At 39.8% G+C, this 57,671-nt stretch carries 36 protein-coding genes (2 of these 36 only partly in view); 33 read left to right on the top strand and 3 right to left on the bottom strand.

Going from position 1 to position 57,671, the window contains the following annotated elements:
- The 15 genes from MKX39_RS21035 to MKX39_RS20965 form a co-directional block, all read left to right on the top strand.
- Nucleotides 1–428: the final stretch of a prohibitin family protein gene (locus tag MKX39_RS21035; protein WP_340765176.1), read on the top strand. 457 nt of this gene lie to the left of the window's left edge; 428 of the gene's 885 nt are visible here — the last part of the coding sequence; the start codon falls outside the window, past its left edge; its stop codon occupies nt 426–428.
- A 391-nt stretch (nt 429–819) separates the two neighbouring features.
- Nucleotides 820–6,879 carry an RCC1 domain-containing protein gene (locus MKX39_RS21030; protein ID WP_340771808.1) on the top strand — a complete coding sequence of 2,020 codons (6,060 nt, stop codon included), beginning with the start codon at nt 820–822 and terminating at the stop codon, nt 6,877–6,879.
- A 136-nt stretch (nt 6,880–7,015) separates the two neighbouring features.
- Entirely contained in the window at nt 7,016–10,327 is a 3,312-nt protein-coding gene (locus MKX39_RS21025; protein ID WP_340771807.1) for an RCC1 domain-containing protein, read from the top strand.
- Nucleotides 10,328–10,503: 176 nt separating this feature from the next.
- A complete protein-coding gene (locus MKX39_RS21020) occupies nt 10,504–10,683 on the top strand; it encodes a hypothetical protein (protein ID WP_340765170.1) in 180 nt (59 codons plus the stop codon).
- A 106-nt stretch (nt 10,684–10,789) separates the two neighbouring features.
- Complete coding sequence (locus tag MKX39_RS21015) at nt 10,790–12,208, top strand: CHC2 zinc finger domain-containing protein (RefSeq protein ID WP_340765168.1); 1,419 nt, start codon at nt 10,790–10,792, stop codon at nt 12,206–12,208.
- Nucleotides 12,209–12,338: 130 nt separating this feature from the next.
- Nucleotides 12,339–13,979 (top strand): AAA family ATPase, encoded by a 1,641-nt coding sequence (locus tag MKX39_RS21010; RefSeq protein ID WP_340765167.1) that lies wholly within the window; start codon nt 12,339–12,341, stop codon nt 13,977–13,979.
- 60 nt (nt 13,980–14,039) lie between these two features.
- Entirely contained in the window at nt 14,040–14,345 is a 306-nt protein-coding gene (locus MKX39_RS21005; RefSeq protein ID WP_340765165.1) for a hypothetical protein, read from the top strand.
- A 65-nt stretch (nt 14,346–14,410) separates the two neighbouring features.
- Entirely contained in the window at nt 14,411–16,603 is a 2,193-nt protein-coding gene (locus MKX39_RS21000; RefSeq protein ID WP_340771805.1) for a VWA domain-containing protein, read from the top strand.
- A 199-nt stretch (nt 16,604–16,802) separates the two neighbouring features.
- Nucleotides 16,803–21,593, top strand: coding sequence for a ZmpA/ZmpB/ZmpC family metallo-endopeptidase-related protein (locus tag MKX39_RS20995; RefSeq protein ID WP_340771803.1), 4,791 nt, complete (start codon nt 16,803–16,805; stop codon nt 21,591–21,593).
- 218 nt (nt 21,594–21,811) lie between these two features.
- Nucleotides 21,812–25,726, top strand: a complete 3,915-nt coding sequence (locus tag MKX39_RS20990) for a hypothetical protein (RefSeq protein WP_340771801.1) — start codon at nt 21,812–21,814, stop codon at nt 25,724–25,726.
- Nucleotides 25,727–25,864: 138 nt separating this feature from the next.
- Nucleotides 25,865–27,736: an RCC1 domain-containing protein gene (locus MKX39_RS20985; protein WP_340771799.1), complete on the top strand. Its 1,872-nt coding sequence runs from the start codon at nt 25,865–25,867 to the stop codon at nt 27,734–27,736.
- Between the two features lie 291 nt (nt 27,737–28,027).
- Nucleotides 28,028–33,064, top strand: a complete 5,037-nt coding sequence (locus MKX39_RS20980) for a hypothetical protein (protein WP_340771797.1) — start codon at nt 28,028–28,030, stop codon at nt 33,062–33,064.
- A gap of 192 nt (nt 33,065–33,256) precedes the next feature.
- Nucleotides 33,257–37,198 (top strand): DNA polymerase III subunit alpha, encoded by a 3,942-nt coding sequence (gene dnaE / locus MKX39_RS20975; protein WP_340771795.1) that lies wholly within the window; start codon nt 33,257–33,259, stop codon nt 37,196–37,198.
- Between the two features lie 77 nt (nt 37,199–37,275).
- Nucleotides 37,276–37,497, top strand: coding sequence for a hypothetical protein (locus tag MKX39_RS20970; protein WP_340771792.1), 222 nt, complete (start codon nt 37,276–37,278; stop codon nt 37,495–37,497).
- On the top strand, nt 37,494–38,165 hold the full coding sequence (locus tag MKX39_RS20965) for a TraX family protein (RefSeq protein WP_340771791.1): 672 nt from the start codon (nt 37,494–37,496) through the stop codon (nt 38,163–38,165). The genes MKX39_RS20970 and MKX39_RS20965 overlap by 4 nt, the downstream gene beginning before the upstream one ends.
- Before the next feature lie 4 nt (nt 38,166–38,169).
- Here MKX39_RS20965 and MKX39_RS20960 read toward each other — a convergent pair whose 3' ends face one another.
- The gene (locus MKX39_RS20960; protein WP_340771788.1) at nt 38,170–38,649 is read right to left on the bottom strand and encodes a hypothetical protein; all 480 of its coding nucleotides are present in this window, start codon (nt 38,647–38,649) and stop codon (nt 38,170–38,172) included.
- Nucleotides 38,650–38,887: 238 nt separating this feature from the next.
- On the opposite strand from MKX39_RS20960, the gene MKX39_RS20955 reads away from it, so the two are divergent.
- From MKX39_RS20955 to MKX39_RS20935, 5 genes are all read left to right on the top strand, one after another.
- A complete protein-coding gene (locus MKX39_RS20955; protein ID WP_340771787.1) occupies nt 38,888–39,490 on the top strand; it encodes a hypothetical protein in 603 nt (200 codons plus the stop codon).
- A 43-nt stretch (nt 39,491–39,533) separates the two neighbouring features.
- Nucleotides 39,534–40,022, top strand: coding sequence for a hypothetical protein (locus MKX39_RS20950; RefSeq protein ID WP_340771784.1), 489 nt, complete (start codon nt 39,534–39,536; stop codon nt 40,020–40,022).
- A gap of 21 nt (nt 40,023–40,043) precedes the next feature.
- The gene (locus tag MKX39_RS20945) at nt 40,044–40,529 is read left to right on the top strand and encodes a hypothetical protein (RefSeq protein ID WP_340771783.1); all 486 of its coding nucleotides are present in this window, start codon (nt 40,044–40,046) and stop codon (nt 40,527–40,529) included.
- The gene (locus MKX39_RS20940; RefSeq protein ID WP_340765143.1) at nt 40,526–40,981 is read left to right on the top strand and encodes a hypothetical protein; all 456 of its coding nucleotides are present in this window, start codon (nt 40,526–40,528) and stop codon (nt 40,979–40,981) included. The genes MKX39_RS20945 and MKX39_RS20940 overlap by 4 nt, the downstream gene beginning before the upstream one ends.
- A gap of 239 nt (nt 40,982–41,220) precedes the next feature.
- The gene (locus MKX39_RS20935; protein WP_340765141.1) at nt 41,221–41,352 is read left to right on the top strand and encodes a hypothetical protein; all 132 of its coding nucleotides are present in this window, start codon (nt 41,221–41,223) and stop codon (nt 41,350–41,352) included.
- A gap of 144 nt (nt 41,353–41,496) precedes the next feature.
- Here the strand turns inward: MKX39_RS20935 and MKX39_RS20930 are convergent, their stop codons facing one another.
- Complete coding sequence (locus MKX39_RS20930) at nt 41,497–41,967, bottom strand: hypothetical protein (protein ID WP_340765139.1); 471 nt, start codon at nt 41,965–41,967, stop codon at nt 41,497–41,499.
- Between the two features lie 173 nt (nt 41,968–42,140).
- Between MKX39_RS20930 and MKX39_RS20925 the strand changes: the two genes are divergently transcribed.
- Both MKX39_RS20925 and MKX39_RS20920 read left to right on the top strand, forming a co-directional pair.
- Nucleotides 42,141–45,800, top strand: coding sequence for a hypothetical protein (locus MKX39_RS20925; protein WP_340771781.1), 3,660 nt, complete (start codon nt 42,141–42,143; stop codon nt 45,798–45,800).
- 136 nt (nt 45,801–45,936) lie between these two features.
- On the top strand, nt 45,937–49,887 hold the full coding sequence (locus MKX39_RS20920; protein ID WP_340771779.1) for an RCC1 domain-containing protein: 3,951 nt from the start codon (nt 45,937–45,939) through the stop codon (nt 49,885–49,887).
- 175 nt (nt 49,888–50,062) lie between these two features.
- On the opposite strand, the gene MKX39_RS20915 is transcribed toward MKX39_RS20920, so the two are convergent.
- A complete protein-coding gene (locus MKX39_RS20915; RefSeq protein ID WP_340771777.1) occupies nt 50,063–50,320 on the bottom strand; it encodes a hypothetical protein in 258 nt (85 codons plus the stop codon).
- Between the two features lie 499 nt (nt 50,321–50,819).
- On the opposite strand from MKX39_RS20915, the gene MKX39_RS20910 reads away from it, so the two are divergent.
- The 11 genes from MKX39_RS20910 to MKX39_RS20860 form a co-directional block, all read left to right on the top strand.
- The gene (locus MKX39_RS20910) at nt 50,820–52,661 is read left to right on the top strand and encodes a S8 family peptidase (RefSeq protein WP_340771776.1); all 1,842 of its coding nucleotides are present in this window, start codon (nt 50,820–50,822) and stop codon (nt 52,659–52,661) included.
- A gap of 148 nt (nt 52,662–52,809) precedes the next feature.
- On the top strand, nt 52,810–53,019 hold the full coding sequence (locus MKX39_RS20905; RefSeq protein ID WP_340771775.1) for a hypothetical protein: 210 nt from the start codon (nt 52,810–52,812) through the stop codon (nt 53,017–53,019).
- 30 nt (nt 53,020–53,049) lie between these two features.
- Entirely contained in the window at nt 53,050–53,331 is a 282-nt protein-coding gene (locus tag MKX39_RS20900; protein ID WP_340765129.1) for a hypothetical protein, read from the top strand.
- A 35-nt stretch (nt 53,332–53,366) separates the two neighbouring features.
- Nucleotides 53,367–53,858 carry a hypothetical protein gene (locus MKX39_RS20895; RefSeq protein WP_340771774.1) on the top strand — a complete coding sequence of 164 codons (492 nt, stop codon included), beginning with the start codon at nt 53,367–53,369 and terminating at the stop codon, nt 53,856–53,858.
- Nucleotides 53,859–53,917: 59 nt separating this feature from the next.
- A complete protein-coding gene (locus tag MKX39_RS20890; RefSeq protein WP_340765126.1) occupies nt 53,918–54,205 on the top strand; it encodes a hypothetical protein in 288 nt (95 codons plus the stop codon).
- A 73-nt stretch (nt 54,206–54,278) separates the two neighbouring features.
- On the top strand, nt 54,279–54,920 hold the full coding sequence (locus tag MKX39_RS20885) for a hypothetical protein (RefSeq protein ID WP_340771772.1): 642 nt from the start codon (nt 54,279–54,281) through the stop codon (nt 54,918–54,920).
- A gap of 96 nt (nt 54,921–55,016) precedes the next feature.
- On the top strand, nt 55,017–55,607 hold the full coding sequence (locus tag MKX39_RS20880) for a hypothetical protein (RefSeq protein WP_340765122.1): 591 nt from the start codon (nt 55,017–55,019) through the stop codon (nt 55,605–55,607).
- A 24-nt stretch (nt 55,608–55,631) separates the two neighbouring features.
- On the top strand, nt 55,632–56,096 hold the full coding sequence (locus MKX39_RS20875) for a DUF6440 family protein (protein WP_340765121.1): 465 nt from the start codon (nt 55,632–55,634) through the stop codon (nt 56,094–56,096).
- Between the two features lie 36 nt (nt 56,097–56,132).
- A complete protein-coding gene (locus MKX39_RS20870) occupies nt 56,133–56,786 on the top strand; it encodes a hypothetical protein (RefSeq protein WP_340771771.1) in 654 nt (217 codons plus the stop codon).
- A gap of 98 nt (nt 56,787–56,884) precedes the next feature.
- Nucleotides 56,885–57,094 (top strand): hypothetical protein, encoded by a 210-nt coding sequence (locus MKX39_RS20865; RefSeq protein ID WP_340765117.1) that lies wholly within the window; start codon nt 56,885–56,887, stop codon nt 57,092–57,094.
- Between the two features lie 18 nt (nt 57,095–57,112).
- Nucleotides 57,113–57,671, top strand: the 5' portion of a protein-coding gene (locus MKX39_RS20860) for a hypothetical protein (protein WP_340765115.1). Its footprint extends 116 nt past the window's final position; the window shows 559 of its 675 coding nt (coding positions 1–559); the start codon lies at nt 57,113–57,115; its stop codon lies beyond the right edge, outside the window.

Raw genomic sequence — 57,671 nt, 5'->3', positions numbered from 1 at the left:
CTTCTGCAAAAGTTGCAGAATCAATGGCTGATAGTTCGGAAGGTTTAGGATTTATCATCGCAGATGTAACACTTGGAAATCCAGAAGTGGACAAAGATACACAAGCTGCAATTGATGCTCGCGTTCAGAAAGCACAAGAATTAGAACGATTGAACTTAGAGAAAGATATTGCAACAGCTAATGCAGCAAAACAAAAGATTGAATCAACAGGAGTAGCGGATGCTGAAATTGAGCGAGCTCGTGGAGAAGCCGAATCAGCTAAAATTCGTGCTCAAGGGGAAGCAGAGGCAAACAGAACCTTAAATGCTTCTTTAACTGAAAACGTCCTGAAATTAGAGGAAATCAAAGCTCGTCAGAAACACGGTTGGATCACTATCAGTGGAACAACACCATTGGTAGAAGTGAAAGAAAAAGAAGAAGCAAAATAGAATAAAGAAAACTTAGCGTCCTTTCGAGGACGCTTTTTTGTTGTCTCAAAAGATTGCCTGATGGAAAAGTAAAGACTGACCTTCAAGCAAAACTGGATGCGGCAATAAGTATTCTTTATATTGGGTACACCAGAGCCAAGGATTAGGACTTAGCTATTGGAAACAAATAGGCTTTTGATAGAGCAGCCAAACTTTACAAGCAAAAAAAGAAGAGCGACCATTGTAGCACAACTGCAGGTGTCTATATAGGACATGATGAGAGAAGCCACTTCTTCGGGGGGGGCTTCTCTCGTTCTGAGGATGGCCTAGAGTGGTTCGGTTTTATTCGAATGAAATAGTACTATTTGCATATTATAGAGAGCTAAACAACAAATATAGGGGGAATAAAAGAATGAGTAATGAAAAGAACAAACAATATAAAGCAAGACATGTATTATCTAATTCTATATTGAAATCTACATTAGCTGCATCTTTATTATTATCCGGATTTGCAGGAGCATTGGGTGCGACTGGGTCGATTTCGAACTTCTCGGTTATGCAGATTGCGGAGGCTGCGAGTAATCAACAGCTTTCAAATGTTATAGGGGGGGGGATGAAACACGCCCTAGCAATCACCTCAGATGGCAGCGTCTATGCGTGGGGACTAAATGATAAGGGACAACTGGGCGATGGAACTACTACAAGCAGAACCATGCCCACGAAAATAAACGGAATGTCGAACGCGGTGGCGGTCGAAGCTGGTTCAAATCACTCTCTCGCCATCACCTCAGATGGCAGTGTTTATGCGTGGGGAGATAATAAATATGGACAGCTGGGTATCGGGTCGACTGAAAACAAAAACACTCCTTCTAAAGTAAATGGTTTGTCGAATGTGGTGAAGGTGGTGGCTGGAGAACAACAATCTTTAGCAATTACCTCAGATGGCAGCGTCTATGCGTGGGGAAATAATGGAAATGGACAGCTAGGAGATGGTTCGAGAACGAATCAGTCTACTCCATTGAGATTAAGTAGCTTGTCGAATGTTGCTACAGTGGAGGTTGGAGCTACATTCTCCTTTGCAATCACCTCGGATGGCAGTGTCTATGCGTGGGGATATAATTATCAAGGACAGCTAGGTGATGGAACGACTACACAAAAGCTAACACCAACAAAAATAAACGGTTTGTCGGACGTAGTGGCAGTGGATGGTGGATATGAACACTCCCTAGCTCTCACCTCAGATGGCAGTGTCTATGCGTGGGGAAATAATATTTATGGACAGATAGGTGATGGAACGATTTCGGCTAAAAAGACGCCAGTTAAAATAAGTGGCCTGTCGAATGTGGTATCTATAGAGGCTGGGTTTTATCACTCCCTAGCAATCACCTCGGATGGCAGTCTCTATGCGTGGGGATATAATTCATATGGACAGCTAGGTGATGGGACGACTAAGGACAAGACGAAGCCAACGAAAATAAATAGTCTGTCGAATGTGGTGGAGGTAGAAGGGGGAGGTTTACAATCACTTGCCATTACTTCAGATGGTAGCATCTATTCGTGGGGACAAAATGGAAATGGACAACTGGGGAATGGAACGACAACACAAAAAAACACGCCAACCTTATTGGTTGATATCAAAGCGGGTATCGCTGGTGACCCTGCACTTGAAGAGCAAATAGCCACAGCAACCGCTTCGGTTGCAAAAGCAGAAGGTTCTAAACTACAAGCAGACGTGACTACAGCGAAAGCGTTAGTAAATGCTCTTCCAGATAGCACAGAGAAAACGAACTTAACGACTCGTTTGGATACAGTCCAAAAAGCAATCGATGATGCCATTGCTTTAGTAACACAAATTGCGACTGCAACTACATCTGTAGTCAAGGCCGAAGGATCTAAGCTGCAAGCAGATGTGACTTCTGCATTAATGCTCGTCAATGCGTTGCCAACAGGGACAGAGAAAACAAGCTTAACGAATCGATTAAATATTGTACAGAAAGCAATTGACGATGCTATAGCACTTGCAGAACAGATTGCCACAACTACAACATCGGTTGTAAAAGCAGAGGGTTCTAAACTCCAAGTTGATGTGACAGCCGCTCGCACATTAGTTACGGCACTTCCAAATGGAACCGATAAGACAAATTTAACAAGTCGCTTAGATACAGTGCAAACTGCTATCAACTTAGCTACTCAGATAGCGACAGCTACCACATCCGTAGTAAAAGCCGAAGGTTCAGGACTACAAGTTGATGTAGATACATCTCGTTTACTTGTGAACAATCTTCCAATTGGAACCGAGAAGACGAATTTAACGAATCGCTTAAATGTCGTGCAGAAAGCAATTGATGATGCAAAAGCATTGGTTACTCAAATTGCAACAGCTACAACATCGGTTGTGAAAGCAGAGGGTTCTAAACTCCAAGTTGATGTGACAGCTGCACGCACATTAGTTACGGCACTTCCAAATGGAACCGATAAGACAAACTTAACAAGTCGCTTAGATACAGTGCAAACTGCTATCAACTTAGCTACTCAGATAGCGACAGCTACTACATCTGTAATGAAAGCAGAAGGTTCTACATTACAAGCTGACGTAATAGCAGCAAGAACGCTAGTAAATGCATTACCAACGGGAACAGAGAAAACAAACTTAACTTCCCGCTTAGACACAGTTCAAACTGCTATTAATTTAGCGACACAGATTGCAACAGCAACTACATCTGTTGTGAAAGCCGAAGGTTCTAAGCTACAGGTTGATGTGACAGCCGCATTAACGCTCGTCAATGCATTGCCTACTGGTACGGAGAAAACAAGCTTAACGAATCGCTTGAATGCCGTACAAAAAGCAATTGATGATGCAAAAGCATTGGCTACTCAAATCGCAACAGCAACAACAGCAGTTGTAAAAGCGGAGGGTTCTAAACTCCAAGTCGACGTAACAACGGCACGTACACATGTTAATGCATTGCCATCTGGAGTAGATAAAACAAACTTGACGAACCGCTTAGATATGGTTCAAACTGCTATTAATTTGGCTAATCAGATAGCAACAGCGACAACATTTGTAGTGAAAGCGGAGGAATCTAAGCTACAAGAAGATGTGACTTCTGCATTAACGCTCGTCAATGCGTTGCCAACAGGGACAGAGAAAACAAGCTTAACCAATCGATTAAATATTGCACAGAAAGCAATTGACGATGCTATCGCACTTGTAGAACAGATTGCCACAGTAACAACAGCAGTGGTAAAAGCGGAGGGCTCTAAACTCCAGGTCGACGTGACAGCAGCTCGCACATTGGTTACTGCTTTACCTGCAGGAACTGAAAAGACTAACTTAACTAATCGCTTAGATTTGGTACAAACTGCTATTAATTTAGCTACTCAGATAGCGGCAGCTACTACATCTGTAATGAAAGCCGAAGGTTCTAAGCTACAGGTTGATGTGACAGCCGCATTAACGCTCGTCAATGCATTGCCTACTGGTACGGAGAAAACAAGCTTAACGAATCGCTTGAATATCGTACAAAAAGCAATTGATGATGCAAAAGAACTTGCAGAACAGATTGCCACAGCAACAACAGCAGTTGTAAAAGCGGAGGGCTCTAAGCTCCAGGTCGACGTGACATCCGCTCGCACATTGGTTACTGTTTTACCTGCTGGAACTGAAAAGACTAACTTAACTAATCGTTTAGATTCGGTACAAACAGCAATTAATTTAGCGACTCAAATTGAAACAGCAACAGCTTCTGTTTTCAAATCCGAAGAATCTAAGTTACAAGGGGACGTAACAGTAGCTCGCACGTTAGTTGAAGCACTTCCAACTGGAACGGAGAAAACAAACTTAACGAATCGCTTGAATATCGTACAAAAAGCAATTGACGATGCCATAGCACTTGCAGAACAGATTGCCACAACTACAACATCGGTTGTAAAAGCAGAGGGTTCTAAACTCCAAGCTGACGTAACAGCAGCAAGAACGCTAGTAAATACATTACCAACGGGAACAGAGAAAGCAAACTTAACGAATCGATTAAATGTAGTACAAAAAGCAATCGATGAAGCGATAACACTAGAGAATCAAATAACTACTGCAACAACTTCGGTTGCAAAAGCAGAAGGTTCTAAACTACAAGCAGACGTGACTCCAGCGAAAGCGTTAGTAAATGCTCTTCCAGATAGCACAGAGAAAACGAACTTAACGACTCGTTTGGATGCAGTCCAAAAAGCAATCGATGATGCCATTGCTTTAGTAACACAAATTGCGACTGCAACTACATCTGTAGTCAAAGCAGAAGGTTCTAAGCTGCAAGCAGATGTGACTTCGGCGAAAGCGTTAGTAAATGCACTGCCAAATGGAACAGAGAAAACCAACTTAGAAAATCGCTTAAGTATCCTACAGGATGCAATTGATGCTTCTACTGTTTCCTATGAAGAGGCGATGGCGGAGCTTGTCGATATGAAGACTTACCTGCTAACGGGGGATGGTACTCGTGAAGATGTGCTTGCTATGAAAGATGCATTGAATGTCATTCATGATGATTCTGCGTCATTGTTAAATGAAGCTCACCGAACAGATGTCGCTCATTATGTGCAGGATGTGTTGGACATCATTGGATTACTCGAAATCATCTGGGACAAGATCGCAAGCGGTGAACTAGCAGGTCTAGATGAATTGGTATCACAACTACCAGAATCGGAACTAAAAGACAATACACAGCAAGAAGTAGAAGATGCGAAGTCACCAGAAATCGACAATACTCTAGTAGAAGCTGTAGCGTCTGTTGAAAAAGCAGAGCAATCCAAACTTCAAGTAGATGTGGACGCATCTCGTTCTCTTGTGAACCACCTTCCTGATTCGACAGATAAAACGATATTGTTAGAACGTTTAGAGCTTGTGCAAACAATCATTGATGAAGGTCAATTACTAGCAGAACAAATTGCTCAAGCTACTTTGTCCGTGAATAAAGCAGAAACGTCTAAAATGCAAGCAGATATAGAAGCTGCTCGAAGCTTAGTAGAAGCATTGCCATCTATTTCCGAGAAAAATGCACTAAAAGTTAGATTAGACTCTATTGTTGTCACGCCTGGAGCGTCGGAACTAGTAAAAGAAGCACAAGATGCTGTCGACAAGTTGAATGACGAGTCAACAAAAGAGCAAATTGCCATAGCGAAAGAGCTCGTTGTTAAATTACCAAATAGCTCCACTAAAACTGAGCTAAATGACCGAATCATTAGCATTGAGTTGAATCAAAAAGCTAAAAACGCAGTAGCTCAAGCGGAAAAAATGCAGACGAACTACAACATCACTTTAGCCGAAAAATCGATTAACCAACTACCAGATGGTCCGCTTAAAACAGAGCTTACAGAACGCATTCAACAACTCAAGTTGACATTAGATGCTGAAAACAAAGTGAAATCGGCGGAGCTGACGAAACGTGAGCCGTACATCACCGACGCTATGAATAGCATCAATAAACTGAAAGACTCTCCGAAGAAAACGGAACTTCTAAATCGAATGAAGGTCATTCAAGATGTAATTGCTACAGAAGCGGAAAAAGCACTCTTAGAAGAAGCTACAGCACATGTGGTTCTCGCAGAACAACATAAACGTGATCCGTACCTAACAAGTGCAAAAGACCTTGTTTCTAAGCTGAAAGAAGGAGCGGACAAAACAGCTCTCGAAGCAAGATTAAAAGCGATACAGGATGCTGCTCCAGTTACACCAGAGGCTCCAGAGGTCGACCCAGCAGACCTAAAAGCAGCGGAGACACAAGTTTCTTATGCAGAACGTTACAAGCGTGACCCGTACCTAACGCGTGCACAAGAGGCCGTTGACAAACTTCCAACAAGTGAAGTGAAAACAGTCATGCAAGATAGATTAAATGTACTAACAAATGAAGCGAGTGATCAAGTCGAAGCAGCTAAGCTAAAAACAGCGAGTGATAGGGTAGCTAAGGCAGAAACAGCTAGTGACTTGTTCGTTATCGAAGAAGCTCGTTCGCTTGTGAATGGACTAAAAGATGTAGATGCTAAACAAACACTCTCTGAACGCATAGAAGCAATTGAAGTAACGGAATTGATGCAGTTTGCGTATGAATTGAAAGTCGAAATCGACGCCATCACCGATGTAACAATCAAGCAAGCACTTCAAGAAGCTTACACAGCAGTTGGAGTGGCGAAAGAACGCCAAACTTTGACGTATATGACAAAGGCTTCTAAAAGTATCGAAGCTCTAAACAAATATGAGGCGACTTACAGCAATGTCATCGAGAAACTGTCGACATTCTTCACAGACATGCAGAAAGAACTCGAAATGCAAAAGCTCATTGTTGCTGCTGATAATGCAGTCGCTCTAGCGGAGAAATATAAACGTGCACCGTACTTTGCGAAAGCACAAGCAGCTATCGATTTAGTGCCTGTAGGGAAAGCAAAAACCGACCTCCAAACTAGACTCGATGTTGTAATGAACTAAACAAGACATGAACCACTCCTTCGGGGGTGGTTCTTTTAATATTCAAATAAATGTGGTCTCTATATTGCTGAATGATGTAGGACAAAGGACATATAATAAAGGGTTCGACCAAAAAAAAGGAGGAAAATATAACTAAATGAAATCAAACGCTCACAAAAAACACGAAGTGCGTAATGTTCTAAGTAGACCAACTGCTAAAGCTTTACTGGCTACATCAATTCTTTTTGCCGGGGTTCATTTACCAACCCATTCATTCGAAATTGCTACTTTATTTTCTGTTCAGGAAGCACAGGCTTTAGAATTGTCGCTAAATAAGATAGAGATGGGAACTTCCCATACATTCGGTTTGTTAAACGGAAACGTATTGGCATGGGGAAATAATAGTTATGGTCAATTAGGAATAGGTTCGAAAAAGAGTCAAGAGCTGCCCATCGGAGTGAGTAGCCTCACCCATATTATGGAGGTTTCAGCAGGAGAGTCTCATTCCATTTTTCTCAAGGAAGACGGAACTCTTATGGCATCTGGATATAACAATTCAGGGGCATTAGGAGACGGCACATTTAAGGACAGTATGGTCCCTGTTCAGGTCAAAGGGATTGCACGTGTCGATTCTGTAAAAACGGGGGCTAACCATAATGTAGCGTTGAAAACAGACAGAACTGTATGGACCTGGGGAGAAAATGGATTAGGGCAACTGGGTAACGGAACGTATCGGAATAACAATGTCCCTGCAGAAGTTGTGGGCTTAACGAATGTGATTAGAGTAGAGGCTGGAAACAGACATAATTTAGCGAAAAAAGCAGATGGAAGTCTATGGGCATGGGGAGCAAACGATTCCGGACAACTAGGTAACGGGAAAATTGATATTAAGGGATTGTCTAGCCCTATTAAAATACCTATTAACGATGTCGTAGATTTTGCTATGGGTACGAAACATTCTGTTGCTGTGAAAGCAGATGGAACCGTGTGGAGTTGGGGTGCGAACGGAAAAGGAGAATTAGGCTTGGGAAATAACAACAAAACGAATCTATCGTCTACTCCTATGAAAGTTCCTGGACTTACAGATATCATAAAAGTAGTTGCTGGAAAAGAACACACTTTGGCTTTAAAGAAAGACGGTACTGTTTGGGCGTGGGGTGCTAACGATAGGGGACAGATTGGAAATGGAACGACTAAAGTTCAACAAACACCCATCAAAGTCTCTGGTCTCTCTGATATTATTTCCATCCAAGCTAGTGTGAATGGGCAAAATTCATTCGCAGTGAATAAAACAAAAAATGTTTATGTGTGGGGTTTTAACGGATTGATTAATGGAACAAATACACAGCTTTTGAGTCCAATGAAACTCGATGGAATTAAGGAAATCGGTGAAGAAGTAAATGAGTTAGAAAAGAAATTGAAAGCGGCCAAAAAAGCGGTTGGTCATGCAGAAACAGAAATCACGCAAGTAAGTGTAAATGATGCGAGAAATTTAGTTGATGAGATTCCAAACAGCACGAATAAAAACGAATTAACTGAACGTCTGAATGTCGTTCAAGAGAAAATAGACGAAAAAAATGTATTGGCTGAGTTGCTAAAAAACGCAATTAAAGCGGTAGAAAAAGCGGAAGATTCTGAGCATCAATTGGATGTGACAAATGCTTGGCCTTTGGTTTTATCTCTCCCGTCTGGAATAGACAAAACCAATCTAACAGTGAAACTAAACGCCGTGCAAAAACTGATTGATCAAGCTCAAATGCTTAGCAACGCTATTAAATCTGTAGAAAACGCCGAAAAGACTTTGCTTCAAGAAGATGTTACCGCATCTCGTTCGCTAGTGAACCGTTTGGAAGATGGTTTGGATAAAGAAAGATTAAATAATCGTCTAGATTTGATTCAGGCGAATATCAATAAAGCAATAGAGACCGAGAAGCTTTCGAAAGTAAAAGAAGCGGTAGAAAAAGCAGAAAGAACCAAGCTCAACGCAGATGCAAAAACTGCTAGAGTATTAGTAAATGAATTAAATGAAAGCGATTTGCAAAAGAACTTTAGTAGTAGGCTTGATGCAGTTGAGTACGCGAACAGTGACGAAGCGAGACTTATAAATGCACAAAAAGCAGTATTAGATTTGACAGATAGCTCGACAAAGGGAGAGTTAGATACGGCAATTTCGTTTATATCTCAGTTGCCTGATAGTCTTATAAAAGTAGAATTAATTGAGCGTGTAACTGCCATCACGCAAAAGCAAAAAGCCATAGCCGCGGTTAACGCAGCAACAGAATTACAAACGAATTACAATATTGTCCTTGCTGAAAAAGCAATTATGCTTTTGCCTGATGGCTCCATAAAAGAGAACATGCAAAAACAGTTAGAATTTCTGAAGCTCTCTTTGGATGCTGAAATCAAAGTAGGAAATGCTGAAAGGACTAAAAGGGAGGCTTATATTTTAGATGCTTTAGAAAGCGTAAGCAAACTCCCAACTAGCGAGGAGAAAAATAAGTTAGAACTGCGTATTCAAACAATTCAAGAAGCATTAAGTAAGGAAATACAAGCATCACTTCTCCTAGAAGTACAGAAAAGCATGGGGCTTGCCCAACAATATAAAAGGGAACCATACATTAAAAAGGCACAAGAAATGGTAGCTAGTTTACAAGATAGCTTAGAAAAAACGGCTTTTCTATTAAGACTTCAAGAAATAGTAGATAATTTTCCAGATAAATCAGAGGAACCAAAAGAAAATCCGGCTCTTTTAAAAGCTGCGGAGACTCAAGTCGGTTTCGCGGAACGATATCAAAGAGAGCCGTATTTGACTCGGGCCCAAGAAGCCATTAATAGCCTTTCGGTTAATGAATCGAAATCATCTCTTCAAGATAGATTAAATCTCTTGTTAAATGAGGCAAGTGAGAAAATAGAAGCTGAAAAAAGACAAAAAGCAATAGAGGCCATCACGAAAGCAGAAAAAGCGAGCGATCTAAGTCTTATTGAAGAAGCACGTGGATTAGTAAATGAAATAAATGACGCGGTAGAGAAAACAATACTGCTAGAACATATAGAGGCCATAGAAGTAACAGAATCCATGCGATTTGCGTATGAGCTGAAGCGGAAAATTGAAACAGTGAATGAAGCAAGCATAAAGCAAAAACTGCAAGATGCCTATGAAGCAGTTGGTGTGGCAAGAGAGCGTCAAAGTGCGACGTATATGAATAGAGCGATGACAAGCATCGGGTTAGTTACCCCATATAGCTCCACGCATGGTGCTCTTATTGCGATGCTTTCGACATATTTCTACAACATGCAAGAAGAAGTAGAAGTACAGAAATTTGTCGGAGCAGCCGATAAAGCAGTCCAACTGTCTGAGAAATACCAACGGGCAACGTACTATATAAAAGCACAAGCTGCAATAGATGTTTTACCTGAAGGGAAATCAAAAAAGGACCTACAAGTTAGGCTCGATGTAGTTATGAACTAAACAAGACGCGAACCACTTCTAAGAAGTGGTTCTTTTTTGTTCTAACGATTTCCTTAGTTGCTTCTTGTTTTAAAAGGAAAAGAGGACTGTAGATTGGACATGGTTCGACCTTATAATCGATTGGCATTTCTATATTTGAATATGATAGAGCAAATGGTGAAGGAGGAAGATAGGGAATGACGAGAGAAGAAATGATTAATCGGAAACTTCGTAAAGCAAATATGTATTTGCGTCAGTCTCAAGAAATAAGGAATCGTTACGCAAAAAACGATTTAATTAGGCATGCCTACTTACTTATCGAACAGGCAAAGGAGATGCAACAGACTTTATGCAAAAAGGAGAGAGCCTTGAAATGAGGACTCCTTCTTTTTTTGTAAAAGCAGTGACTTGTGCATATAACGAAAAGAGACAATGTAAAAAGGAGATCCATTTTGGGATCATTGTTAAAAAGGAGGGTTTGTCATGAAACGAAATGAATTTTTTGACGCCATTAAAGAACAGGTAAAGAATATTTCTATCTCAACTATCATAGGTTCAAGGTTGGAACTTCAAGCAAATGGTCGTAATCATTTGGCTTTATGTCCATTTCACGACGATAAGAATATTGGTTCGTTTGTAATAACAGAAAGTAGAGGGAGTTATAAATGTTTTGCTTGTGATGCTGGAGGAGACGGAATTACCTTCATTATGGATTACAATGGGATCGAGTTTAAAGATGCTGTATTCACTATCGCACTAGAATTCGATATCATCACAGCAGAGGATTACAAACGGTATTATGCAGAAAAGTCTATTGATGAGTTGTCAGGACTACAAGTTAGAAAAAAATACAATAATCCACTTAAGAAAAAGACCTTCTACCCATTAGCCGAGGCTGCTGTACTAGACCGGGTTTACAGATTATTTATGAATGAGTGCGGATTGTCTATTGGTCACAAGGAATATTTGACAAACGAACGAAAAATGTCCGATGAACAAATCCAAAGAGGTATGTACTTTACGATGCCAACAATGAAGTTCATGAATCATTTTGTTGGATTGGTTGAAGTTGCATTTGGTACACAAGAAATCCTAAAAGGCATACCGGGATTCTACTGGTCTCACAAAACGGAAAAGTGGGAAATGCGGATATCAAAAGGGTTGGGCATTAGTATCCAAAATGCTTTTGGTCAAATCGTAGGAATTCAAGTGAGAACGGACCGCGTGACAAAAGCTGGTCGGTATCACTGGTTTACATCATCGTTTGCAGAAGACGACGACGCACTGGAATTTGGTGTTTCTCCGGGTTCTCCCGCAGATGTGGTAATTCCACTTGTTGTTAGGAACCGAACAGTCATTATCACCGAGGGTCGCTTTAAAGCAGAAATTCTAGCAGAAAAAACTGGTAGTGTGGTTATTTCTTTACAAGGGGTTGCCTCTTGGAAGGGAGTAGCAGATGAGCTAGAAGCACTTGCTAAAAATAAGCATTTGATGGAGGCATATCCAGAAGGATTCATGGTGTATTCCGTGATGACCGCATATGATGCAGATACTTCTTCGAATGTCTCGGTATTCAAACATTTGAAGAATATGACGGATACTTTAATCGATAAGCGTTATCCTGTTTATTATTTGAACTGGCCGCACTCTCTTTCTAAAGGGATTGATGACCTAATTAGAACAGGTCGTATGGCGGAAGTGAAAAGATATGATAAAGAAGTATGGGACAACATGTATGAAACCATGATAGAGGATTTGGAAAAGGAAGACGAACTCCCTATTATGAAAATACCTAAAAGTGTGATTGGTATGAGTTTCACAAAACGTATTAAACAGATTGCCTTTTTAAATGCAGGGGAAATAAGCAAGATGCACAAGTTATTGCTAGAGGGGGAGGACTAATTCCTTCCTCTTTTTTTGTATTTTCCTAACGATTTAGGTAGGCATGAATCCGGACCTTTCCCCATAGAATAGACTGCATTCAAAAGTTAGGAGCAGATTTATTCTGCATATAAAAAGGAGGAAGTTAATTATGAGTAAAGGTCTTAAAATGTCTGGTGTATCTATCGCAATGTATAAACAAGCAATGTCAAAGGTGATTGTAGGAGATGAGGTATTGCTACGAAAGGATCCCACAAATGAATACGATAAATTTGCTATTAAGATGCTGAATAAAGACACATTGGAAGAGCTGGGTTACATCAGCTCCCCTAAAACGGTTCGTGAAGATAAAGGATGTGTCGATAATACCGTAGTATTCAGCCTTATGAAAAACGACGAGACGATAGTAAGGGTCTCCGAAAAATTTGTCGATCGTATGCCTCGAGGTGGTCAAATAACTGTGGTTGTTTTAGAGCAGGTCGTAAAGGCTGAAAAACCTTCTCAGGCACAAGAGTTGATTATCCAAATTGGCGGAACCAAAACGCAGTTTCCAGTTCGTTTTGGGATGATAGACGAAATTCGTGGCGGTAGGAACTTCACCTTTAAGCTAGTTATTGAAAATGAAAAAGTAGTTGCTTATATGGGTGACGATCGAATCGGCTACGCGATGGATAAGTCTACAAAAGATTACAACGATGTAGACGATATCAAAGCAGCGATTGAAGAAATGGATGGGGAACTAACAGCTTTAACCTTTAAAGTGGATCGCACAACTGTGATTTGTAAGGCAAGCGTGGACATGACATTAATAGAGCAAAAGAAAGCGGAAAAACAAGGGAAAAAGATGATGGAAAACCTCATAACGGATGGCATTTTGTCCAAAGAAGAGATAGAGGATCGCGTGACTACGCTTCAGGGATATGGAGTAACACCAAAACAACAGCTAGCACTATTTGCAAGCATGGTGAAATACGCTGATCCAGATGTTGCCATGAGAATTCCACCAAAACCTTCAGTAATGTATCAAGACAGCACGGGCATTGTGAAAAAATCCGTGGCTTATATCAATATGAAGCGTAATCTTCTTTTGGAAGGAGAGCGTGGAGTAGGGAAAAACGTATTGACGGAAACAATTGCTTGGTTATTTGCTCGACCACTTTATGAGTTTTCGTTGAACTCGGGTCATGATAATAATAGTTTGCTAGGTGGCAAAACAATTGAAACGTTACCGGACGGCACTACAAAGATGGGGTTCTCTAAAGAGTCGGTTGTAGATGCGGCAGAAAATGGTGGGTTCATCGTATTTGATGAATTCAATACCGCAATTTCTAGTTCTATGTCTATCTTTAACTCCCTTTTAGATGATCGTCGTCGAATTCAAGTACCGGGATACCAATTAGTAGAAGCTCACGAGAATTTCGTGGCAATTGCGACACAAAACCGCAACTACCAAGGTACGTTTGATAATAACGAAGCGACAATTGACCGTTTTGTTCCAATTATCTTCCCAGAATTGAAAGGTATTTCGAACGTCATCATAAACAAAGTAAAAGAGGTTAAATCCGATACCTTGAACGTGATGGAAAAAGTGTTCGAATCCTTGCAGAAACTGGTGAGGGATGGAGAAGTGAATGAGAAGGCTATGACTATTCGAGGATTCATCGATGCTGCTCTTGCTGTCAATATGGACATCGAGTTAAAAGATGCCCTGACTGACAATATCGTTAACCGTATGGGAGACGAGGACGAGCGACTGCTTGTTCAAAGCATGATTGATGATATTACAGGTTGATTAAGAGGGCGAGCCCCTCTTTTTCTATCTAATTAACTAATTAATAGGAGGAATGTCCAAATGGCACATTTAAATCATGAACAACAACAAGTAGTAATAGAGGCACTAGAGAGGTTCATCGAAGCTAATCCGGAATCGGAAATCAGTCGAAAACTAATCAAACTGGATGTGATTGAGAGTACGAAAAAGAGTGCTCATACGGAGAACGCCAGAGAAAGTATTATTGAGAAGTTTATGGAAGATAACGAGAACGAAGAGCCGAGTGAGGAATTTGTGGAAGAAGCTTTGTCTTTCTACCTACGTCATGAAGATGATTCGGAGTTATTAAGTGAATCGTTAGATGTTGCAAAAACGCACAGAAAGTAAACGGTAATAAACTGGCTGAACGGAGGGGGGATCCCTCTGTTCCATTTAAAAAGGAGGAAAAGAAGATGAAAAAGGATATGCCGAAATTAAAACAACGGGTCGAACGATTGGTGGAACGTAAGAACTTCAAGCGAATTATGGAAGGTTTTGTTTCCTACATGATTCCAGCTCGTTCGGACGTAATTAGCATTTTGACAGTAGGTGGCGGTTCTTATACGGATGGAAAGAAAGTAGTGGTTGGGATTCCGGAATGGGTATGGGATTTGAGTCCTGAGGAAATATTCCTTGTGATGCGTGCCCTATCTATTCATGAGTGTCAACACGTAAACTCTTCTAGTTTTACTGGCTATGTGGCCTATCAAGAGAAAATGAAAAACTACTTCCTCCAAAAGTATCCCAAACTACGTAGCAATTACGTAGTGACTGCCTCTCAGTATGTAGGGAATGGCACAGAAGACGGGCGTATCGAGCGAATTGCTGCAAATAAACGACCAGGAACACTGATGCCGATTAAATTCTTCCGAGGGATCTGGTGGAAACATCAGCCAATGTCGGGAGATAGCGAATATGGAGATTTCTTGTTTGCTATAGTGACACTATCTACGATGGGGATATTACCAAAAGAATGGGAAACCCACTGGAAAGGTACGCGTGCAGAGAAAGAAATTGACGCAATTCGTCCCTTAATCAAAAAAGCAGTATTGGCTAGAACAAGTGCCCTTCACTTAAAAGTTTGTGAAGAAATCATGCTGGCTATTGAGCCATATCTAGTGATACTGATGGAAGAAAGACAAGAAGCTGATCAACAGTTCGCGGACATGATGAAGGATGTAATGCAAGACTTTACATCATCTTCTGAGACCGAGGAAAATACGGGTTCTCGTTCTACGCATTATGACGACATCGAAAAAGAAGATGAGCAAGAAGAATCAGAAGATGCTGGTCAAGGAGAATCGGGAGAAGAACAAGAAGGTGAAGAGGGAGAAAAAGGCAATGAGAAAGGCTCTGGTTCGGAAGAGAACGATGATTCTGAAGAAGGAGAAGATGAGAAGGAGAAATCGGGTAAAGGATCGTCTGATTCGAAAAATAATGACGAAAAGTCTGATGAAGAATCTTCTGGGTCTGAAACAACTGGTCAAGGAGATGAAAAGGAAGGAGAATCTGATAAGGACGAAGAAGACAGGAAAGATGGAACTAGTTCTGATAAGAACAAAGAGGAAGAAAAAGAAGGAAATACAAATTCTGACGAGCATTCAAAGAAGGACGCCGAGGCCAAGATCCAAGAAGAAATGGAGAAAGAATCGGATAAATTATTCCAAGATGCTAATCGTCGAATGGAGAAGGCAGCTCGCGAAGCCAAGTTGGAGAAAAAGCAGAGCAACGAGTATCCATTAACGGACCAAGAAATAAAAGAGGTCGTACACAAAGCTATCATGGGTGACAGTAATGTCCAAGGACATCGAAATGAGAAAATGACTTACCGGAATAAGATGAAGCTTACAGGCTTGCTGTTGAAGGAAGCAAAGAAATTACGACGAGATGTGGAAACAATCTTAAAGAATAAAAAATCGTATAATCTTTACAACCAAAGACGAGGCGTAGTAGATGCTAACTCTATCTGGAAAGTCGGCATAAAAGAAACGGACGTGTTCATGAAGAGGGGCCATGAGGATCAAACCGATTACGTGGGGTATCTTTTATGGGATGGTTCGGGTTCGATGACAGAACGTCTAGGCAATTCGAAATCTAAGTATATGTCATCTGGTGAAGCTATTGCAGTGGCAGAGGAAGCATTGCGGGGACTAATTCCTTTCAAGATATTGCAATTCTGCTCCAATAACTGGAGTACCCTGCATCGCCAGATTAAAGATTTTGATGAATCATCGAACTTTAATCACGCATTAACACATTTATCTGAATGCAGTCCAAAGGGTGGGAATCGTGATGGATTAGCTATTCGAGTGGCAACAGCTGAGCTGATGAAAAGACCTGAAAAAGAGCGTCTTTTGATTATCTTCTCAGATGGGATGCCAACGGTATATGCAAGCGACAGCGTAGCGAAGAAAGACGTTAACAACGCTGTTAAAGAAGCTAGGAAGCTAGGTATTCGCGTTATTTCGGTTTTCTTTGGAAGTGAACACATGCGAAAACAGTTAGCACCTAATTTTAAAGAGATGTATCAACGAAATATCATCTTCACGGATGACCAATCATTGACACGTCACTTGTCACGCACAATCAAACAAACAATCAAGTGATGAAGCACCCTTCGGGGTGTTTTTTCTTTTAAAGACGAAACTCTTCGGGTGCTACTGAATAACAAACAAAAAACCAACAACTGCCACAATGAGTGGTTTCTTGTTGGTTTTTCATTATGAACGCAATTGTTAGGTAGTGAAAAGCACGCATATTCATATAATGAATAGATTCTAAAAAAACATAGGAGGAATAAAGGAAATGAAAACAGAGAAGAACCAAAAACAGACAAAAACAAGAAATGTATTATCTAATTCGTTAGTGAAATCCACCCTCGCAGCATCGTTGTTACTGTCAGGAGTTACGGGGGTAGTGGGACCACTTACGTCGAACAACGGAATAGTTGGAGAGTTATTTGCAACAACGGAGGCAGAGGCATCAGGGGTATTTGCTGGTGGAACGGGGACGGTGGAGGATCCTTATTTAGTATCAAATGCTGTTCAGTTGTCTCAAATCACCAATTATTTGAGTAGTCATTTTAAATTGACAAGCGATATTGCAATGCCAAGTTTGTCTTTCACACCGATTGGCACAAGCACCACTCCTTTTACTGGTTCACTGGATGGGCAAAACTTTGCAATTACAAATTTGAAAATATCTTCAGGTACTTCTGATTACGTTGGATTGTTTGGAAACGTCAATGGAGCCTCATTTAAAGATATGAAATTAAAAAATGTAGATATAGATGGTAGAAACAATGTCGGAAGTTTAGCTGGATACGCTAAAAACACTAGTCTATCAAACATTGAAGTATCAGGTGTTATAAAAGGTCAGGGGACAATGGTTGGTGGAGTTGTTGGAGATGGAGAATTATTGTCTAAATTGGAAAACATCACATCTGATGCCTCTGTAACGGGGAAAAACTATGTAGGCGGATTAATCGGTAATTTGAGCAATAAATCAACAAATAAAAGAACATACACTTATTTGACATCATCGGGAATTGCGAATTCCAATTTAGCAGAGTCCAAAAACACGAACAGTCGCGGTACTGGTGGATTAATCGGAAGTTTCACTGGTTACGCAACGATTGACCAATCTTATTCAAACACAACTGTAAATGGCTTAGGTTCCTCAGTTGGAGGATTGATTGGTGTAATGTCAGGACAAACTACACTAGAAAACTCCTATACTACTGGTGATATAACGGGAGCAAGAGAAGTGGGTGGAGTGGTCGGAACTGTTGGGGTTGAAAACCCTACGTCCGGCATTCAGTTGCATCCAGTAGTGAAGAATTCCTATTCTACTGGTAATGTAAGATCGACAGTTGCATCCTATCCAGATTTCACAAGAACAGCAACAGGAAGTGTAGGGGGCGTCGTAGGGGTATTATTTTCAGGTACTCTCCAAAATCTTTATTCATATAACAAATCTGTTGATGGTCCAACAAGCAATCATATAGGTCGTGTTCTTGGATATAAAGCGACAACTTTATTAACGTCGGTTGAAGGTCTCTACTTGCCAGAGAACTTGAACGATGTAGGCCGAATTAGTTTTGAAACGGACCTATTGTCAAAAGAAGCAATACAAAATGGTGTAGTTTATGAAAATTCTTTAAATGAAGAGAATGGTTGGGTATACAAAAATAATTCAACTATTCCTACACTATCTTTTTCGGAACAACAGGTTAATTTCCCCGACATTCTTAATGAACAGGTAAAATACAAATTTAATAACGGGCTGTTATATTCTGTTATTCATACCGCGGAAGATTTTATAGACGTATCGAATAGCTCAGCTAATTTCGTATTAAATAATCATATAGATGCGAGCGGACATGTCTATAATCAGTTAAAACCTTCTAGTTTCACTCAAGTTTTTGACGGGAATAATAAAGTGGTAAGTAATTTAACTATGAAAACACCGATGTTCTCCAGCCTCATAGGTACCGTAAAAAATGTGACTTTTAAAAACCTTAGTTCTACTGATGCTGTTGTTGCTGATAGATCATCCAGAGGAACTGTTAAAAACGTTCATGTTGAGAATGGAAATATTTCTCCGTTGCCTAGAAAGACTGACGAGACTATAGGTGGGAACTTAGGTGGTTTAATCAATTATGCAAACGGGATTTCGCTTTTCCAATCCTCATTTGAAGGAAATATTTATAACGTAAGTACATCAAGAAAGTTATTAGTTGGTGGACTGGTAGGAGAAGCCGTAAATGGGAGCGGAAATGATCACGTTAATATTTCTGAGGTCTATTTCAACGGAAATATTACGAACATGATAGCTTCAAAAGGTACAAGTTATTCCCAAGGTAGCACAGGTGGTATTGCAGCTACTTTACACGGCGGGAAAATAACAGATTCATATGCAAAAGGTAATATCGTCTCTCAAAACGCATACAGAACAGGAGGTATTGCAGGACACACTTATGAAGGGATTTTAGAACGAGTAATATTTGTAGGTAAATCAAATAATGGGATAGTGGGTCATTTTAATACAAACAGTCGAGTCAAGAATACTTTTTCGTATAATAATGAAACATTCAAGGCCCTAGGGAACAAACTTGGCTCTTATGAGAACTTATACGTTTTTGATTCACCAAAAACAAACATCACTAACAATTTCTATAATGGTCTTGTAAATAAAGATTCTGCATTTTCACATATAAACTATGCTTTTAATGGTTTCAATTTTGGAGAATCAGGGGGAGTTCCGGTATGGGGTATAGAGGATGGGAAAACACTTCCATATCTAGTAGTTAAACCCGAAAAGAGCAACTATAATTTTGAATCAGGAGAATTCGAAGAAAATATACCAGAATTTTCACTTGTAGAAGCAACCACTTCGGTTGAAAAAGCAGAATCATCTAAACTTCAAGCAGATGTAGATGCTGCTCGTACGCTTGTGAACGCATTACCAGAAATAACAGACAAAACAAGCCTGAAGGAACGATTAGATGCAGTGCAATCGCAAATTGATACCTCTGATGCGACTTATCAAGAAATGATGACGGAACTTGCCGACATGAAAGCATACTTGCTCACAGGGGAAGGAACACGCGAAGATGTACTAGCTATGCGAGATGCTTTACATGATATCTCCGACAACGCTAAGTCATTGCTAAATCCAACTCAACGTACCAATGTTGAAAATTACGTGCAAGATGTATTGGACATCATTGGCTTACTGGAAATGATTTGGGATAAAATAGCAAGTGGAGAACTAGCAGGTCTGGATGAACTCGTGTCCCAACTGCCAGATTCGGCACTTAAAGAAAACACTGAACAGGAGGTCGAAAAAGCAAAAGGAACGGAACCAGAACCTCAAACAGACTTAGCTATTGCAACTGCTTCCGTTATGAAAGCAGAAAGCACGAAACTGCCGGCAGACGTAGAGGCATCTCGTTCACTAGTGAACAACTTATCTGAAAGTATAGATAAGGAAAACCTGAAGAATCGTTTAGATGCAGTGCAAGTAACGATTGATGAGGCCGCAGCTCTTGCTGAACAAATTGAGATAGCAACTACTGTTGTTGTCAAAGCAGAGAGATCTAAGCTCCAAGGAGATATTGATGCTGCCCGTACTTTGGTAACGGCATTGCCTAACGGAACCGTTAAAACAGAATTATCGAACCGATTAGATGGAATTAATTCAGAGGAAAATTCGAACAAGTTATTGGAAGCTGCTCAACAAGCAGTGGATGCTCTTGAAAACAACTCAACGAAAGAGCAGATTGCAGAAGCAAAGGAATTAGTCAATAAATTACCGAATAGCCCAGAAAAAAATGCACTTCTAGACAAAATTACAGAGATTGAGCTTATTCAAAAGGCTTACGTTGACGTATCAAATGCAGAGAAGCTTCCGACGAGTTACAATATCTCGATCGCAGAGAAGTCCATTCAAAAATTGGCGGAAGACTCTATTAAAGGAGAGCTTTCTGACCGAATGAAGGAACTGAAGCTCACAATAGAAGCAGAAAATAAAGTGAAATCAGCAGAATCGACCAAGCGTGAACCGTATATCACGAACGCAATCGATAGTGTAAATAAATTGAAGGCCGGTCCAAAGAAAACGGAACTTGCGGCACGGATTAAAGTCATCCAAGACAGTCAAGCGGGTGAAGAACAAGCAGCATTGTTAGTCGAGGCGATTAACCAAGTCTATATGGCGGAGCAACAAAAACGTGAACCGTATATAGCAAACGCAATAGCTACAGTTGCCAAACTGCAAGATGGACCCGATAAAGTTGCTCTAGAAAAAAGGCTCCAAAGGATTAAAGACGCTGCTCCTGTAGAACCAGAAGCACCTGCGGTAGACCTAGCTCTTCTCAAATCTGCGGAGACCCAAGTTTCTTACGCAGAACGATACAAGCGTGACCCGTACCTAACGCGTGCACAGGAAGCTATCAACAAACTGACTAATGGGTATGAGAAAGCTGGGCTGCAAACTCGGCTAGATGCACTACTTGTTGAGGAGAACGACAAACTCGAAGCTGAAAAACTGCAAGCAGTAACTGTATTGGTAACGAAAGCGGAGACAGCAGGTGACCTGTTTGTCATCGAAGAAGCTCGTTCTCTAGTGAAAGGACTAGCAAATGGTGAAGCCAAAACAGAACTTACAAAACGCTTAGATGCTATTGAAGTGACAGAAGCTATGCAGTTTGCTTTCGACCTCAAGGGAGAAATTGATGTAGTGACAGACGCTGTAATTAAAGGGAAGCTACTCGCAGCTTACGATGCTGTAAAGCTTGCGAAAGAACGTCAAAGCTCCACATATATGGCCAAAGCGATAGCTAGTATAGACACTCTTAGTCTGTACGAGGCGACTCATGGGGAAATGATTGAAAAAATAGCAACTTACTTTGGGAATGTGCAAGAGGAAATTGAAACGCAGAAACTAATCGCAGCAGCTGATAATGCAGTTACTCTAGCAGAGAGATACAAACGTGCACCGTACTTCACGAAGGCCCAATCAGCTATTAATGTGTTGATTGATGGGAAAGTAAAAGCGGACTTACAGGCACGTCTAGATGAAGCAATGAAATAAATAAATGAACAGACCACTCCGAATAATGGGGTGGTCTTTACTTTGGTGGTACTAAATTTACTCATGAATCGTCCCTACCGTTAATGATAAAGCCAAGTCTAGTCTAGACTATTCATCCCACACTTAAAGCCATCTATTTTCTAGCACAAATATCTAAAATACTCTATACAAATACTGCATAGAATGAAAAGTACTTAAAATATAAGGGGGATATTAGAGTGGAAAAGAGAAACGAAAGAGAAAAGATGTCTTATAACGTACTAAGCAATCGCATAGCGAAAACGACATTGGTAGCGGCTTTGCTGTTCACCGGATTTACCTCAGCTAATTCTATTGGAAGTCCGAATAACGGAATCGCTGAAAAAATAACTGGGTTCAGTTATGCATCAGCTGCAACTGCAGAAAGCGAAAAGAAAGCTGATTTAAACTTAGCTTTTTACGGATCTCTAAGTTATGGAACACATGAAAGAGGTTTTCAATTTGAACGAGTTGAAGGAGCTACAAGTTATGACCTGTACCTAGAAGGTGCCTTAAAAGGCAATATAGTAGCAACCATCCAACCTATTCAGTATTTTACAGGGGATTTTTCCCTGAAGGATGAATTACAAGTAAAAGTAGTTGCAAAAGATGCAAAAGGAACTACCATTGCCTATGATGAAAAAAAAGTTACAACGAGAAAGAACTATTTAAACTTTCCTATAGTGAAGAGCACGAGCGAACTTGATTTGGCGTACGAATCCTCTCAATCTAGTATAACTTATAAATATAATGCTTTGCCGCAAGCAGAGATTGATGAGGTCAATAGGTATATTGATGAGAATCCAGATGTGTATGTCTACCGTGTTTACAAATTTGTGCAAGGGGCAAATTGGGAAGGTATGATTGTCCAAAGCCTCTCCGAGATGATTGTAATCTCAGACAAACCGGTTTCTCTTATCAATGAAAGCTATCATCCTTATATGGATCAGTTTTATAATTCCAATTACTCGTTCATACGCTTTGCTAATGATGCCAGCATCAAAAAAATCAATATGGCTGATGTTTCAGAAACCGAACACATTATAGGACGTTTCGCTTTAGATAGATACAATCATTTTGAGATGTCAGCACCTGCAAAAGAAGTAAATGCTATTGCTTTGAGCACTCCAACAGCTACTTTATCAACAGAAAAGGAAACAATTGAAAACATTTTAGTGGATGCTACATTTGATGAAAGAGCCCACCGCAATCTTTACAGATTTAATGGTGGCGAATGGATGAACTACGAAGGTAGTGTTACTGTTACGCAGAATGGACTAATTGAATTTAAATCCATAAGCAATATCGGAAAAGAAAGTGTTGTTTTCTCAAAAGAAATAAAAAATAAATTAGATGAGAAAACGATGGGAGAAAAAGTAATAGGGGAACTAACTGCTGGAGACAAGATATTCTTTTCGGATAGAGAATGGACGGTTCTAGATCCTGAAACAGGATTGTTAGCGGGCAGTGAAGAAACAATTCCTGTTCCTTTCAATCAGTCCTTTAACTATCTGAACAGCGACTACTTAAACACATTTTCTGACGCTGAAAAAGAACTGATGCTAGACAAGGATTGGTATAGCTACGACTTTATGAACTACAGAGACTATCTAACCGGTACTTTCAAGATGGGATTCATTAACAAAACAGAAGCGGATAAATATTTCAACTTGATAAAAGGGGATGGATTAACCTACTGGCTGAATTCGTCTGCTACGATATTCCCTTCTGGAGGTGCGAGACAAGTAACTTATACAGTTAATGCCGGCTCAGAAATGGCGTATGTAGAAGACGCCTATAATCCTAGACCCATTAAGCCTTTTGTCTATTTGTCGACAAGTCAAAAAATAAAAGACGGAAAAGTAATGGTTTCGGAGACCCCACAAAATATAGAGCAAATCCTTCAAGCTGTTGAATTGGCTGAAAACTCAAAGCTCCAAGCAGATTTGGATTCAGCTCGCGTGCTGGTCGATGAAATGCCAACAGGGGAAACAAAAGTGGACCTAACAAACCGACTGGATAAGATACAAGAAGCAATTGACGCTTCTGAAGCTGCATACCAAGAAATGAAGGAAGAGCTTGCAGACATGAAGGCATATCTACTTACGGGAGAAGGTTCCAAGTCCGACGTGCTAGCGATGAAGGAAGCATTGGAAGACATCTCGACAGATGCAACATTGTTGCTAAACAAAGCACATCAGGATGACATCGTTCGCTATGTGAAGGATGTGCAAGACATCATCGGACTGCTTGAAGTGATTTGGAACAAGATTGCTAGTGGCGAAATAGTAGGATTGGAGGAATTGGTTTCGCAACTGCCAGAATCAGAACTGAAAGACAATACTCAAGAGCTAGTTGCCGAGGCTAAAGAATCTGCGGAAGCAATAGCACTGGCAGAACAAATTGCAATAGCAACAAAGTCTGTTGTAAAAGCAGAAGTGTCTACGGTCCAAGCAGATGTTACAGCAGCTCTCACACTTGTGAATGCATTACCTTCTGGAGTAGAGAAAACTAGCCTCACAGATCGTTTACATGTCGTACAAAAAGTAATAGACGATGCGAAATTGGTAGCGGACCAAATCGCCAAAGCAACGGCATCCGTAAGGAAAGCAGAAGGTTCGAAAGTGCAAGCTGACATAGACGCCGCTCGTTTGTTAGTAGAGGCATTGCCTGAAGTTTCCGAGAAAACTAATCTTACACAACGATTAAATACTATCGTTATTACGCCAGAAGGTGCGGAACTGTTAAAAGAAGCACAAGAGGCTGTCGATAAGTTAAACGTTCTTTCGACAAAAGAACAAATTGCGACAGCAAAAGGACTCGTGGCTAAGTTAGCAAACAGTTCTACGAAAACGGAACTAAATGACCGTATTGCTGAAATTGAATTAATACAGAAAGCTACTAATGCTGTTGGCCAGGCTGAAAAAATGCAAACGAACTACAACATCACTTTAGCAGAAAAAGCGATTAATCAACTACCAGACGGACAGCTTAAAACAGAACTGGCGGAACGAATTCAACAACTCAAGCTGACTCTAGAAGCTGAAAGTAAAGTGAAATCTGCTGAGTTGACTAAACGTGACCCGTATATAACGGATGCTACGGAAAGCATTAACAAACTAAATGATTCGCCAAAGAAAACGGAGCTTACTAACCGTATGAAAGTCATCCAAGATGCACTTGCTGGTGAAGCAGAGGCAACACTCCTAGAAGAAGCTACGGCACACGTGGTTCTAGCAGAACAACATAAACGAGATCCGTACCTAACAAGTGCAAAAGACCTCGTATCAAAACTAATAGATGGAACAGACAAAACAGCTTTAGAAGCACGTTTGAAAGCGATACAAGATGCTGCTCCTGTAGCACCAGAAGCACCAGAGGTGGACCCAGCACTTCTAAAAGCTGCGGAGACACAAGTTTCTTACGCAGAACGCTACAAGCGTGACCCGTACCTAACACGTGCACAAGAGGCAGTCGACAAGCTTCCTGTAAGTGAAGTGAAAACAGCAATGCAAGAAAGATTAAATGTCCTTACAAACGAAGCGAGTGATCAAGTCGAAGCAAATAAGCTAAAAACGGCGACCGATGCTGTTGCGAAAGCAGAATCGGCAAGTGACCTGTTTGTTATGAAGGAAGCTAGTTCTCTTGTAAACGGACTGAACGACGGCAAAGCGAAACAATCACTAGTCGAGCGTTTAGACGCAATCGAAGTGACTGAAGCGATGCAGTTCGCTTACGATTTAAAAGTGGAAATCGACGCTATCCCCGATGTGACAATCAAGAAAGCACTTCAAGAAGCTTACACAGCAATTGGAGTGGCAAAAGACCGCCAAACCTCGACGTATATAACGAAAGCTTCTAAAGCTATTGAGGCTCTAAGCAAATATGAAGAAACGCACAGCAAGGTAATCGAGAAGCTATCGACATTCTTCACAGACATGCAGAAAGAACTCGAAATTCAAAAACTGGTAGCAGCAGCTGATAATGCAGTAGCTCTAGCGGAGAAATACCAACGTGCAGCGTACTTCGCGAAAGCACAATCGGCTATCGACGGCTTACCTGATGGAAAATCGAAAGTGGACATGCAGGCACGTTTGGACGTAGTAATAAAGTAATTAAATGATTAGGCCACTCCTTCTTTGGGAGTGGTTTTTGTCATTTCGAAGATTGCTTAAAGGTTTGGTTTTAATCGAATCAACTAGTTCTATTTGCATATGATGAAAAGCTAAACAAAACACTGGAGGATTGAAAGAATGAAGAATGAAACAAACAAGCAATATAACGCACGTAATGTATTATCTAAGTCTTTGTTGAAATCAACATTAGCAGCATCTTTGTTGTTATCAGGGTTTGCAGGGGTAATAGGTACGTCACTTGTGAATTCGGAATTGTCGATTATGCAGGTTGCGGAAGCTGAGAGTTTCGCAAAGGATTTGAACACAATATCAGCAGGAGAATTCCATTCCCTCGCAATTTCCCAAGACGGGAGCGTTTATGCGTGGGGATATAATAAAAGTGGACAGTTGGGTGATGGAACGTTAACGGACAGAAAAACACCAACGAAAGTAAACGGTCTGGTGAATGTGGTGGCGGTGGAGGCTGGAGAGGCTTACTCCTTCGCATTGACCTCAGATGGAAGCCTCTATGCGTGGGGACAGAATGTATATGGACAGCTGGGTGATGGGACGACAGGAAACAAAACCACGCCAACGAAAATAAACGGTTTGTCGAATGTAGTGACTGTTGTGCCTGGATGGTCACACTCGTTAGCACTCACATCCGATGGGAGCGTCTATGCGTGGGGACAGAATGCATATGGACAGCTGGGTGATGGGACGACAGGAAACAAAACCACGCCTACGAAAATAAACGGCTTGTCTAATGTAGTGGCAGTAGCGGGAAGTCAGACTCACTCGCTAGCACTCACCTCCGATGGGAGCGTCTATGCTTGGGGATATAACGCACAAGGGCAGCTTGGGGACGGGACGACCACACAGAAAATCAGGCCAACGAAAATAAACGGTCTGCATAATGTAGTGGCTGTGAAGGCTGGAAGAGAACACTCGCTAGCACTTTCCTCTGATGGTAGTGTCTATGCTTGGGGACGTAATAATTATGGACAGTTGGGCGAAGGAACGACTACACAAAGGAATACGCCAACGATAATAAATAGCTTGTCTAATGTGTTAGCGGTTGAGGCAGGAACTTTACACTCCCTCGCAATTGCCTCGGATGGAAGCGTCTATGCGTGGGGAGATAATTCAAGAAGACAGCTGGGCGATGGAACGACTACACAAAAAAAAACGCCAACTAAAATTAATGGCCTGTCTGAAGTGGTGTCGGTGGAAGGTGGGTATGGTCATTCCCTAGCAATCACATCCGACGGAAGTGTCTATGCTTGGGGACAAAATGGAAATGGGCAAATAGGGGACGGGACGACAACAAATAAAACTACGCCAACTTTATTGGTGGATATTAAAGTGGGGATAGGTACTGACACTGCACTAGAAGAGCAAATCACCACAGCAACCGCTTCCGTAGAAATCGCAGAAGGCTCTAAGTTGCAAGCAGACATAGATGCTTCTCGAACTTTAGTAGAGGCATTACTTAACGGATTGGAGAAAACCACTCTCCTAGAGCGACTAGATGCTATCGTAGTATCTCCAGAAGGTACGGAGCTTCTTCAAGAAGCACAAGATGCTGTCGACAAGCTGAATGACGAGTCAACAAAAGAGCAAATTGCCATAGCAAAAGAGCTCGTTGTTAAATTACCAAATAGCTCCACTAAAACTGAGCTAAATGACCGAATCTTTAGCATTGAGTTGAATCAAAAAGCTAAAAACGCAGTAGCTCATGCAGAAAAAATGCAAACGAACTACAATATTACTTTAGCAGAAAAAGCCGTTAATCAGCTATCAGACGGCCCGCTCAAAACAGAACTGAGTGAACGAATTCAACAACTAAAACTGACTCTAGATGCTGAAAGTAAAGTAAAATCGGCAGAACTGACGAAACGTGAACCGTACATCACGGAGGCTATGGATAGCATAGCCAAGCTAAAAGATTCTCCAAAGAAAACCGAACTTGCGAATCGTATTAAAGTCATCCAAGATCCAACCGTCTGAGAAATACCTACGTGATATGTACTTCGAGAAAGCACAAACTGCTATCGACGGCTTACCTGATGGGAAAGCGAAAGTGGACTTACAGGCACGTTTGGACGTAGCAATGAACTAAATAAACGATGAGACTACTCCTTCGGGCGTGGTCTTTTTGCTTTAACGAATTTTTCCCCCTTAGGTTTTTCCTTATTAACAGATGATAGTCTGAATATATAGAAAAAAATATAGTTCGGTAGTGAACAACACTCAAGTACATATAATGAACGGATTCAAAAAATACAGGAGGAATGAATATTGAAAACAGTGAAAAATAAAAATCAGCAAAGTTCGAAAAATGTATTATCTAACACTTTAATGACATCAACTCTAGCAGCATCTCTTTTTTTATCTGGCGTAACAGGGGCGATAGGCACAATCGCATCAAACAATGGAATAGTCGGGGAATTGTTTGCGACGACGCAGGCAGAAGCGGCTGGGGTATTTGCTGGTGGTAAGGGGACGGTAGCGGAGCCGTATTTAATTGAAGATAAAAATCAGCTAAATCAAATGCGAAATTATTTAACAAGCCATTTCAAATTAATGGATGATATTGATTTGTCTGGCGTCAGCTGGTCACCTGTAGGGATTAACGGAACTATTAACACAGACACCTCTAAAGCTTTCGGCGGAAGTTTCGATGGTTCTGGACACACTATTACAGGAATGACTATAAATAGCGGTTCATCCGAAATAGCTGGATTCTTCGGATTCACTTATAACGCTACTATTAAAAACGTAAAAATAAAAAATGCCAATGTAACCCTTTCAGCAGTAAAGAACGGCGGTATTTTAATAGGGAAAATGAGTTTTGGAACTGTAGCTAATGTATCTGTGGAAGGAACAATAATAGGAACTAGCGTAACTCAATTAGGAGGAGTTGTGGGACTTGGACATAACGCTATAATTGAAAAGTCATCTTTTGTAGGTGATTTAACTGCTGTCGGAGCACCATATGGGCAATCTGTTGGTGGAGTTGTCGGTTCATTAATTCCAATGGGGACGAATTATCATGCACCGATTAAATTATTGGAGTCTTATGCAAATGTAAACATCAAAACTACTGGAAGTGAAGCTGCCATTGGTGGATTAGTGGGAACGATATACGGCAATGCAGATTCCTATAAATATACACGTCAGTCTGAGGCACATTTAAAAAACTCATTTTCTTCAGGAACATTAGAATCTAATGGTGGCAAGGCGATCGGAGGAATAGTCGGGCAAGTAATTAATTCTCCCGAGTTAGAAAATCTGGTTTCAACAATGAAAATTACTTCTATTAATAATAAACAAGATGTAGCTATTGGGGGTGTAATTGGGAGATTCGATACAGGTCGATTTCCTGCGACTTTAAAAAACATTTACGCATTGAATGAAGGTATTGTTTCAGGAGATGTAAACAAGTCTTTCGTCGGTCTAGTACTTGGAAAGTCGAATTCAACAGTAGCTGATATTTCTAATATTTTCTTTCCAGCAAATTTAAAGCATACAGGACAGCAACAATATGCAACAGATTTAATCTCTACTGAAGCGTTGTTAAACGGAGAGGCATTCAAGCAGTTGACAAACACTTCTATGTGGAAGCTTGACAGTCAGACTGGACTACCGTTCCTAGCAAATAATCCGCATCCACTTGGCACTAATACCTTAAACTTAGAGAATTCCCCGACATATAAAAAAGACAACAAAGTGATTTTCTCATTAATTTCTAATTATGAAAGCTTCAATGAAATTAAAAATGGATTGTCTAATCATTATATCTTGAATAGTGATATTGATTTAACTTCACGAACATGGACACCGATAGGAGATACAAACAAAGGTTCATATGACCAACTTAATTTTACTGGTTCACTTGAAGGGAATAACCACGAGATAAAAGGATTGAAAATTAACAACACATCCGGAACTCCTACTGGTTTATTCGGAAACATAACAAATGGTTCTGTGAAGAACTTGCGTTTGACGGACTTTGACATTTCGGGTATTAATTACGTTGGAATGCTAACAGGGATCCTTACTTCTTCGAATGTAGAAAATGTGAAAGGTAAAGGTAAGGTTTATGCCAACGGCGACTTTGTAGGTGGATTAATAGGTAGTTGGAGTGGGAATTCAAATTCAAATTTAAAAAAAATGCAAGCAGAGAGTGAGGTGACAGGCAAGAACCATGTGGGTGGTTTAGTAGGGATGATGTCAAATGGTTCAATAGTCGAATCCTACTCAAAAGGTAGTGTAAAAGGACTCTCAGGGGGGGCTAACGTAGGAGGGCTAGTAGGAGCTTCATCCACAACACTCTTAAAAGTTTATTCAGACTCAACTGTAAACAGTGCAGGCTCAAATGTAGGAGGATTAGTTGGTAGTATTCAAGGTGGAATGATAGCTGATGCTTATTCTACGGGGGCCGTAAGTGGCACTAAATTTGTTGGCGGAATTGCAGGGATTATGTATTCAAGCACTAATTCTACAGTTGAAAATTTATACACTACGAGTAAGGTAAAGGGAACATCCGATTATGTTGGAGGATTAACTGGAAATGTTTCTAACAATAAAATACTTGTGAAAAACGCTTTCTTAATGAATCCTGAAGTTATTGGAGGGAATCTGAGCTTGACTGGAAGGGTAGCTGGAAACAACACAGGAAATTTAACATCTATAAGCTTACTCAACACAACCAAAACAAATGGGCATAGCAATTACAAAACGGAAGAGTTACCGGTCTCGCAATTTTTAAACAAGGCAACTTATTCATTTAAAGGATTTGATTTTGGCGAATTTGATGATATACCAGTATGGGCAATTAAAGAAGGTACTACTCTCCCATATCTAACCTTTAGTCCATCTAAAATGAGCCATAGCGAACAGACTGGAGAATGGAGTAGCTATGATGAAGAAGCTAATTTTCTGATTGAAGCAGCAAACAAGTCTGTCGAAAAAGCTGAGAATTCTAAGTTGCAAGCGGATGTAGACGCTGCTCGTACACTTGTGAAAGCTCTACCATCTCAAACCGAGAAAACAATCTTAACGAATCGCTTGAATACTGTACAAAAAGAGATTGATGACGCAAAAGGGATGGCAGAACAATTCGATACAGCAACAGTGGCTGTTGTGAAAGCAGAAGGTTCTAAGTTGCAAGTAGACGTAAATGCAGCTCTTTCACTTCTTAATTTGTTGCCACAGGGCACAGACAAAACAAGTCTAACAGAGCGGTTGAATGCGGTCCAATCACAAATTAATGCTTCCGATTTATTGCACCAGGAATTAATGACCGAATTGGAAGAGATGAAATTGTACCTGTATTCAGTAGAGGGAACGCGTGAAGATATACTTGCTTTGCGAGATGCTTTAAATGATATCTTGGACAGCTCTAAGTCATTGTTCAACAAATCACACCAAACAGAAGTGGCTAACTATGTACAGAATATACTAGATATCATCAATTTACTCGAAATGATTTGGAATAAAATCTCAATTGGAGAACTTGCAGGGTTGGATGAACTCGTTTCCCAACTACCAGATTCAGCCCTTAAAGATAACACTCAACAGGAGGTAGAAGAAGCGAAAGTAATTAAGCCGGAACCTCAAACGGACTTAGCTATTGCAATTTTATCGGTTGAGAAAGCAGAAAGCACAAAACTGCAAGCTGACGTAGAGGCATCTCGTTTACTTGTGAACGCTCTTCCAACAGGGAAGGATAAAACAAGCTTAATAGAACGCTTAAATGTCGTGCAAGGAGATAACGAACAAGTATTAGTTGAACAAATAGCTCAAGCAACGGCAGCAGTCGTGAAAGCAGAGAATTCCAAATTACAAACAGATGTGAATGATGCTCGTACATTAGTGTTTGCTTTACCAAATGGAGAAGAGAAGTTGAGTTTAACAAAACGCTTAGAAATTATTGAATTAGGAAACGATGATACCGTTCTCTTAAAAGAAGCTAAGAACGCTGTAAATAATCTAGGCTATAATCCAACTAAAGTGGAGCTAGACGCCGCAAAGGAACTTGTATCGAAGCTACCTAACAGCACCGATAAGACAGAATTGCTTGACAGCATTGCTGAAATTGAATTGAAGCAGAAGGCTTCCAATGCCGTTGCTCAAGCAGAAAAAATGCAAACAAACTACAATATCACGCTAGCAGAAAAAGCGATTAATCTATTACCGGATGGCCCATTTAAAACAGAACTTATGGAACGGATTCAACAGCTCAAGTTGTCATTGGATGCGGAAAGTAAAGTGAAATCGGCCGAGCTCACAAAACGTGAACCATACATTACAGTAGCGGTGACGAGCATAAACAAGCTAAAAGATAGCACGAAGAAATCGGAGCTTTTGAGCCGCATGAAAGGGATTCAAGATGCACTAGCAGTTGAAGCGGAAGCCGCTCTATTAGAAGAAGCGACAACGTACGTTGTTCTTGCAGAACTGCATAAGCGTGAACCATACTTGTCACAGGCAAAAGACATTGTATCGAAACTTCAAACCAGTACAGAAAAAACAGCTCTGGAAACACGATTGAAAGCGATACAAGATGCTACTCCTGTAGTTCCAGAGGCCCCAGCGGTGGACCCAGCGTTGCTAAAGAATGCGGAGACACAAGTTTCTTACGCAGAACGCTACCAGCGTGACCCGTATCTAACGCGTGCACAAGAGGCAATAGACAAACTGCCTAACGGAGAAATGAAAAGCGGTCTGCAAGCTAGACTGGACGAACTACTAGGTGACGCGAACGACAAGATAGAAGTTGTCAAACAAGAAGCTGCGTCGAAATCTGTCATTAAAGCAGAAACGGCAAGCGACCTGAACGTCATCGAAGAAGCTCGTTTACTTGTGAACGGACTGAAAAATGGTGTAGCGAAAACAGCACTCCAAGACCGCTTAGAAGCAATCGAAGTAACAGAATTCATGCAGTTTGCGTATGACTTGAAGGTAGAGATTGATTCCGTGAGTGATTCGACTATCAAACAAGCTCTTCAGGATGCATACGCAGCAGTTGGTGCAGCTAAAGATCGTCAAACAGGAACATATATGACGAAAGCGTCAACTAGCATTAAAGCCCTAAGCAAATACAATACGACGCATCAACCAGTAATAGAAAATCTTTTAGTATTCTTCACGGACATGCAAAAAGAGTTAGAAGTTCAAAAACTAATCGTAGCAGCCGACAAAGCAGTAGAGCTGTCTGAGAAGTATCAACGTGCGACGTATTACACGAAAGCACAAGCAGCAATTGACAGCTTGCCTGATGGGAAGGCAAAAGCTGACTTACAGGCTAGATTAGATGCTGTTACGAATTAATGGAACCACCAGATCATTCCTTCGGGCGTGGTCTTTTTGTTTTATCGAATCTTTTCCCTCCTTTTTGAATAAGATACTTCAGATGGAAAACAAAGTAGAGCCAATGAGAGCTTATTGTTCAGAAGGGAACTTCATTCTATTGGGGTGTTCGGCATATGATAGTCCGAACTATTAAAAAGGAGGATGTTAAAAATGTGTAAAGAAAAAGCAAAACACGTAGTAACTTTACCAGTTGCTCTAGAACCAAAAACATTTGTCATCGCAACGTTCAATAAAAATGCAGATACCTTAACAATTACGGATCGTACGTCAGGAGAAGTTTTCTTGGTATGTGAATCCAAAGGGTATGAAAATGCTTTTAGTGTTCGAGAAGTGATGTTAGGGGTTGTACTTTCTAATACTGGAAAAGAATCAGAGGTCATGATTCTAGAAACTGCAGATATGGAAGAACAACATGTAGTAACGGTTTCTAATTTGAACTTACCAAAAGGGTCATTTGTAGACGTAACGTTAAGCGGAGAACTATTAACGTTTTCACTAAAGGAAGAAACGTTAGCGATTACAAGTGCTGCACCAGCTATTGGAGCTTTTGGACGTCGTAAAAAATTAAAAGCAGTCGTGTTGAAGAATGTAGAGGAGTTTGCAGTGGTTTTAGTGTTGCGTTTTGTGGATCCACACAGACACTCAGGATACTCTTTTCTAGACGGTTCTAACAGTATTGATGCTCTAGTTCGTAAGACGGAATACGCAGGAGCTTTAACAGACCATAGAGGTATGTACGGATCATTAGCATACTACAATGCGATGCGAAAAGCGGGAAAACTACCGATTATTGGATTTGAAGCATACGCGGAAAATATCCAAGGGTCAAAACAAGGAAATCACTTGTTATTATTAGCTAAAAACGAAACAGGATATAAAAACTTAACGAAGCTGACGAGTCTAGCATTTGAAAACTTCCACAAGTATCCGCATGTTTCCTATGAAATGCTTTCAGAATACTCGGAAGGCGTTATGTCTACAACTACATGCCTTGGTTCAGAAGTGAACAAGCTTCTAGCTGACCGAAAATTTGAAGAAGCTCGCTATGTGGTAAAACAAATGGTGAAAATATTTGGAAAAGAAGATTATTATGTCGAAATTCAGCGACATGGAGCAGAAGAAGAATTAATTGTTAATCCTCAACTGCAACAGATCGCCAAAGAATTTGATTTAAAACTAGTAGCTTCTACGGATGCTCATTACGAAAATGCTGAAGATCGTCCTTCACAAGAAGTATTAATGTGTATAGGAACAAAAAAACTAATGAGTGATGAAAGCCGTATTAAGTTTCCAGGTGGAGGATACCACATTCATACAGCAGATGAGATTGAAGAGTTATTCTCGGATATTCCAGAAGCACTCGACAATACATTTGAGATCATGGAAAAATGTGCAGATTTCAAGATACAAACTGGTAAGAACTTTTTACCTGCTTTTGAATTCCCAGCACCTTTTAAGTCGGAAATCGAGTACCTTCGTCATCTGACAAAAGTAGGATATAAAGAGCGATTTGATGGAAAACCAGAAGAAACTAACCCTGTTTATACAGAGCGTCTTGCTTACGAGTTAGATGTTTTAGAAGGGATGGGCTTCCCAGGGTATTTTCTAATCGTGAATGACTTCATCGTGTGGGCTAAAAACAAAGGGATATTGGTTGGTCCAGGACGAGGAAGTGCTGCAGGTAGCCTTGTGGCTTACTGTTTACACATAACGGATCTTGACCCGATACCATACGGATTACTTTTCGAGCGTTTCTTGAACCCAGACCGTATTTCTATGCCGGATATAGACATCGATTTTCCAGATGGCCGTCGTGAAGAGGTACTTGCTTATGTTCGTAATAAGTACGGGGAACATGCAGTATCGAAAATTATCACTTTCCAAACTCTGGCAGCTCGTTCTTCCGTGAAGGATGTAGCTAGAGTACTAGAATTCCCGTTAGATGTTGTAAACAAGGCAGTTAAATTGATTCCAGTTAGACCGGATATCACGTTGAAAGAAGCATTAGAGGAGTCTCCTGAATTTAGAGATGTCGTAAATGGAAATCCTGCTTTGAAAAATGTGGTGGAAACAGCACAGCGTATCGAAGGCTTACCGCGTAACCCATCGGTTCATGCATGTGGATTAATTATTGCTCCTGGAGAGGTTTCTGATTATGCTCCAACGAGCTTAATGATGAACAAGAAAATCAAAATGAAGGAAGCTACTTGCCAATATACAATGGGTGAAGTAGAAGAAATCGGCTTGCTGAAAATGGATTTCTTGGGACTTCGTACGATGACGGTAATTGCAAGTGCAACAGAATTAGTCAATGAAAAACGTGCATTAGAAGGACTTCCACCGATGCATTACTTGGATATTCCTCTAGGGGATCCAAAAGTGTACCAAAATATCTCGCAAGGAGATGCGTATGGTGTGTTCCAGTTGGAATCACCAGGTATGCGTGCATTTATGAAGGAACTGTTTGCAGACGCATCTGATTTTAAAGAGAATGACATTGAGTTGTTTGAACGTCTGGTTGCAGGAGTTTCCCTCTATAGACCCGGCCCAATGGATTACATTCCAGAATACTTGGATAGTATGCGTAACCCATTAAAAGTACGTTATGATCATCCTCTACTAGAAGGGCCATTGAAAGGAACATACGGCGTTATCGTGTTCCAGGAACAAACAATGCAAATTGTTCGCTCTTTAGCAGGGTTCACAAAAGGTGAGGCAGACAATGTGCGTAAGGCGTTTGCTAAAAAGAAAAAAGAAATGATTGAACCTCTTGGAAAGAAATTCGTGGCTGGTTGTATCGCGAATAATATTTCTACAGAAATTGCAGAAAAAATTTGGAGCAAGATGGTGAAGTTCGGTTCGTATGCCTTCAATAAATCGCATGCGGCAGTTTACTCAATGCTATCGAATGCAACTGCTTGGTTCAAAACATATCATCCAGAGGAATTTATGGCCGCAACGCTAAACAGTTTCCTTGGAAAGTACAACAAATTAAAATTGTACCTGTCGATCATTTCACGCATGAATATTGAAATATTGCCACCAGATATTAACCGTTCTGAAGCAATATTTACAGTAGAAGATAAGAAAATTAGATTCGGACTAATGGGTTTAAAAGGTCTTGGTCAGTCAGCTGGACAAATATTGGAAGAACGCAAAGAGCGTGGCGAATTCTGTGATATGCAGGATGTGATTGAACGTATGGTCGTGAACCAAAAGATGGGCAAATCAACAATGAAGAGCCTTATCCAAGCTGGTGCTCTGGATTCAATGGAAGGAACTCGCCGAGCGAAGATAGATATACTGGAAGCGATGTTCAAACATGCAGATAAGATGAAAAAAATAAGCTTAAACAAAGAACAAATGAGTATGTTTGACTTAATGAATCAAGATGAGGTAAATCAAATGCGTCATATCATCCCGGTTCCAAATTTACCAGAAATGATGAAAAATATCATGATCACTCTAGAGAAAGAAGTAGCGGGATTCTATATCACTGCTCATCCGCTTGACGATTATATCGACGTACTTAATAAAGAAGGGGTATATGATATAGGATTCCTGTTTGATGAATCAGAGGATGAAGATGGTTATGCGACTGGAGGGACATCTGATTACGAAGGACAAGTGGTGAAAATTGCTGGTGTTGTAGAATCAGTAGAAACATTTTATGCGAAAAAATCAGGGAAACCGATCAAGAAAATCCTTATTGAAGACCGTTCAGGAGAATTTAGCTGTGTGGCTTTCGAGGAAACAATCAAGCAAAATGCTGATATGTTCGTAGAGGGTCGTGTATTGATGGTTCAGGGAGTCGTGAAAGTAGACGATTTCGGAGCTTCTCTTACAATTCGTTCGATGGTAGACATTTCTGAGATGGACCGTGGAACTAAATCGGTCGGTGTGGAACTTGTCACAGAAGATAAGGGTCAAGCTAGAAATTTTCTAGAGTATGTAAAAGCAAATCCGGGAGACATTGACACATTCGTTGTCATGGGAGGACAAACTTATCGTTTGCCAGCATCACTTGATGCAGGTATGCAAAAGGGTCTGTTCGACATCTACGGCGAAAGAATAAGATTAAGACATGCATAAGACAGGCTTCGGCCTGTCTTTTGTTTTGTCTTCTTTCCGATATGCATACCATAGAAAAACAGGAAGGCGGATTCTAAATGTATATTTTTGTTTCAATCATTACTTTTATATTAGGTGTGTATTTAGTCTTTAAGAAATCAGACAAATGGCAATATGAATTTATCGGTTACTTATTCGTTGGAATAGCATGCCTTTTATTGCTATTTGGATCCCTCATGGGATGGATGGAACGAGTACAAATAGAAAAAGAAGAGGCGGCTATACAGCAGGAGTTGAATTATAAGGAGTGGGCAAGATGAGCGAGAGCTTAATAAAAGAGACAGGGAATATGGTGTTCGGAAGTAAACGACAAACATTCGATAGCCGAGTTGAGATCTTGAAATGGATAGCAATGATTACAATGGTTATTGACCATGTGGGCATATTCTTTTTTCCGGAAGAAACATGGATGAGAGTGATTGGGAGGATTGCATTTCCTTTGTTTATGATCTTATTTGTCGAAGGAGCAGTCAGAACAAGGAATCCTAAGTCACACGCAGTCCGTATTTGGCTATTCGCACTCCTCTCACAAGTTCCGTACACACTTCTTTTTAACACATATCAGTTGAATGTACTTTTTGCAATGATTCTCGTGTTAATGGTCATTCGAGATATTCGGATGATTGGTTTAGCCGTACTTCTCCTTTATATGTTTGATGTCGATTATGGGTGGTATGGTGTGATCTTAGGTCTGTCTTGGTATTATTTGAGGAAACATAAGGGATTAGCTTGGGTCATTGGTTCCGCACTGACATTGGTTTACGCATGGGAAACTGGTTGGTATGTGCAAATAGGTGCAATTATGGGTCTCGTATTGTTAGTACTTCCGATTAAAGCCCCTATGCCACAAATGCCAAAGAGTTTCTTCTTTTGGTTTTATCCCGTTCATATGGCAATTATCTTTGTCTTGTGGATGGCAACCCTATAGGTATCTATTGGAGTAGACGAGCAATATGTTCGTCTGCTTTTTTGTGCGGTATCCAGTAGAAATAAGAAGAATCTCTCAACACGTTTTCTACATTCACACGAACGACAAATTCAACCAAACTGGAAGAACTTATCTGAAAATCAAGGTATTCAATCTGTTTTATTTCCGCAGAAGTGATATTTAGCAAACTATCGGCTGCATGTTTAACCGCACCATTCAAATCTAGAACTCGTCCATTTTCACATATGTGCTTACTATGTATTTCTGCGGATGGTAATAATAAATCATAAGGTTCGGAAACAAACATGACCTCTTTGCCATTGTCCACAATCATGCGAACACGGACTTCTTGATGATTCGTCGTGAAAATTTCGTCGGGAGAAATAGGCTTAAAAGGACCAAGCTGCTCCTTGCTAATTATATTTGCATTTCCTACAGTTTGAATGGCTGTAACAAGATGTTCAGAAGAAAACGAACTAACCATATTAAACACCTCTTTCATTTTGTAAAATATATTTTACATAATATACCCAAAATATATATTTGTCAATCATCATCCAGCAAAACTTGTTGTTTTATAGTGAAGCCAGTTGAATAGATTAACAGAAAAACGATTAGTTCTCACACATAGTCGCGACTATTTTTTACCCTCTCGCATAACATACAATGATACGAAAAACATGGAAGGTCAAACTGACCTATTTAAAAAGGAGGACGATGTTATGTTGAAATCGGCTATCGTGTTAAGTTCGGATAATTGTTATGAGGGGTACGACAATGTAGAAGAATGTTGGGTTTTAGGAGACTATAGCAGTCTGGAAGAACTCGAAAATGTCAATTCCGATACAATTATTTATTCTGAGTCTGGATGGAGTGATGAAAAAGAGTACTTCACTAGCTTTTTGGAGAAGTGTAAAGAAGCATATAAGAAAAAATTTAACAAGCCAGTAGCACAAATGGTTTTAGCAGGCAAATTGGGTTTATGGAATGGAAGTCCAATCGGTGGGAAGCTTATCGATTTGAATAATTCGCCCTTAGAAGCGATGGGTAATTGCGATACCGTAGAATTAGAAGTAGACAGCAACGGGGAAGTAACAGTTTTGGGTCATCATCATGATGGAACGCATCGGATGAAAATTTATTTATTCAGTCATAATTTGTACCGAGGAATGGTGAAAGAATTTGGAGAAGGTTCCGAGTTATTTGAGCATATACACGAAAATATGGATGAGCATATGCTAAATGCAAATGATGCCGAAGATTTTTTTCAAGTTCCAACAATAACAGAAAACGAGGTGATAGAAGCGGTTGGGGTATATTGGTAAGTCCCCAGCTTGCTTCTACTATTTAAATGGATGGGGTGTTCCAATGAATCGGAATCAAATTGAATTGTTTGGTAAGGTTTATTATTCTTGTACACAGTCAAAAGAAATGGACAGTGAAGCAGTAAGAAATTTTCACGAACACCTGGAAAGAGCATTAATTGGTTCTGATAAGCAAGTTATTGGAATGTTAATCTCTAATATTCGAGGAGAAATTTCACGATATGCAATTTCCATGCGACCGGATGCTACATTTCAAGTCCTTTCTAATTTTTTTAGAAATAATTTTGAGTGGTGGGTTAGTGAATTAGGAGAATTAGCTGCAGTCGGTGAATATAACGGTGTGACTACCTTTGTGTTGGTGAAAAAGGTGGATTTCAATACCTGGGACAAAGCAGTGAAATTCCTATCTAACAATGAAAAGATTCTTCACATAAGTGAGAGAGGGAAATCTATTACAATTGAGAACCAAGATACAACATTTTCTCAACATTTGTTCTTAAGATGGGAGAAATCGATTGGATGTTTCTGGTGAGATATGTAAGGAGGGGAATACATGGAAGAACATAAAATCAACATGACAGACCAACGAATTTGTTTGTATGGTGGGGAGGACTTATTCAAACTTCATGCAAATCGCAAAGAGGTAATACGGTTTCAAAATTCGTTAGGCGAAGTGATTATGCATGCCTGGACTACTCATTCTGACTTCCGTCTGTTAATGATGGAAAGGGAAGGAGGCAGGAACGTTATAGTAACGGACGTAAGTGAAAACTCTTTAACCTATATAAAGCAAATCATGACATCTGGCGATATGTTTGTAACAGCAGATGGGACATTAATGACCATTGTTGGATCAAACAACGTGAACAAATCGGAATTCATACTCGCATTTGGAGAGATGAATAATTTAAAAAGGAAAGATTTTGCAAGGATTCAGGATGCAGTAGAAGGTATAGAAGGTTTTTATCCCTTCCGAATTTTTGATGGTGGGGGATTTGAATTGAATAAATATCAGGAACGAATGGGGGCCTTTTGGTGATTACTATTGGGAGACGAAAAGATTCAGGAATTTTGTGGTTGGATACCTTTCAGATGACAACCATGGTCAAAGTGGCTTCTTTTCAAGAACAGGCAAATATTATCGTTCTTCTTGTAAGAAATGGGAAGTATACTCAGCTTTTTTCTCCAGCAAAAGAATGGGCGAAAGATCCGATATTGTCTAGTTTTTCAGAGTTGGTCGTAGATGAATCAGGGTTTATTACGGTACGTTTAAATAAAAAAGAAAACGGAAATGCATACAGCGTTGAAGAATATCAAATACTCGTAACTACAAGAAATAGAGAGAATCTGACAAATTCTGCTTCTCTTGATGAAGCGATAGCATGCGGTTCCATTATGTCTGTATTCGACTGCAATCAATTTTTAGACGCCAGGAAGCAATATGAAGAATGGTCGAAACAGAAATTAATAGCTTTGAATGCCTATTGGTAAGAGTCTTGCGTTGTGCAAGGCTCTTCTTTTGTTTAGAAGCGAACAATGCTTTTTAAAAAAGAAGTAACGATGACTCAAAATGAAATTTTGACACTCCAAAACTGGTTCGGCAATGTTAAGCAGTATTTAATTTATAAATACCCAGCAAATTGAATACAATAGCCCAAATCAACTTAACCTTCTCCCTCGTGATGAATGAAATCGCTGGCCACGGAAGTGTTAACAAAGGAGGGTTTCATATGCTCACAACAGCAATCGTTGGGTCCTTAGCGGTTATTACTGTACAAGCCTATCGCAATATGAAGAGTGTTCCTGCCACATTTATTGCTATTACAAATGGGGCAATTACCGTAGCTGTAACATTGGCATAAATAAAGCTTAGTGATTCGATTCACTAGCTCTTTTCTTCAGTCTTCTACAAAAGCACCCGTTAATATTATAGGGTGTTTTTTTGCGTTTTCTGGTTGATACAGCAAAAAGACCCGCGGTAATTGCGGATCTTTCTTTTTAGAAAATTACAGTTTCTTTACATACAGAGCTGGAACCTCTGAATTGGCTTCCAATAATACGGTAAAACCAGCCTGTTCAAATAGAGTTGCATGTGTCTCTTCTTTTGGATAGGCAAATAAATGAACACCCTTGCGTTTCAAAGTTTCTTCCGTTGCCATTTCTAATAATTGTAAAAATACAACCTTATAATCTTCAGGGAGTAAGATCCCTTCTATCTCCATATCATGCAAATATCCAAATCTAGTACCTTTTTTCAGGTTCTTCATGAAATAGGGTACTAGTTTTTTTGCTGTTTCCTTGGGATCTACTTGAATCTGGTCCAACATGATAGTCATCATCATGTTATCAAGGTTCATTTCGTGCAGAGATAGGAACATCGCAGCGGCATCATTTTCTGCTAAGGGCTTAATAACGTCTATTCGCTGTTTAGTATAGGCCTTTGCTGTTTTTATTGGACTCTTTTTCATTCTTTTCATCGTAAATCTCCTCCTCTTTGATATGACATCATATTCAATTAATAAAAAAGTTATTAGGAAATAAGATTCGAATACAGTCGAAGGTTCGCTCCTAAGGTTCTTCGAATAAACAAAGATCGCACGCATATAATAGACGGCTTAATAAACTGAAATCATATTGGAGGAAAAAAAGAATGAAAGAAGAGAACAACAAGCAATACAAAGCACGAAATGTACTGAGTCAAAGAGCTACTAAAGTGGCTTTAGCAACAAGTTTACTTTTATCGGGAACTGCAGTAATGGGAGACGCTTCGAAGGAAGGGGTGCTTCATGATTTATTTGGTACTACACAAGCAAGTGCTGCAACCAATGTGTCATTTAGCCTAAATACTACTGAATGGTCATCTACACCAATCACCTTAACGGTTGATTTCCCAGCAGAATCTGTACATGCAGAAGTGAAACTAGGAAATGCCCCTTGGCAGATCTATGAAGGACCTGTACAAGTAGCAGAAAATGGTTTGATTCAAGCTGTCTATTACGATGATGAAGGTAACGAAAGTGAAGTTTCGACATTCACTGTATCAAACATCGACAAAAACAAGCCTACAATTTCTAAGGTAGAGATTGTGAACGGCAAACTTGCTATTACATCATCAGACGTTGGTTCTGGGGTTAAAACAGTGGAAGTTAAGTTGAACAGCGGCGAGTGGATCCCTTACGTTGCAGACTCGATTAACATTAATGACAACACAGCAATCAATGTACGAGTAACGGATATATCTGGGCTTGTAACAAATGGTGCTTACTATGCTCAAGTAGATCTGACGCCACAACAGTTTGCATTGAACTGGTTTGAAATCAAAGATGCAGTTAGTTACGACATTATGCGTAACGGAGCAAAAATTGGTTCTGTAGACGCACCGGCTGTACGTTTTGTCGACAGTAAAGTAATTGCTGGCACGAGCTATCGATATGAAGTCGTCCCTGTATTTGCTGACAAATCTAAAGGGGAACCGGTGATTCCAGATGTCGAAGCAGAGCCGGTCACACCAGAAGATCCTGAGAAAGACAGCGACAATGACGGTATTCCAGATAAAGAAGAAATCGAAAACGGAACAGATCCAAATAACCCAGACAGCGATAATGATGGGATTCCGGACAAAGAAGAAATCGAGAATGGAACTGACCCCAAAAACCCAGACAGTGACGGTGATGGAATTCCTGACAAAGAGGAAATCGAAAACGGGACAGACCCAAAAAACCCAGACAGTGACGGTGATGGCATTCCTGATAAAGAAGAAATCGAAAATGGGACAGATCCAAAAAACCCAGACAGTGATGGCGATGGTATTCCCGATAAAGAAGAAATCGAGAACGGAACGGACCCGACAAAACCTGGTGATACGAAACCAGAAGAGCCAGGGGAATTAGAAACACCGGTTATTAAAATCAGTATTGTCGACGGAGAAATAAAAATCGAGTGGTCATCTGTTTCAGGAGCAGGGAAATATATCGTGTACCGTAACGGCGTATCGCTAAAAGAAGTGCCACATGATGGTAGTCCGTTCTACACATATGCTTTCCCATTTGATGGAACGAAAGGCTTCTTAGAAGTAGTTCCTGTAAAAGCTGGAGAAACGGGAGAAAGTGAGTACGATCCTAATGAAGACAGCGATGGTGACGGATTGTCTAATGAAGATGAAGAAAAATATGGCACAGACCCTATGAATCCAGATACAGATGGTGATGGAGATTCAGATTTAGAGGAAATTGAAAATGGAACAGATCCGTTGGTAGATGAAGACGGAGAACTAGCTATTTACAATGGATTAGTAGCTGAACTGGAGGAGATGAAAGCTTATATTCTGACTGGTGAAGCAACAAAAGACGACATCCTTGCGATGAAAGATGATTTAATAACTATCTCTGTTAGCGGAAAGAAGCTTTCGAAAGAAGCTCATCGTACAGATATTGATAATCGTGTGAAAGAAATTCGTGCTCTTATTGCTCTATTGGAAGAGATTTGGGAGAAAATAGACAGTGGAGATGTTACGGGTATCGATGACAAAGTGAATCAATTGCCTGATTCTGTACTGAAGGATGAAACGAAAGAAGACGTAGAAAAAGCAAAAGAGTTAGCAGATTTATATGCTGCTGCAACAAAAGCTGTAGAGAAAGCAGAAGCTAGCGTTACCCAAACGGATGTAGATGCTGGTCGATTACTTGTTAATCCCCTGCCTACAGGTTCAATCAAAACTGATTTGACAGACCGTTTAGATGCTGTGCAGAAGGCAATTAATGACGCAAAAGCAATTGAAGATGCAAAAGAAGCGATTGATGAAATTGGAGATAATCCAACACAAGAAGAAATCGATGTCGTAAAAGATAAAATCGATAAGCTTCCTGATGGTCCTGACAAAGAAGAGTTGGTCGAGAAGATTGAAGAAATCGACCGCACGCAAAAAGCGACGAAAGATGTCGAGCGAGCGGAACAATTCCCAACTAGCTACAACATCTCGATAGCAGAGAAATCAGTTGCGAAGCTAAAAGATGGCCCACAGAAGACAGCGTTGTTAGAACGTATCCAAGAACTGAAAGTGTCAATGGACGCAGAGAGTAAGGTACAAGCTGCCGAAAGATCAAGTCGTGATCCGTATCTACAAAATGCAATTGATAGTGTTGCAAAACTAAAAGAAGGACCGAAAAAGACACAGCTAGAAGCGAGAATCCAAGCAATTAAAGATAAGCTTGCAGGTGGAGAGCAAGCTGCTCCATTTAAAGAAGCTACTGCTCAAGTGGAGCTCTTAGAACAGCACAAACGTGAACCATATCTCGCAAAATCTAAAGAATTAGTATCTAAACTTCCAGTGAGTTCAGAAAAAACAGCTTTGGAAGTAAGAATTAAAGTTGTAGAAGATGCCATGAAAGCAGATGCAGACAAAGCGTATGAAGCATTGCTACTAGTAGTAGAGCAAGATGTGGCGAATGCAGAGAAAAATAGTACACTTGCAACCGTGAAAAAAGCAGAAACATCTATGGCTAACCTGAAAGATGGCGAAGTGAAAACTGCATTTGCAGCACGTTTACAAGTAGTGAAAGACAAATTAAGTGCACCAGCAAACGATGCACTTCTGAAAGATGCAGAGACTCAAGTAGCATTTGCAGAACGTTACAAACGTGACCCTTACCTGACACGTGCACAAGAAGCAATTAATAAATTGACTGATGGTGAAGCTAAAACGGCTTTCCAAGCTAGATTAAATGTCCTTTTAAACGCGGCCGGTGAAGAAGTCAATGCGGAGAAACTTAAAACTGCTACTGACTCTGTTTCAAAAGCAGAAACGGCTAGCGACTTGACTGTTATAAAGAATGCACTTTCCCTAGTCAATGGACTAAAGGATAGCGAATCAAAAACATCCCTTCTTGAGCGTTTAGATGCAATTGAAGTAACGGAGTCAATGCAGTTCGCTTATGACTTAAAAGTCGAAATTGATTCTATTGAAGATGTGAACATGAAGCAGAAGTTCCAAGCTGCTTACGAAGCGGTTGTTCTTGCAAAAGAACGACAAAGCTCTACGTATATGACAAAAGCAACTGCAAGCATTCAAGCACTTGGTGTTTATTCAGAAACACACAGCAAAATGATCGAGAAGCTCTCTACATTCTTCACAGACATGCAGAAAGAACTCGAAATGCAAAAACTGGTAGTAGCAGCTGATAATGCAGTTGCACTAGCGGAGAAATACAAACGTGCACCGTATTTTGCGAAAGCACAATCTGCTATTGATGGGTTGACTGAGGGGAAAGCAAAAACCGACCTTCAAGCAAGACTCGATGCAGTTATGAAGTAAACAAGATATGAGCCACTCCTTCGGGGGTGGCTTTTTTATATGAGATAGAACTTCATAAGCTACCTAATTCGAATCATGAAACCTGAGGTGCATACAATGGATAGTTCTACTAAATCAAACACAGGAGGAATACTCAATGAACGAAGTAAAAAACAAGCAGTATAAAGCACGTAATGTACTATCAAAATCTATAATGAATTCCACGCTAGCTGCATCTTTATTATTATCAGGATTCGCAGGGGTTGTTGGTACGACTGGCACGATTTCGGACTTGTCCATATTTGAGGTTGCCGATGCAGCGAGCATAGTTGAAGATTCTAAAACTATAGCGGGAGGAACTTCTCATACTCTTATGATTGCACCAGGAGGAAGTGTTTATGCGTGGGGGCAAAATTCTGCCGGACAACTTGGAGATGGAACAACAATAGATAAAACTATTCCTACAAAAATTGATGGATTGTCAGATGTAGTAGCGGTGGATTCAGGAAACGGGTTCTCTATGGCACTCACGTCAGATGGAAGTCTTTATACTTGGGGAAATAATGGGAGCGGACAATTGGGAGATGGGACGGTAACGTCTAGGAGTATACCTGTAAAAATCGATGGACTTTCGGATGTTGTTGCGATGGAAGCTGGTCAGACACATGCTCTAGCTATCACGTCAGATGGAAATGTCTATGCTTGGGGAAGTAATGGGGACGGACAAGTTGGCGATGGAACTACGACTAATAACCTTGTCCCGACAAAATTAGACGGTTTAACTGATATTGTCGCGTTAGAGGCCGGACAGTATCACTCCCTTGCCATTACATCTAATGGAACGGTATATGCATGGGGAGATAATTATTTCGGTCAAATGGGTGACGATACAAATATTGATAAATTGATTCCATCTAAAGTAAGTCGTTTATATGGTTTTAAGGCTATAGAATCTGGTGCTAATCATTCTCTTGCGATATTAAGTGGAGTTGTTTATGCGTGGGGGATGAATAACTATGGGCAATTAGGGGATGGCACGAAAATAAACAGAAAACTCTCTGTTAAAGTGAATGGACTTCCAACCAATATAGTTGATGTGTCTGCTGGAAATAATCATTCTCTTGCAATTAGCTCGGAAGGGAATGTTTATTCCTGGGGTTTTAATAATTTTGGTCAATTAGGGGATGGAACATGGACTCAAAGACTATCTGCACAAAAAATAGAAGGAATATCAAATGTTGTTAAAGTACAGGCCGGAAATAATCACTCTATAGCCATCACTTCAGATGGCAAAGTTTATACATGGGGACATAATGGAGGTGGACAACTTGGAGATGGCACAAAAGTGAATATGGCCACTCCTATTTTAATAATGGATGTTCAGCTAATTAATGCTGCCACAGATGCTGTAAAAAAAGCAGAGGAAACCATTTCTCAAACCAATTTAGACGCAGCACGAATGCTAGTAACGGCATTACCATCAAGTACGGAAAAATCAAACTTAACATCCCGCTTAGATACGGTACAAACTGCTATTAATTTAGCTACTCAAATAGCAACAGCTAACACATCTGTTCTCAAGGCAGAAGAATCTAAGCTACAAGAAGATGTGACTACCGCATTAACGCTCGTTAACGCATTGACAACAGGAACGGAGAAAACCAGCTTAACGACTCGCTTAAATGTGGTCCAAAAAGCAATCGACGATACAAAAACATTGGCAACTCAAATAACGACAGCGACAACTGCAGTTGTAAAAGCGGAGGGTTCTACACTCCAAGCCGACGTAACAGCTGCTCGCACATTAGTTACGACACTTCCAAATGGAACCGAAAAAACAAACTTGACATCTCGCTTAGATACAGTACAAACGGCAATCAATTTAGCTAACCAGATAGCTATAGCTACTACATCCGTAGTAAAAGCAGAAGGTTCATTACTGCAAGCTGATGTAGAAGCATCTCGTTTACTTGTGGACAATCTTCCATCTGGAACAGAGAAATCAAGCTTAGCAAATCGTTTATATACCGTACAAACGGCAATCGATGCGTCTACTGTATCCTATGAAGAGGCGATGGCAGAACTTGACGACATGAAAGCGTACTTGCTCACGGGAGAAGGCACACGTGCAGATGTGTTAGCGATGAAGGATGCGTTAAATGTCATCTTAGCTGATTCGGCATCCCTTCTAAATGCGTCTCACCGAACAGATGTAGCTCATTATGTGCAGGATGTGCTGGACATCATCGGATTACTCGAAGTCATCTGGGATAAGATCGCAAGCGGCGAACTAGCAGGACTGGATGAATTAGTATCTCAATTGCCAGAATCGGAGCTAAAAGACAATACGCAGCAAGAAGCAGAAGATGCGAAGACGCCACAGAACGACAATACACTAGCAGAAGCTGTAGCATCTGTTGAAAAAGCAGAGCAATCCAAATTGCTAGCAGATATAGAAGCATCTCGTTCTCTTGTGAACGGTCTTGCTGATAGCACAGAGAAAACGACTCTCACAGAACGCTTAGATGCTGTTCAAAAGGGTATCGATGATGCTAAATTAATAGCAGAACAAATCAGTAAAGCGACTGTATCCGTGAAAAAAGCAGAAACTTCTAAAATTCAAGCAGATATAGATGCTGCTCGAGTATTAGTAGATTCATTGCCATCTATTTCCGAAAAATCGACTCTCACAGAACGATTAGATGCTATTACAGTGTCGCCTGAGGGTGCCGAGCTATTAAAAGTAGCACAAGAGGTTGTAAATAATCTAAACGATCAGTCGACAAAAGAGCAAATTGCAACTGTGAAAGGACTCGTTGCTAAATTACCTGCCAGCACAATAAAAACGGAACTTACAGACCGCATCTCGAGCATTGAGGCCAACCAAAAAGCAATGAGTGTAGTTGCTCAGGCAGAAGAAAGACAGACCAACTACAACATCTCGCTTGCAGAGAAAGCCATCCAAGTCTTGACAGACGGACCGCTTAAAACGGACCTTGCGGAGCGTATTCAACAACTCAAATTTACGCTAGATGCAGAAAGCAAAGTGAAATCAGCAGAACTGACGAAACGTGAACCGTACATCACGGATGCTATGGACAGCATCAACAAGCTGATAGATTCTCTCAAGAAAACGGAGCTTCTGAATCGTATCAAAGCTATCCAAGATGCACTTTCTACGGAAGTAGAAGCCCTGCTAGTGGAGGAAACGACTAAATATGTCGTTCTAGCTGAACAACATAAACGCGAACCGTACCTCTCAAGTGCGAAAGAGCTCGTTTCCAAGTTGCAAGATGGCCCAGACAAAACAGCTTTGGAAGCACGCCTGAAAGTTATTGCTGGTGCAGCTCCAGTTACACCAGAGGCACCTAAGGTGGACCCAGCACTCCTAAAAGCAGCCGAGACACAAGTTTCTTATGCAGAACGCTACAAGCGTGACCCGTATCTAACACGTGCACAGGAAGCTGTCGACAAACTTCATACGAGCGAAGTGAAAACAGCTCTTCAGGAGAGACTGAATGTTCTATCCGACGGAGCGAGTGTCCAAATCGAAACAGCGAAACTGAAAGCAGCGACAGATGCGGTTACTAAAGCAGAAACAGCTAGTGACTTGTTCGTTATCGAAGAAGCTCGTTCGCTTGTGAACGGACTGAAAGATGGCGATGCGAAACAAGCACTTGTGGACGGCTTAGATGCAATCGAAGTAACCGAAGCGATGCAGTTTGCGTACGACCTGAAGGTCGAAATCGACGCAATCACCGACGCAGCAATCAAGAAAGCCCTTCAAGAAGCGTACACAGCAGTTGGAGTGGCGAAAGATCGCCAGACATCGACGTATATGACGAAAGCTTCTAAAGCGATAGAGGCTCTAAGCAAATATGACGCAACACACAACGAGCTGATAAATAAGCTTTCTACATTCTTCATAGACATGCAGAAAGAACTTGAAATGCAAAAACTGGTAGTAGCAGCTGATAATGCAGTCCAGCTATCAGAGAAATACAAACGTGCAACGTACTTCACGAAAGCACAAGTTGCTATTGATGTCTTATCTGAAGGGAAAGCTAAGACTGACCTTCAAGCAAGACTCGATGCCGTTATAAACTAAACAACACAAGAGCTACTCCTTCGGGGGTGCTCCTTTTTTGTTTTATTTAGAAAGTTGTCGTATGGAAAGAAACTACAAAATCGTGCGACATAGTAAGGTCTTCATGCGGTTGTGCCACATTAAGACTCATAACACAGTTAAGTGGAACGACGCCATCAATTGTGTAAAGAGACTTTCAAGCAGATACAAGGATGCTTCTCAAGCTATCGTACTCCTCAATGCATTGCTTCCACTCTCGGAACGCTGTTTTTCGATTGACTGGTAACGTGTCCGTTTCTGGAAGAATAGGGGAATCAATACACACTGGCAGATTCAAAGAAGGAGCCACAGGATTTAAAGGAGGTAAAGGAGATTCCTCTACTACCTCCATATCAATAACAGCTAAGAACAACTCTATAAAAAGTATAACGACCTCTTTTATCTTGTTAAACATAAATGTATGACCTCCTGATAGTTTCATTTATTAACTATGTTATGAACATATAATGAAATGCCTAAAATCGCAACAACTTTCGTACGACTATATATAGGGGAAAACTTGAAATTTTGATAGCGTTCGACCAGTCATAGCAATGGTTCTTAAAGATACTTGTTAAAAGTACTTGTATCATGTCGAATCTTAAAGCTGAAATACAAGCAAGACTAGATGTAGCTTTGAACTAAACAAAGATATAAGCGACTCCTGGGGGGTGGTTTTGCCTATTCAGGAAATCAAGAAAATAAAATATAATTTACAATAATAATGGCTAAGCGTGACAATAGTAGGACTAGTTTGTATGTTTTTTGTTTTTTCAATAGAGCCTTTAGTTATAAAGGGCGTAGGACGGAGTCGCACGTTATCGTATAATAGTTTACAAGGAAATCGCATACAATGAACGGAACACACAAAAAAGGAGCAGTATATCTGCAAAGTAACTAAGGAGGAAATTGAGATGGTAGGTAGAAAATTGGGTTTTAAAAAGACAGATTTGTTATGGAAAAAGCGTATGGGAGCATTAGTGTTGTCTGGCGTGCTGCTAGGCAGTTTAGTAGCTCAACCTGGAGAAATATCTGCATCTTCGATAGAAACAAAAGAATTGAGTAAAGAAATTAAACTTACGGGAAATTTAGGGGATGGAAAAGTCACTAATAACGCTAATCTGACATTGAAAACAGATTTAACAGGAAAAACATTTGAAGCACTAGTAATGTACAAGAATCTAAAAGGGAAGCAACTAGCTCTTAAATTAGGAACAAAAGTTCAAGATAATTCATTGGAAGACCTAGGAATTCTCGTTATTCAAGTAGATGAAAAGAAATTTGTAGAGTTAAGTAAAAGTAATGATATTTTATATGTTGAAAAAAGTATCACCGCAAATGTTGCAACTGCGACTCCGGATCTTTCCTCTATAGGGGAAGTCATTGATTTAGACAATGGAGAGCAAGCATCTTGGGGACATCAGTATGCTGGGATTGTGAATGCTCATAAGAAAGGCTATACAGGAAAAGGAGTCAATATTGCTATATTAGATTCCGGTATTGCCCCACATGAGGAATTAACTGTTTCTGGTGGAGTGTCTTTCGTAGATTACACAAACTCCTATTCAGATGACAATGGTCATGGTACGCATGTAGCAGGTATTGTAGGTGCTAAAAATAATGGTAAAGGCATTATAGGTGTTGCACCTGATGCCTCTATCTATGCAGTAAAAGTAATGAGTGCCGATGGCAAAGGTGATGTCCTTAACTTTATCAAAGGGATCAACTGGGCTATTGAAAACGATATGGATATTGTCAATATGAGTATTGGCACAACGTATAATTCACCAATTCTTCAAATGGTAGTGAAAAAAGCAATGGATGCAGGAGTAACGGTTGTTGCGGCTGCAGGTAACAATGGTTCAAATCAGAGAGAAAATTTACTGTATCCAGGTAATTATCCTGAATCGATCACCGTTTCTTCTGTGGGACAAACGGGAAAAATTTCTGAGTTTTCATCGAATGGGGCAAATGTAGATTTTGCTGCACCTGGTGAGCGAATTGTCAGCACAGCAAAGAATGGGACGTATGAAGGTAGAAGTGGAACATCAATGGCGACGCCTTACGTAACTGGAATGGTTGCGATTTTGAAAGAATCGGAGAAATATACGAAGCCTGCTCAATTTGAATTAAGATTGAGAATGGGCATTGTAGATTTGGGGGCTAAAGGAAAAGATAATCTTTATGGATATGGGTTAGCGAATCTAACTTCGTTTTATCCATTAGTTCCATCAAAAGAAGTAATTCCGCCAGTAGTTATAACGCCACCTGTAGGAAATGAAATCAATCCTAAAGATTTAGACAATGCTAAGAAAATGGTAGACTACACAGTAAAATATAAGTCAACATACTATTTAGGACGTGCACAATCAGCACTGTTAAATATGCCAGCATCTGGTCAAAAAGATGAACTATTAACAATGATGCATCAAGCAAATTTCATGTTAGACACACCGTTATCTAATGGAAATGGTGGAACACCAGTGGCTCCAGCTCCAACACAGCCAGAACCAACAAATCCAACACCAACAGAACCAATCATAACTGACCCAAAACCTACACCAACAGAACCAGAGGTCAAGGAACCTATTATCTCTCCTGCAGTTATAAATATAGTGGAGAAGTGGTTGGGTTACGCAGAGAAATATAAATCAACATATTATTTTAACAAAGCACAGAGTTCTATCCAAGAACTACCGGATTCAAAAGTAAAACGTGCATTTCAAGCACGTTTGGATGCTGTCGTTATTAAGTAAAAGAGGAAGGCTACCTTAAAAGGTGGTCTTTTTTTATTCGCTATTTTTTGACCACTCTAATTGGGGTGGTTTTTTCTGTTTGTATTGACAACGACAATTAAAATATGTATACTATAGTATAAATAGAAGTCGGGAAGGAGCATCCTTAATGGCTATTACAAGTAGCGAAAAACTAGGGTTGAGATTTACTTACTCCACAACAAATATTGAAGAGGCAGTTCAAACTTTAGAGGTGGGATTTGGCTTCGAAGGTGACGAATGGGAGCAGATGAAAACTAAGAAAAGTATGGAATCCCTGATGGATTTTTTGAATGCTGAAGGAATGGAATACGACAAATTTTTCCTAAGAAACAACTAAAAAATGTTAAAAGATTAAGGAGTGGAATAGATGAATTCTGTAGAAATGCCAGAGCACTTAAAAGGCAAGAAAATTAATCAAGCGATCCTAGCAAGATATAAGGATATTGTCTGGTTTGTCGTTGCTCATAAACAAGAGATTATCTTATCAAACTTAACTAACACTTTTATGAAGGAAATCATGACAGAAGCCTTTTTTATAGAACTGTTTTATCAAGGGAGAATTCAGTTAGCTTTTGATGTCGTGGCAAATTTAGACGCATCTTTTATATCTGTTGCAGAAGAGAGTCAGAAAACAACGAACGAGTCTTGAATTGTTTAATCAATGGACAAAGGAGAGTGATTTTATTGAATTTGAGGCAAAAAAGAAAACAAGCGAAAAAGGAACTTGGTTTAATGGAGGTTCAACCAGGAAATTTCTGGTGGTACGAGAAAAGAGAAAAGCTGCAATCTGTTATTAACACGAAACGCAAATTAAAGAGATATTACAATCCTGACAGCAAACTGGATTCTAATAATTTCACATACATGGAATTTACGTGTGGCATGACTATACTATCCATTGCAAAAAACAAGAATGGTAAACGTTTATCCAAAAGTCAAAAATCAACCTTTTTGAAAATAGCCGCATCTGCTCTTATAAAGCATGTCCCGGTTATTTACGAACGCTACCGAGACAGGGATAACTTGCCAGATGATTTTCATGTGATTTATAACCTGAGCGTGTCCACTGATTCGACAAAACAGAAGAAAATGTATGATTTACTCGATATTTATCAATGGAAAAACAGTACGGAACTCTTTATTAAAGAGGATGGGAAATATGTAAAACTCTTATGAGAGTAAAAGAGGTTTGCTATTAAGATGATAAAAAAATAGTTTGAAATGGGGAATCGAAGATGAGCAAAGTCGGAGTTTTAGGTGGACAAATAAACTATCCAGTATTAACACACAAATTACCAGGGGAAGAATATGCAAAGGCAAAAGCTCATATGTGGATACACATGCTTAATGACGGAAACAAGCCTAAAAAATGGCTTAAGCCAAATGGAAAAGGAACGAAAGTTAATTTTGAACGAATTCATACGAAGGAAGAGTATCTAAATGGCTTGGATGAATTAAGTCTTTATTTAACACAAATCAATCGCGAGTTTGGGCTCGATTATAAAGTAAAAGTTCCAGAGTGATGAGTGCCTAGAAGAAATCGATGAAGAAAAAATGGACTTCACATGCTGTAAATATCTAAATGGGGGGAATTAGATGAAATGGTTCTGGATGTTTAATACACCCTTGGGGTTTTTATTTAGTTTAATGGTTGCAGTGTTCCTGCTACTTGTAATTTTGATTTCTATAATGAATGCGGTAACTGAGAATGCGTCTCCTACTGGTCGTTTAATATCATTAGCCTCTGCATTACTTAGTGGTTTAGTAATATTTACACTCATTTATAATGGATTATTTACAATAACAAAAACCACAGACAAAGAAAACATGGTAATAAGTAAAGCGGAAGAAATTTTGGATGCCACAACCGGCTATATCAAAAAAGGGCAAGGCCCTTTGCACTACAGTGTCATTATTGATAATGTAGAATATATTTTTCATTTAAGCCAAATTGGTACGAATGTAGATAGCATTTACCGAAATGATGATTTAACCTATGAATTAGTCTATCAAGGAACGAAAGAAAATATAGATGAGTGGCTAGATACAATTGAGAAATTAGCAACAGCTAAAGTTCGAGAAATAACAAAAAATCAATCAGCATTAATACAAGATATAAAAGGATCTGGAAAATACCTTGTTGAATCGGAAGATAAATTATATACAGTTAAAGTTAATTCTAAAGAAAATGAAGTAGAATACGTCTTACACAACGATACGTATATTTACAAAAAATAATCTAGTTATCTATCATAAATCGAAAAGCATTTCTGTTCAGATCTAAACAAATTGGAAAGTGACAAAAATAAAAAATAAAAGAGGGGGAGAATAGAAATGTTTTCATTGTTCAAATCGAACAAAATATCCGAACCTAATTATGAATTAATTGCAAAGACCGCTTTTACAACTCAGAACATGTTTGTAGACTGCATCCAAGATATTGCAGAGTGGAGTCCTAAACAATCTAAAATTTTGAACTGGATAAAACAAATAGAGGAGGACCCTACTCATTCAGAATGGTTTTATCTACACCAAATTAGAAGTAATAAAGAAGTGTTCCACCTCAATACAAAAACGATGGACTATGTTAAAACTCTTTTGAATACCAATTATTTGATTGGTAAATGCAAGAGTATCATCTATTCTGATTCTAAACCAGCATCAGAATATTTAGTTGCCAAATTAGTAGATGTGGTTTATCTATTGCAAGAAGTGGATAGCAGTTTGAGAAAAGGCGTTCCGTTACATCATCAATCAATTGTCGAAGCGGTCACCGTCATTTACCAACTGCTAGAGGAAAAAATGAATGAGTATTTTCAGTTGAATACCGAGTCCTTAACACGAGAGGTTCAAATTGCTAAACAATTAAGAGTGGAATACCAAGAAAGAAAGGCCGACTTTATACTGCAAGCGAAATATAACTAAATTACGACAGGGTGAAAATATTAGATGAAAAAAAGAGGAAAAATAATCGTCGGTCTTTTAGCAGTAATTATTTTAAGTGGTTGTAGCTCAGATCCTTCAGAGTCTCTCTTTTCTGCGGTAATCAAATCTGATGACAATGTGATTAGTTCGAATTCTCGATTTGAAGTCGCAAAGATTGATATGTTAACGCATATACTGACGGACAAAGAAACTAAAGTACAGTACTTGCAGTTATACAGAAATGGTGGATTTGATGGAGGTGTTGATGTTACCCCATTATTAAACGGTGATGGAACACCTTATCTAGATGATGATTCAGATAATAAGAATCGATTTACCAAGGAAGAAATAGATTCTTTAACATATATTCTCTTGGATAGTAAAACAGGTATAGAATATCTCATTAATTACAGAAACGGAGGATATGATGGAGGTCTATCCGTAACCCCTTTGTTAAATCAAGACGGTAAGCCATATCAAAAAGCTTAAAAATTATAGAAGAACTTTTAATGAACAGCGGAGGGTATGATGAATAAGGTAATCGAACGAATTTCAAGAGAAGGTATCTTACTTCAAAAGCATTATAGCGATAGTTATCAATATGGCTATCATGCAGACAAGCAGATGATAACTTATCCAGCACTTGATAATCTACAAAATCCTCAAAATGTCTTTACATTAGCTCACGAACTGGGACACCACTACCAAGGGCAACAGGGTAATTCATTTTTCCGTATCTTTAGCAATTTAGGAAGGATGAAACACTTACTAGGCGTAATATGCTTTGTTTTTGTTCTTTGGGAGGAAGTACAAGCCTGGTTAATCGGTTGGAAGATATGTAAAGAAGAACATATTAACACACAAGGATTTTGGGAAATTGCAATTAAATCGGTACTGACATATCTGAAATTCTTTTTTATCCAACTATTAGGTGTAGGAAAAGCTATAGTAAGTCTGTATATTGCAATAGTCTTTAGCATTAAGTTTTTATTAGTGAGTGAGGAATTAAATTTAACGCAACCGCAATGGCTATTAGATGCTAGAGGTTCCCTTGTATCTAGTTCTAAATCATATGGCGAGGTGGTTTCAGAAACGTTCTTCATTGTACTAACAACATGGGTATTTACCATGCTGATGTTTCTAGGCATGAGAATCCTGATTCATATTTCAAGACGTTAAAAAACAGGTTCAATGCTGTTGAAGTCAGAAAATTCTATATATTTCCATATTTACAAAACGATATTGCTACTACTACGATGAAGAAGGGATGTTAATTAATGATTGGAAAGAAAGTAAGATTTCACAGTGGGACTCATTATTCAAAATGCGAAGGCGTTGTTCAAGAAGAAGGAGCGACAAAAGGGGTCTACAAAGTCAATGTAACCGCAATAGAGGCAGATGGTAAAATGATTTCATCTTCATTTATGGATGTATTTGGACTTAATCAAGTGATTGCACTGGAGGAAGAATTAGAGTTGATCGAATAAAGGAAAGGGGTAGTTTTAGTGGAAGAAATTTGGGTAGTATTGCAAGTCACAATTGCGGGTGCAGTTATTTGTAGTTTGCTATCGCTTATTCTTAATAGTCCAAGTGATGTCTTAATAGAAGACAGAAAAAAGAAGGAATTACATCTTTTGTTAAATAAAATATTTGTATCCACGGAACAGAACTTTATACGAGGTTATCAAATATTGCATAAAAGGATGGAAACCGGTGAAGTTTCTGTCACTGCAGAAATACAAACGATTATTAAGTCATTTTCCGATATACCTTTTAAGGAGATTGAGCCACAAGTAAGAATGTCTTGGATGGATACCGCTCCAGAGTTTCCTTTTATAAAATTAAAGGAATGGGACCATCGAGTTGAAGAATTGAAGAGATCACATAAAACGGAGAAAGAAGAAATTAGAAAGATAAGCAAATCCGTGGACCAAATGGTCGAAGCAGAAACTTTTCAGTATTATTATGGTGTGAATCCTACCCTGAGTGAGCCATTTATGAATGATGTTCTATTAGAAATAGAGGAGCATAAGAAAAACATATCTACTCAACTGGATATACTTG

Origin of the sequence: Psychrobacillus sp. FSL K6-1464 (genome assembly GCF_038003145.1) — a bacterium.
Classification (GTDB): Bacteria; Bacillota; Bacilli; order Bacillales_A; family Planococcaceae; genus Psychrobacillus; species Psychrobacillus psychrotolerans.
Note: the sequence above shows the minus strand (reverse complement) of the source record. Positions and strands in the feature narration are given on the sequence as shown.

Coding starts and splice junctions, on each gene's coding strand:
- MKX39_RS20995 (WP_340771803.1), top strand. CDS start 16,803: ATGAAAACAGAGAAGAACCAAAAACAGACAAAAACAAGAAATGTATTA.
- MKX39_RS20900 (WP_340765129.1), top strand. CDS start 53,050: ATGAATTCTGTAGAAATGCCAGAGCACTTAAAAGGCAAGAAAATTAAT.
- dnaE (WP_340771795.1), top strand. CDS start 33,257: ATGTGTAAAGAAAAAGCAAAACACGTAGTAACTTTACCAGTTGCTCTA.
- MKX39_RS20930 (WP_340765139.1), bottom strand. CDS start 41,967: ATGAAAAGAATGAAAAAGAGTCCAATAAAAACAGCAAAGGCCTATACT.
- MKX39_RS20935 (WP_340765141.1), top strand. CDS start 41,221: ATGCTCACAACAGCAATCGTTGGGTCCTTAGCGGTTATTACTGTACAA.
- MKX39_RS21030 (WP_340771808.1), top strand. CDS start 820: ATGAGTAATGAAAAGAACAAACAATATAAAGCAAGACATGTATTATCT.
- MKX39_RS21005 (WP_340765165.1), top strand. CDS start 14,040: ATGGCACATTTAAATCATGAACAACAACAAGTAGTAATAGAGGCACTA.
- MKX39_RS20870 (WP_340771771.1), top strand. CDS start 56,133: ATGATGAATAAGGTAATCGAACGAATTTCAAGAGAAGGTATCTTACTT.
- MKX39_RS21000 (WP_340771805.1), top strand. CDS start 14,411: ATGAAAAAGGATATGCCGAAATTAAAACAACGGGTCGAACGATTGGTG.
- MKX39_RS20955 (WP_340771787.1), top strand. CDS start 38,888: ATGTTGAAATCGGCTATCGTGTTAAGTTCGGATAATTGTTATGAGGGG.
- MKX39_RS20970 (WP_340771792.1), top strand. CDS start 37,276: ATGTATATTTTTGTTTCAATCATTACTTTTATATTAGGTGTGTATTTA.
- MKX39_RS20875 (WP_340765121.1), top strand. CDS start 55,632: ATGAAAAAAAGAGGAAAAATAATCGTCGGTCTTTTAGCAGTAATTATT.
- MKX39_RS20910 (WP_340771776.1), top strand. CDS start 50,820: ATGGTAGGTAGAAAATTGGGTTTTAAAAAGACAGATTTGTTATGGAAA.
- MKX39_RS20865 (WP_340765117.1), top strand. CDS start 56,885: ATGATTGGAAAGAAAGTAAGATTTCACAGTGGGACTCATTATTCAAAA.
- MKX39_RS20960 (WP_340771788.1), bottom strand. CDS start 38,649: ATGGTTAGTTCGTTTTCTTCTGAACATCTTGTTACAGCCATTCAAACT.
- MKX39_RS21015 (WP_340765168.1), top strand. CDS start 10,790: ATGAAACGAAATGAATTTTTTGACGCCATTAAAGAACAGGTAAAGAAT.
- MKX39_RS21025 (WP_340771807.1), top strand. CDS start 7,016: ATGAAATCAAACGCTCACAAAAAACACGAAGTGCGTAATGTTCTAAGT.
- MKX39_RS20925 (WP_340771781.1), top strand. CDS start 42,141: ATGAAAGAAGAGAACAACAAGCAATACAAAGCACGAAATGTACTGAGT.
- MKX39_RS20880 (WP_340765122.1), top strand. CDS start 55,017: ATGTTTTCATTGTTCAAATCGAACAAAATATCCGAACCTAATTATGAA.
- MKX39_RS20965 (WP_340771791.1), top strand. CDS start 37,494: ATGAGCGAGAGCTTAATAAAAGAGACAGGGAATATGGTGTTCGGAAGT.
- MKX39_RS21010 (WP_340765167.1), top strand. CDS start 12,339: ATGAGTAAAGGTCTTAAAATGTCTGGTGTATCTATCGCAATGTATAAA.
- MKX39_RS20915 (WP_340771777.1), bottom strand. CDS start 50,320: ATGTTTAACAAGATAAAAGAGGTCGTTATACTTTTTATAGAGTTGTTC.
- MKX39_RS20905 (WP_340771775.1), top strand. CDS start 52,810: ATGGCTATTACAAGTAGCGAAAAACTAGGGTTGAGATTTACTTACTCC.
- MKX39_RS20920 (WP_340771779.1), top strand. CDS start 45,937: ATGAACGAAGTAAAAAACAAGCAGTATAAAGCACGTAATGTACTATCA.
- MKX39_RS20890 (WP_340765126.1), top strand. CDS start 53,918: ATGAGCAAAGTCGGAGTTTTAGGTGGACAAATAAACTATCCAGTATTA.
- MKX39_RS20985 (WP_340771799.1), top strand. CDS start 25,865: ATGAAGAATGAAACAAACAAGCAATATAACGCACGTAATGTATTATCT.
- MKX39_RS20885 (WP_340771772.1), top strand. CDS start 54,279: ATGAAATGGTTCTGGATGTTTAATACACCCTTGGGGTTTTTATTTAGT.
- MKX39_RS21020 (WP_340765170.1), top strand. CDS start 10,504: ATGACGAGAGAAGAAATGATTAATCGGAAACTTCGTAAAGCAAATATG.
- MKX39_RS20945 (WP_340771783.1), top strand. CDS start 40,044: ATGGAAGAACATAAAATCAACATGACAGACCAACGAATTTGTTTGTAT.
- MKX39_RS20950 (WP_340771784.1), top strand. CDS start 39,534: ATGAATCGGAATCAAATTGAATTGTTTGGTAAGGTTTATTATTCTTGT.